Genomic DNA, 57,671 nt, shown 5'->3' with positions numbered 1-57,671 from the left:
CGTGGCAGATCCGCAGGCATACACAGGCCTTTATAGATCGTGACCACGTTGGAGAAACTGCACACATAGAAGTCTTTATCCTGAATGCGTTTCTCAATACGGCGGCGTGCCATATAAAGGCGGCGCTCCATGTCACGCGGACGCCAGCCGGCAGGCGCGTTGACAAAAATTTGTTCGATGCGGGGCAGGGAGGAAAGCGCGATTTCACCGAGTACGTCCGGATTGGTCGGAACGTCACGCCAGCCCACCACGGACAGCGTCTCGTTTTGCAACTCTTCTTCAACAATGCGGCGGCTTGCCTCAGCTTCTTTTTCATCTTTGCTGAGGAACAGCATGCCAACGGCATAGTTTTTCGCCAGACGCCAGCCACGTTCTTCAGCAATCATGCGGAAGAAACGGTCAGGTTTCTGTAAATGAAGGCCACAGCCGTCGCCGGTCTTGCCGTCAGCAAGGATCGCACCACGGTGTTGCATACGGGCCAGCGCGTGGATCGCAGTACGCACGACCTTATGGCTAGGTTCGCCTTCTATATGGGCGATCAGGCCGAAACCACAGTTGTCCCTCTCTTGGGATTTATCGTACAACATTACGTGAACCTCCCCAGGCTCTGCGAGACTCTCACACCAATCGCGAGCGGGCTTATACACAGAGGTTTGTCCGCAATTTCGCGCACTCTTGCGGTGCGTTGATTGCCCGGACATCTCCGTCAAAGGCCTCTCGTGATGGTTCTCACAAGTGGTGGTTGACTTGTTTTAATGAGGGAGTCTTCAATTACTGCATAAATATGACGAGTTGCTCACCCGTCGAGATTGCTTCCAGCGGACTCCCAACTTAGCGAGAAAGCACAGACAGGTCAAATGGCGATTTAAGTTATATTAAAAGTGATATAAAGAGATTTAATTATTTGAAATATATATGTTTTATGGGGTTTTTGCTGGCATATTTCCGATGGGGGCATGCACGTAAAGTGTGAGCTGACTCACTATGGGGAAAGCGTAAGATCTCCGCACCGTGCTGGCAGGGGCGTAATTACCAGTATTTTATACTGGAAAATACTGTACCCATGCGGTTTGTCACTGTTTTTAACCTGACAGTAATAATGTGTTAGTCCGGTGTTTGTAATAAGAATTATTCATACTGCCACGAATGACTTTATTTGCAGTAATAATGAATAGTTATGCCTGTGCGAAACGCACCGGGAGAGAAAATATTCGGAGGATAAAAGGAAAAAATGTTAGCTGGACGGCAGTTGGCAACGCGTGCAGCCTGATAAAGCCGGCCGATATTAATAATATCACCGCAGATAATAGTCAATAACTCTGCCCTTATTTCCTGCATTGCACCATGACAAGCCCCTGCAAGGTGCATCTCACAAACTTCACGCTCAATTTATCCCCTGCCATCACGCCGGTGAGGTTTTGCGGTATGATTCAGACGACTTCGTTTTAAGGGAAACGTTATGAAGCAAATCCGGGTTTTAGCGCAGTATTATGTCGATCTGATGGTCAAGCTGGGGCTGGTGAGATTCTCACTGTTGCTGGCGTCTGCGCTGGTGGTACTGGCAATGATTGTCCAGATGGCGGTCACGATGCTCCTGCGCGGGCAGGTTGAGAGTATCGACGTCGTTCGTTCCATCTTCTTTGGTTTGCTGATCACGCCCTGGGCGGTTTACTTCCTGTCGGTGGTGGTTGAACAACTTGAAGAGTCGCGTCAGCGTTTAGCGCGTCTGGTCGATAAACTGGAAGAAATGCGCCACCGCGACCTCGAACTGAATCAGCAACTCAAAGACAACATCACCCAACTGAATCAGGAAATCGCCGACCGTGTGAAAGCGGAAGAAGCGCGTCTGGCAGTGGTCGATAAGCTGAAACTCGAAATGCAGCACCGCGAACAGGCGCAGATCGAACTGAGCCAGCAATCTGCATTATTACGCTCTTTCCTCGATGCCTCGCCGGACCTGGTGTATTACCGCAACGAAGACAAAGAATTCTCCGGCTGTAACCGGGCGATGGAACTGCTGACCGGCAAAAGTGAAAAGCAACTGATCGGCCTGACTCCCAACGATGTTTATACTCCGGATATCGCCGAGAAAGTGGTCGAAACCGACGAGAAGGTTTTCCGTCACAACGTTTCCCTGACCTACGAACAATGGCTGGTCTATCCGGACGGGCGCAAAGCCTGCTTCGAATTGCGTAAAGTGCCGTTTTATGACCGTATCGGTAAGCGACACGGGCTGATGGGCTTCGGACGCGATATTACCGAGCGTAAGCGCTATCAGGACGCGTTAGAGAACGCCAGCCGTGAGAAGACCACTTTTATCTCAACGATCAGCCACGAGCTGCGTACGCCGCTTAACGGCATCGTCGGGCTGAGCCGCATTTTGCTCGACACCGAGCTGGACAAAGAACAGCACAGCTACCTGAAAACCATTCATGTCAGCGCGATCACCCTCGGCAATATCTTCAACGATATTATTGAAATGGACAAAATTGAGCGCCGCAAAGTGCAGCTTGATAACCAGCCGGTTGATTTCACCGAATTCCTCTCCGATCTGGAAAATCTCTCCGGACTGCTGGCCCAGCCGAAAGGGCTGAAATTTATCATGGAGCCTGACCTGCCGTTGCCGCGCAGTATTACGACGGACGGCACGCGTCTGCGCCAGATTCTGTGGAATCTGATCGGCAACGCCGTCAAATTCACCCGCGAAGGTGAGATTGTGCTGAGCGTGCATTATGAACCGAACGATATGCTGCGATTTGTCGTGCGCGATTCCGGTCTGGGGATCCCGCAGGATGAGCAGGACAAAATCTTTGCCATGTATTATCAGGTGAAAGATCAGAACGGCGGTAAACCGGCGACCGGCACAGGGATTGGGCTGGCGGTCTCAAAACGTCTGGCGCAGGCAATGGGCGGTGATATCACCGTCAGCAGCGTGCCGGGTCAGGGTTCCTGCTTTACGCTCGTCGTACGCGCACCAACGCTGGATTCACCGGCTGACCTGGCCAGTGACGAAGAAGACATGCCCTTACCGGCGCTGCACGTGCTGCTGGTCGAAGACATTGAGCTGAACGTCATTGTGGCGCGTTCAGTGCTGGAGAAGTTAGGTAACAGCGTGGAAGTGGCGATGAATGGCCATGATGCGCTGGAGATGTTCGATCCTGACGAATTCGATCTGGTACTGCTGGATATCCAGTTGCCTGACATGACAGGGCTGGATATTGCCCGCAAGCTGCGCACCGATTACGCCGGACAACGTCTGCCGCCACTGATTGCCCTGACAGCAAACGTGCTGAAAGACAAAAAAGAGTATCTCGATGCGGGAATGGATGACGTGCTGAGCAAGCCGCTGTCTGTTTCCGCGCTGACCGCGATGATTCAGCAGTTCTGGGATCATCAGCCTGACGTTTCCGTAGTGGAAAAGGAGCCCGTAGTGATGAAAGACAGCGAATCGTTGCTTGATACCGCCATGCTTGAGCAGTACATCGACCTCGTTGGGGCGAAACTGATTTATCAGAGTGCGGATATGTTTGAAAAAATGATGCCGGGCTATCTGGCTGTGCTTGATTCCAACATGACGGCACGCGATCAAAAAGGGATTGCCGAGGAAGGCCACAAAATCAAAGGCGCGGCGGGTTCTGTTGGCCTGAAACATTTACAGCAACTGGCACAACAAATTCAGACGCCGACATTGCCAGCCTGGTGGGATAACGTTCAGGAATGGATTGATGAGCTGAAGGCCGAATGGCGCAATGACATCAAAGTATTACGTGACTGGACGGCAAACGCTGAAAAAAAATAACCCCGGCCGAGGCCGGGGTGCGCGAATACTGCGCCAACACCAGGGAAAGAGGTAACCCACGATAGTTTTTAGGGTTCGGTTTTCGCAGGTCTTGGAATTCAGGTTTAAAGTCTAATACATCCTGTAGCAATCAACATAACAAATATAAGCAGAACTGTTACAACATTCATTAAAAACTGTGATGTAGATTAGTCTTTGTCTATACAAAACATCAAGTCTTTATCGCAGGATTTTTGACAGAATACAAATGAAGCATGTTGATGTTGTATTGGCGACATGCAATTTTGCTTATGGAAGTGAACAATAGCAGGCGGTTTTGCAGGTGAATTTGCGACATGCTCGTCTATGAAACCGGTTCTATAAATTGAAAAATTTATGCCAACTTGTTGTAATATATGATTTAAGTGTGAATTTCAGCGAAATGATCTCTCCGGAGCCAAAAGAGATCTGAAATTTATTTTAAATGAAAAAATTTCACTTAGGTTTATGCGTTTTTTATCTGATAAAAAGGTGCACACCCTGCTGATTTTTTAGGTATCACAGGTGTTGTATTTGACTTAGTGCGTTAACGCATTACGGAATAATTGATGAGAATTTATTCACTTTCACTGATTGGAATCATAAATTAATCTTACGTATCTTTTGTTGATTAGTTTACAAAAATTTTACTTTTTTGCTTAAAAATCAGTCGCAGTGAAAAAAGCAAGAGTTCCTGACTGTTTGACGGAACTCCTTGATGGTAGTGGTTTAATCGGAATTTTTCGTTCTGAATGTAAGCAAAAGTTTCATTGTTATTGCTCAATTGTTAGCAATATTGTGCAGCATTTCGCTAGCCTGATCTTGCAGGTTATTATTGAGATTGATTAGATGGTCGGATGTGTTGTGGAAAGCGCCAAATGAATAAAATTACTCGAAAAGGCCTGTTGCGTACGCCGCTGTTATGGCTAAAACGCGCAGTGATACTGTTACTCTGCTTATGGGTAGCGGGCATTCTTCTTTTTTCTTTTTTACCCGTGCCTTTTTCTGCCGTGATGGTGGAGCGCCAGATTTCCGCGTGGCTGACCGGTGATTTTGGTTATGTTGCACATTCGGACTGGGTGCCAATGAGTGAGATTTCCTCACCAATGGCGCTCGCGGTGATGGCGGCGGAAGATCAGAAATTCCCGACTCATTGGGGATTTGATGTCGATGCTATTCAGTCGGTGCTGGATAAAGACGGCGGAAAAATGCGTGGTGCTTCGACATTATCCCAGCAAACCGCTAAAAACCTGTTTCTGTGGGATGGGCGCAGTTGGGTGCGTAAAGGGCTTGAGGCCGGGCTGACCGTGGGTATTGAAACCGTATGGACAAAACGTCGCATTCTGACGGTGTACCTGAATATCGCGGAGTTTGGTGATGGCGTCTTTGGCGTCGAGCAGGCTGCGCAGCATTTCTTCCATAAACCGGCCAGCCGCCTGACTGCGTCTCAGGCCGCGTTACTGGCCGCAGTGTTGCCGAATCCGCATCTGTTTAAGGTGAATGCGCCTTCTGCGTATGTCATACGCCGTCAGCAATGGATCCTGCGTCAGATGAGCCAACTCGGTGGTGAGTCTTTCCTGCAAGAGCATAAACTGCATTAGAGCGGATGATGTTTACAGTAAAAAAAGGACAGCCTGAGCTGTCCTTTTTGGTTATAACGTACTGAATTATTTCACGTAGCTATTTAACGTAAGTAAAGGCCGTGGTGACGTGTTTAACGCCGCTCACGCCAGCCGCTATCCCAGCCGCTGACTTACCTTCTTCCTGCGTCACCAGACCCAGCAGGAACACTTCGCCGTTTTCGGTGGTGACTTTGACGTTAGATGATTTAACTGAATCACTGGTCAGCAACTGAGAACGGACTTTGGTGGTGATCCACGTATCCATTGACGCTGTGCCCATGCTGACCGGCTTACCGGTACGGATTTCGTTGTACACTTCCGTTGCGCCTTCAACACCCATCGCAATTTGTTTTGCGCGAGAAGCCATATCCGCCGTCGGCGCCTGACCAGTTAACAGGACTTTACCCTGATACGCAGTCGCCACGATGCGGGCTTCGTCTTTCAGTTGTTTATCTTTACTCACCGCATTAGAGACACGGGCTTCCAGCGTGCTGTCATCAACCTGAGTGCCGACCGTACGTGGGTCAGTCGTTGTTTTTGTTGCGACGCCAGCCGCACCAACTACCGCAGCGGCGACACAGCCTTGTAGCAGAAGGGCGCTTAACAATACAGCAAAGAGAGGACTCGCCTTCATGGGATCTCCTTAATCGTCCTGGTGTGGGAACAGCGTGTTATCTATCAGGTCACAGAGACAGTTAACTGTGAGCATATGCATTTCCTGAATGCGGGCGCTGCGATGAGAGGGAATGCGGATCTCAACATCATGAGGCCCCAGTAAACCCGCCAGCTCGCCGCCGTCATAACCTGTTAATGCGACAATGGTCATATCACGGGTTACCGCTGCTTCAACGGCTTTGACAATATCACGGCTGTTGCCGCGGGTAGAAATGGCCAGCAGAACATCACCCGCCTGACCTAAGGCGCGCACCTGTTTAGCATAAATTTCTTCATGCAGTCGATCGTTGGCAATCGCAGTGAGCACAATGTTATCTGCACATAATGAGATTGCAGGAAGGCTGGGACGTTCAGTTTCAAAACGATTAATCAGACTGGCGGAAAAATGCTGCGCATTTGCCGCAGAGGTGCCATTGCCGCAGCACAGAATTTTATTGCCGTTAAGCAGCGATTGCACCAGCGTCATCGCGGCGCGGGAAATCGCGTCAGGCAAGGCTTCTGCCGCCGCAATCTGAGTTTGGATACTTTCTGTAAAGCAGACTTTGATTCTATCCAGCACGGGTTTTCGTCCAGTCAGTCGTCGTAATATTTATTCCGCATTGAAGGCATCAAGCAGCCATTCTATCTGGCTGCCGGTGATGGCAAAAACATCAAAACGGCAAGATGATGTGTCAAAGCTTGCGTTCTTTCCTGCAAGCCAGAAAGAGGCAGCGCGTAACAGGCGCTGCTGTTTTTGAATCGTCACGCTGGCCGCCGCACCACCAAAACTGGCGTTGCGCCGGTAACGGACTTCAACAAACACCCAGGTTTGCTGGTCACGCATGATCATGTCAATTTCACCGGCACGGCAGGCCACATTGGCCGCCACGAAGGTTAACCCGGCTTCTTCGAGATAGCGTCGTGCAAATGCTTCGTATTTATCGCCGCACGCCCGCGTTTTTGACAAAAAAGACTTCATCAGTACGTCCTTGTACCTGTAATGGCTGAGAATTCCGATCTCTGTTGAGCTGTTTCAGTTTTCTCTTAAGAAGAAACTGGCACCAGCGAACCCTGACGGTATTGCAGCCATGGCAATTTACGGTGGATCACGCAATTGCTATTGGCGCTCAATTCTCCGGTGCTGCCGGAAACCTGGAAGCCAGGCAATGTGCGCATCTGGGAGAAATGATTTGCCAGATTCCAGGCATCGATCCCCATCGCATAGAGACGAACCAGCGAATAGTCGTTACCAAACTTCGCGGCTGCCTGCTGCATCAGCGCAGGGTTACCGCCTGCCAGTAAAGGAATATCGCTAAACTGCACGCCTTCCATTTCGAGACGGTAATCCGGACCGGCACCTGCCTGATAGCTGCGCGAACTGGCGTACACTGAAGGATGCACGCGGCCATTCACGGCCAGATCCAGCATCGGTTTAATCAGCGTCAGTTCACTTTGTGTCGCAACAACGTAGACGGAATCCACTGCGCCACCGGTACTGCCTTGCGTAATCTGTGCATCTGTCGGCGGCGCCGGGATGGTAATGCCACCAATTGTGACACCCTGCGCTTGTGCTGGCGCGGCTGCATCACTGGTGGTGACCGGCGTACCGGTCAGGCGGATACCGCTGCCAATAGAAGAACGCAATTCACCGGCGGAACCGAGACCTTGTTTCAGTACGGTTTGCCCGCCCAGTTTCTGCCATTCGTTAGCAAAAGCCTGCGCGATACGGTCGCCGAAGCTGCCACGCGGCACCAGTAACAGCGGCATACGTTTCTGCTCAGACCACATGTGGCGCGCAGCATCCTGTGCCTCGTCTTCCGGCGAGAGCGCAAAGTAACAGATATTCGGGCTGTTTTTCTCAGTTTCTGGCTGATTGAGCGCTAAAACATTCAGAGGCGTCTGGTCAGAAGCGAGTGCGTTCACCTGATCTTTCAGCAGCGGGCCGACAACCAGCGTTGCGCCATCCTGCTGAGCCTGCGTCAGAAGCGCGGCCAGAGGCTGACCATTGGTATCATACACTTTCACCTGCCCGTTGCTGCTGGCCACGGGCGCAGCGGCTGGGGTTGCGGCAGGCTGAGCCTGGGAAGGATCGGTTTGAGACGCGGTATTTTGCGCGCTGGCGTCCGGTGCAGATGTACTGACGGCTGCGTTCGGGTCTGCCGGCGTCTGAGATTGTGCGTTTGGATCGGTCGGTGCCGTTTGTGCCGCTGGCTGGCTGACCTGACCGCTCATTGCCGCATTAAAACCCTGCTGAATGGCATTCCCGTAAACCTGTGCCGGGCCGCTCATTGGCAGAAACAGCGCAATTTTGCCGGTTGAAGCAGGCTGGAAAGTCAGCACATTATTGAGCTGAGTCGGCAGGCTTTTCGCTGCCGGATTCACCGGATAACGGCGCTGCCAGTCTTTAATCCCGGCTTTCAGTAAATCAGGATCCTGCTTGTTGCTTTGCCAGACGCTGAGTAAATCCAGCCATCCCTGCAGCGTATTTTCATCCGCATTGATCACGATGCTGTTGACGTCCTGTGCGGACATCTGCGTCAGCGCCATCCAGGTGCGGTCAATGTTGTCCTGATGCGGCTGACCTTGTACCAGCGGCTCCTGCGCGATATAGGCGCGGATCACGCCAAGGCTGGTGCGCCCCTGACTGGCATCGATTTGCGCCTGATAATAACGGGCTTTCTGATCGTTGGTCAGATCGTGGGGATCCAACTGGCTCAGACTGGTGGCTGCTGCCGGATAATTTTTCAGCGCAACCTGCACTTCTGCACTGGTCAGTTGCTGTTCGACGGTTTGGGCAGCCGTCAGATTTTGCGGCACTTTAGCCAGCTGTTCCGCCGCCTGAGGCGCTTTGCCTTCGCGTATCAGGGCACGCACTGCAAGCAATTGCCAGTCAGCCTTGTTATCATCACCGCTTTGCTGCGCCTGCTGCAAATAATAGTCAGAGCTGCCGGACGCTGCACCCTGGACACTTTCTGTCGGTGCCTGCGGCGCCTGACCTGAACAGCTGGCAAGAAGCATGGCCACGATGATGGCAGGGAGTAAACGTCCCGAACGGGTACGAAAGGTCATTGAGGAAGGCATTCAGTTTCCAGTGATGTTTTTTTAAGATGCTCAATATTAAATCGGCAATCCGGATGAAACAATGAATCAAGACGATCAAGCAGATATTTCTGCCTCAACGCTGTATATCGTACCGACGCCAATTGGCAATTTAGGGGATATTACCCAACGCGCGCTGGCCGTACTGAACAGTGTAGATTTGATTGCTGCAGAAGATACCCGCCATACCGGATTGCTGCTGCAACATTTCGCGATCACGGCAAAAATGTATCCGCTGCATGATCATAATGAACAGCAGAAAGCTGAGCATTTACTGGCGAAATTGCAGGCAGGCCAGACGATAGCGCTGGTCTCGGATGCCGGTACGCCGCTGATCAATGATCCTGGCTATCACCTTGTGCGTCGCTGCCGCGAAGCCGGTATCCGCGTGGTACCGTTACCCGGTGCCTGTGCGGCGATCACCGCGCTTTGTGCCGCCGGTTTGCCCTCTGATCGTTTCTGTTACGAAGGGTTTCTGCCCGCCAAAACCAAATCCCGTAAAGATACGTTGCAGGCATTGATTGAAGAACCCCGCACGCTGATTTTCTATGAATCCACGCACCGCCTGTTGGACAGTTTGCAGGATATGGTCGAAGTCTGGGGGCCAGATCGTTATGTCGTACTGGCGCGTGAACTGACCAAAACCTGGGAAAATATTCACGGTGCGCCGGTGGGTGAACTGCTGGCATGGGTGCAGGAAGTCGAAACGCGCCGGCGCGGTGAAATGGTGCTGATCGTTGAAGGCCATAAGGTCGATACCGAAGCCTTACCGGCGGAAGCCCTGCGCACACTGGCATTGCTGCAAAAAGAACTGCCGCTCAAAAAAGCGGCCGCGCTGGCCGCCGAAATCCACGGTGTGAAGAAGAATGCGTTGTATAAATACGCGCTTGATGAGCAAGAGGGTGACAAATAGGGCGTAATACCCTATTATCCGCCGCGGAGTTGACCAGACAGTCGCCGCTTCTTTGCCGTCCCTTTCGGGGGAGACAGAAGGAGGGGAGGAAAGTCCGGGCTCCATAGGGCAGGGTGCCAGGTAACGCCTGGGAAGCGCGAGCTTACGACAAGTGCAACAGAGAGCAAACCGCCGATGGCCCGCGCAAGCGGGATCAGGTAAGGGTGAAAGGGTGCGGTAAGAGCGCACCGCGCGGCTGGCAACAGTTCGTGGCAAGGTAAACTCCACCCGGAGCAAGGCCAAATAGGGGTTCACATGGTACGGCCCGTACTGAACCCGGGTAGGCTGCTTGAGCCAGTGAGCGATTGCTGGCCTAGACGAATGACTGTCCACGACAGAACCCGGCTTAACGGTCAACTCCACTCTATATAAAACAATGAGTTGGTGTATTCCTGAGGAATGCACCAACTTTTGTTCCCTTCAGGACACTTTCTGTAAACGATATCTTCCGCTCTTCAGCACCACTTTATAATCCCCAAACACTTTCTGATCCGCACTGGCATAAATTATTTTCTCGCGATACTTCACCATGACTTTTTCCTGCCCCGCGATTTCAGTCACCAGCATGATTTTCGGTACTGAAATTTTCGAAGTCATCTTGGCTGTCATCTGGCCGTATGAGGCATTGGATGCTGACAGGAATTTCACGGCGTCAACCGGCTGCCCCTGATGCATCAACTCAAAATGCAAATGGGGGCCGGTGCTGCGTCCGGTATTGCCGGAGTAAGCCACGATGCTGCCCTGTTTGATCTCCTGGCCGGCGACGACATTCAGTCTGTTCAGATGCAGGTAGCGGCTTTTCCATCCTTGCGGGTGGCGTACCACCACGTAATTGCCAGCGACGGGATGGTACTTCGCTTCAACGACGATCCCTTTTTCTGTGGCAAACACCGGTGTAAACGGTGGGGCGGCAAAATCGGTTCCCTCATGCTGGGAAAAGCGTCGCAAAAGAGGATGCCAGCGCATACTGAATGCAGAAGTGATCCGTAAAGGAATGTTCAGTGGTGAGCTAAAATGGGGATAACCTGCGGAGACTTCATTAACCGCTTGCGGATGACTGAGCGATGTTTTTTCTCCGGCGACGATAAATAACATCGCCTGAGAAAAAGTGGCAGGAGGATTTTCCTTGTCGGCACGTGCTGCACGCAGCAAAACCATTGTGACAGGGGCATCGCCTCCTGCTTTTGCCATAAACGGCAGGAGCAGGATGAAAGGAAATATCCGGCGCATGGTTTACAGCTGCTCAATAAAAAAAATCACCAAACCGGCCATCGAAATCGAAGGACCGAAGGGAATGTAATGCTTTTCAGCAGCCGGATGATTTTCATCCAGAGTCCGGCGCTGGTTCAGCACAGTACAGAGCACATACACCATAATGCCTGAGGCTGCCGACCACATGATCAGTTCCGGAATTTTCTCCATTCCCACCCAAACGGTGATCGCAGCCATTAGTTTGACATCGCCATAGCCCAGCCCCTCACGGCCACGCCATTTATCATACGCTGCCATCACGGCATAAAGCACAAGCCAGATAATGACGGCACCACAAATTGCCGATCGCGGCCCGATATCCGTAATCCCCAATACTGAGCAGAGTAAGCCACTCCATAACAGCAATGACACCAAACTGTCGGGCAAAATCAGATGCTTAAAATCAATTACCGTCAGACTGTAAAGCAGACAGAAATAGAGGAAAAAGCAGCAGATCTGAATTTCTGTAAAATGCGGCAGCCCTGCAATCGCCAGTGCGGCAAAAATGCCCCCGCACAGTATTTCGGAAATCAGATACTGTGCGGAGATTGGACTTTCACAATGACGACACTTTCCCTTAAGCCATAACCAACTCAGAACAGGGATATTGTCTCGCTTCATTACGGAAGCACCACATGCCGGGCAATGAGAAGGTGGCCACCAGAGATTCACTTTAACAGCGTCCGGTTCCGTACCGTATTCTGCGAAAATCATTAACGGCAATCGATAAATTAGCACATTAATAAAGCTGCCAATAAACAATCCGAATATCAGTGCCATAACAGGATAAAACCAAAAATAGAAAAGAGTCATTAAAACGATTCCCTGCGAGAATGAACGGAAAAACACGGTATTTTCAATGAGAGCGTTATTTCTCTGTGATACCTTTTTTTACTTCCATAAAATCAATGAATATATTTGGTTCTTCTTCCGTTGCAATTTCTAATCGCTGCGAAAATAACTGAGTGCCTTTGGTGTCGCAAATATAAGCATTGTCTGATGTCGGTTGCTTTCCCATCATTTGTGCAAAGGTAAATCCTTTCTGCCCTTCCGGAATATGGATAATATTGAAACCGGGCACTTCCCTAAACGAATCGACAGCCGGATCCTGAAAATGGGTTAAGTCGGTATAATCATCCACCGATCCTTTAGCACCATTCAGGCATGTAAATATATCACTACCCCGTATACCTTGCTCGTTAATAGCCCCCTGTCCGTTCCAGATACCCGACCAATGCACACCTCCGGCAAGACGAGTATGAATTGCAGCAACATCTGTTATGGCCATCCTCTCGTTATCCAGGTAGTAGGGAATAAGGTACTTACTCTCTGTTTTATCATGATTGAGCGTATCTTTCCCGTTTGAAACGAAAGCATACTCTGCAGGATAATCATTGTTGATCCCGAAACTCTTATAGCGTACGAAATATTCTCCGTCATCACTTTGGAGTGTCCAGGCTGCAAGCCGTTGCTCACTGCCATCAGCATCGCCGAGCAACAAGGCTTCTAAGTGTATGACTTCCATATGACGATGAGGAAGATAAACAACTAATTCATGCCCTTCCCCCCCCGTGCTGTTGTTGCTGGTATTACCTTCAGGTCCGTCTGAAGCGCGGGGGAAAATAATCGTGCCAACCCATAACTTTTGATTTTTGCTGGCGGCCAGTTCAATCAGTTCATCATATAAAGAGAGATTTCGCGTCGAGCTCGTCATTGCTGGCTTACATTTATAACGCTGCTCTTTCAGGGAGACAGGCGTACCTGAACATGCCGTAATTGCCGGGAAAGGGTCGCCTTTCTGATAGGGTTTCGCATTAATGATGGGCAGGCCCCAGTCTCCTTCTTTACCGCCACTCACCCAGCTGTAATTGGCTTGTGTATCATAGTGAAGGTAGTGTTCTGAGAAATCAAAATTGTCATCTGTTATCTCCGGTAAACGCTGGGCAGGAACCTGTCCGGAAGAGGATTCTATATACATAATATTTATTGCAATTGGCAGGGAGTTTTTCTCCTCATAGGAATATTTGTCACCACTTCGGGTATATCCAAAAAAATTAGCAATAGGCAACGCAAGGGGCATATCCAGCGGTTGTGCTGTACCGCCACCGCTATCAGATTCAGCAAATTTGAACACGCCTCCTTTAGGTATCGTGGCCGAAAAGCTATTAACCGATACTATATTCAAGAAAATGAAAAGCAGAATTATTTTTTTCATCATACACCCCTTTAAAAAGAACCACTTGCGCCCATTTTCCCTAATGTATCCGAAAGGGCGAACAGTGCTGCGAAAACCCAAATCACACAGCCACCCAGTACAAGTGTCGAAAGTGATTTCAATAGCCCGGCTAGTTTTTTAATATATTCCTGAACATGTTCTCTGGACTTCGCTGAAACAGAACTAAGCACCTCATTAAATGAAGGTAATTCTGCATACAAGCTAATGTTAAGCAGCGTTTCAGGACCGAATAATCCTGTATTCAATGCATCCCCGTAACCCAGCCCAATAGCCATTTTCTCGCGCATGCCATTGATATGATGCTTCAGCCATCTGTTAGAGTTTAAGAGGATAATGGCGAGTCCGTCATTTAAAGGAATGCCATTTTTTAACATCAACGCAAGGTTGTTTATAAATATCGAGGCGACAATTTGTTTATAGGTCGAAAAGGGAAGGATCCGATCCAGAAATTTATTTCTGAACTGACCGCTAAAGTTGGAAATAATCGTCTTAATGAAAAAGACTGTCACCGTAATAACAATCAGTATATAAATCCACAGGCCGGCCACCAATGCTTTCCCGAAGGTATATAATGATTGTGTCACGCCAGGCCATTTGTTGACGGGAACGACACTTTCGAAAGCCGGGAAAACTTTCATCGAATATCCTGCGATGACAATAAGAGAAAGAATCATCATAATCACCGGGAAAAGCACGGCGGAAATAAGTTTGCTTTTCAACTCACTGTTATAGTTTATGACATTGACGAGCGTCATAAAGCCATCAGCCAGACTGCCGCTCTGCTCGGCCGCGTGAATAACGCTAAGTTCACTTTGGGGAACCAGACCATCAAACATAACGGCAATGGAGGCACCTTTAAGACCTGCCTTCATATTATTGGTTAACACGGAAATATTCTTCGCAAAACCCGGGCCTAACAGGCTTTTACCCTCGAGCTGAAGTTTGAGCAGGGAATCGTAAAGGGGCAGGTCTGTTCTGATCATGTCAGCACAGAACTTATAAAGAAAAAGCCGCTGTTTCTTACCGAACTTTGCCATGGATAATCTCCGAGTTGTCTTTATCTACATCGCCAAATTCCATACTGAACCAGGTAGCACAAACCCGACCACGAAGTACTTCCGCAAATACCTTTTCTTTTATTTCAAATCCCTCACTCAGACCCGGTGACGAGATGCGTTTTTTTCGCCATAAGGTGTAAACCTGTAACCACTCTTGTTTAGATATTGCGGCGAGTTCATCATATGTGGGTCGCATATATTCCATGACAAGTTGCCTGCCGCTTATACCGGTATGCTTACATTTTTCACACCCCCTTTCGTTTTGCTCGTAGAGGGTCATCAATTTCTCACCAAATGTGATTTCGACAGAATGATGGCAATGAGGACAAATAACAGGGACAAGTTTTTGACACTGCAATCCGGCAATAAAGCCCGGTGTGGAGAGTTTATCGCTGGTGATGCCCATGGCGGATAAGCGCTGTAGCAGGGAGACAATATTCCCTGCATGAACAGTCGTAAAACAGTAGTGACCGCTTTCAACTGCGCCGGCGAGGGCATTCGCGGAGATAGAGTCGCGGATTTCGCCCACCATCAGAACATCAGGATCGCGGCGTAATGCGGATTTGATAGCAGAATGGAAACCGCCACCTTCAACACTGACCACTGAGCTTTGTTTTGCTCCAAATATCTGATATTCGACAGGATCTTCTACAGTAAGAAAACAGCCTTTATTTCCATAACGGTTAACCTGCAGCCACTCCATCAGGTTCTTCAGAGTGGTGGATTTTCCTGAACCAGTGGTGCCCGCAATAAAATATGCCCCATAGGGATTACTGAGGATCTTTTTCAGATCTTCTAATTCTTCTTCCGATATACCGAGTTTATTGAGATTAGCGACGGCTCCTTTAGAGAGTCCTGATGGGATAATACGTAATACAGCATGAAAACAATCGTTCGTTTCACCAAAAATGGGAAAGTGGGCGTAGCGGAAACGAAAACTTAATCCGTTAAGCGTATAGAGAATATTGGCGCTTTGCGGAATAGTACGGTTCCAGGTGGTATCACGGGTGCTGGCTTGTACGTTGTACAGGACGAATACCAGCTCATCGCATTTGCTGGCAGGCATCTGCATCATTGGTAGCAGCATGCCATTTACCCTGACCTCAAGCTGCGCAAGAATATCATTGCGGGTGATATGAAGGTCACTGGCCCCCATATCAACGGCTTCAATCAATATGGCTTCAAGTTCCTTCTGCGTTTCACTAATATCCAGTGCAACACGGCTCTGTTTCTGCAAAGAAACAAGTTCATAAATTTTGAAATAAACGGCTTCTGTGACGCCCCCGATTCCGACAATCTTGTGACGATGGATGTCGTTCATTTTGCGAACTTCATATTGAAGAATATGCAGCTCTTCAATTAAAGAACGTTGAGAAACGAGATACTCCTGCGTGCCCAAACGGGCGAGCAACATGCGATCCTCAATTTCAGCAAAAGTCCATTCGCCGCTGTGTATGGAATCGTCCGTAAGTCGTATGAAATCCAGGATCACCGGGAGACTTCCTGAACAAATGACTGACGTCCGTTATTGCCCTGATGGACGGCATAACGTTTACCGTTGGCTAAGAAAATCTCTCCGATACGGACAAATACGATTTTTGTGCCCACGGAGACGGCTGCCTGTGTGATGCCAGCAATCTGCGACAGCATCATTATTTTCGGTTCGACAAGAGGGGCTTGTGAAGCCGGTTTAGCTTCTTTATCGTCAGATTCGCCACCCATGTTGCTCATCATTGGCACCTGAGTCAGTTCCGAGGCTTCACTTTTTATCTTTGCCATTTCCAGCCGCAACTTAGCGAGCGTCAGCTGTTGTGAAAGCTCACGCTGGGCCTGATTAAAAGCCACGTCATCTTCCATCAATCTGGAGATATGCTGCTGAATTGGAGCCGGGACTTCCCCGACAGGATCGCTGGTGGTTTTAACGTCATCAGCGAAACTGCCAGAAGAAAACAAAACAATCAGAGCTGTTAACATTAATTTCCGATTTTGCATACCATGACTCCTGAAATTTTATTATCTTTAACGCTATCGATTTTTTGAATAATAAACGCGTCCCCGAATGCTTGTCTTTCTAAAATACTGGCGACGTACAATACATCTATGCCATTTTTAGACGTTTTGGGTATTTCCATTTCCCAGTTCATCGTGTTAAGTCCGTAGTATTTACCTCTCCCTTTTTTGGCTATTTTATTTTCGTTCGTCTGCACAGGCGAACCAGGAAGGGAGACTATTTTTAATGTTTGCTGGATACCCGATATCGAGTTATAAGAATAAAGATAGTTTAATAAATCCCCGCAGAATGGCGCAGTAATATCTGCTTTGTTTTTATAGGCACTCAGTAACGGGTTATCACTCAGGCCTGATTGAATCCCCGAGAAATTAACCGCGTCATCTGAGAAAATCGCTGTATAATTTTCACCCCAAAAGTTTTTCTGCGCTATATTAAATACATTGCCTTTATTCAGCTGATAACTAAATGAGCAGTTCTGTGGATCACAAACAAATGTTTCATTTGTATAATTGAATTCGGCCAGGATGTTTTGACTTTTTGAAATCTCAGACGCCAGTTTGGTGAATTGCGTGATGCTCCCACCCGTTAACGATTTCAAATAGTACTTTTCGACAGTTTTTATATCATTCGCTAATTGCTGTTCCTCACGACGTCTGACGTCCTCCTTCACCTGTGCTGGTTTATAGGCATAGAAATACCAGACGGTCACTCCGCCAGCAACAAGCAACAAGAGAACGACAACCGCAATCGCAACTTTAATGTTTCTGGAAAGCGGCTGAGAGTTTTTCTGTAATTTAAGTCCTTTTATCATATTGTTACCCGGAAATTATGCTATACAGAAATATTGAAGAACAAATAACAAGAAGGGCTACACCACCGGCCACACCTGTCCAGAATATTCGCTGCTTTTTTCTATAAATGAGTTGATTTTCTTTGCATGACTCAGCGATACAGTCTAACTGTGCAGGCGTTATTTCCGAGACGCGCAAACGTGAATATTTTGATTCAGGTAAAGACGACAATATTTCTCCAAAAAATGTCTCAGTGATAACGCAGTCACTTCCACTAATGATGATGCCGTCCATAATGATCAACAAATAAACTTTTTCGTCGCCCGCCATAAAGTGATAAAGGCCATCTCCGTAAAGTTTTCTGAGATGAACAGCAAAAGATTCACAACCCGGCGCTGTCTTTATGGAATAGCCAACGAGCTCGTTTGTCGTTATGTCATCCTGAACACGGTAAACATACATACGATGACTCCGACGTATATTTACCATCCATCGCATATATCCGGCGTCCATATTTTCATGGTTTGAGGAGTCCCAAATTAACCCCGTCAATATATTGTTACGCGACAACGTATTTAACATGATGTCCGTCTCCAATCGTTAACGGTTCAAAGGTGCCCGGTAATAGTCAATACCCACCACCATGACGACAGTATTTTCATTGTCAGCAGTACTTTGACCATAACCTAACATCTGGTATTCCTTGTCTTTGCTTAATTCATTTAGTTCATATTTTGCAACCATCAGTAAACTACCAGGGTTCACTGCTGTTGAATTAAACATTTCAGTTGTCGTGACATTGGGTAACTGAACCGTATCAAACACATCTATAGAGTTTAACTGGCTCTTGGTAAATCCACTGGTGACTTCGACACGACCATCGGTCATGACACGCGGAGTAATAATAAAGCTGGTGCCGGTAATGATTTCAGCGGTTTCGATCTCGACATCCTCGTCTCCGCTGTCTTTATTCACCGTGCGGGTACGGCCTGAGACGTAGTGCTGAGAATTAGTCATGTTGAGAGGAATGGGGGTGTTATTGCGTGTCACAAACGAACCACTTTGCAGCACCTTACTCCCGGTAAGTGAATACAGGGCATTTAGCTTCGCATCGATACTCAGTGCACGATCAGCGCCGCCAGCGACAGTCATACCGCCCCCTAACATATCCATCATTGACGTATCAATGACGACGCTGCTGCCCCCATCTATGTAAGACATATTCAGGCCAGCACCGTACTCTTCCAATTTCTCTTTATTAAGAGTGAAAATTTTGTATGTGACGACAAATTGCCGGTTATTATCGTCCTGATATTTTTTTAAGACGTCGCTCAGGACTTTATACTCTGACGGACGCCCGGTAAGCGTAACAATGGAGGCATCTTTAAAAATACTGTACATGCCGCTTGAAACATACTTCTCTGCCATGTCTTCGACATCATCCCAGAATGATGATTCGAATTTGGTTTCAGACTTTCCTTCCAGTCCGCCGTTACTGACTGCATCATTAGATAAGTCCAGACTGGCCTCGAACTTATTGTTCTCACCATAAAAATCAAGCTTAATAGCATAGACACTATAAGCATCGATTTTAAGAATATTATTCTCATCCAGATTGGCTTTTACATCGTACAGCGCGGAAATGTAACGCATGAACTCTTCAAAGGTTCCGGTGAAATTGATGCTGTGCGGCTCGATGCTGACTTTGCCGGCATCAGTTCCTTTCTGGCCAGGAATAGCCAAATTCATTCTGTGGCTAACCCCGGTTTGCGCCAGCAATACATCCAGAACGGTATTCAGGTCTGTAGGTTCATAAGAATTTATGGTGACTTTTTTAGCCAGTAAAATCTGACGCGTAGAACTGTAGTCTACTTTCGTGCCTAAATAAGCCGTGTCATATTTCACATAGGGCTTAACCTTCATTTCATCCGCAGACGTCGCGCCAGGTATAGCGTCTTTCACATTGCTACGTGAAAATTGTTTGTTGAAACTTTCTGCGCAACCTTGCAAGAGAAGAAACGCTATCATTAATCCAATTTTGGTTTTCATATCCCTATCCCGAAATAATTCCGTTACATATCATCAATAAGTAATACGTGATTCTTCTGATAATTTTTAATAATCAACCCGTAGTTTTCAGAAGAAAATAGCTTTCCTAACTCTGCCAGAACTTCATCGTCATTGTTTCCCACGAGGGAAATATGACTATAAATTAAGTAATCATTTTTGCTTTGCCAGAGCAGTTTATAACCCGCCTGTTCTGCCCATGTTTTAATTCCCTGACTTAACAGTTCACCACTGTTCAGTGTCAGCGTGACACTCACCGTTGCCGGAGTCAGAACAGAGATACTATCCCCACCAGAGAAAGGATTTCGCGGTGCGTCAGCCGGTTTACTTACAGGGGGAACCGAAGATGAATGTGATAAACTGCCATCTGCATTCACTGTCGCGTACGCACATTGTCCAAGGGCTATGAATAAAATCGTTATGCATCCCGCTATTTTAAATTTCATTTTCCTTCATCCTGAAAATTGTTAAAAACCTATTTTTAAATCATATATCAATGTTGAATTAATCCGGTGGCATGGGTACATGAGCATCCAGTTCAGGTTGCTTTATTGAACTACACCATGAGGTCAGTACAACGGAAAGTGAACTCGGATTAATAACGCTAACACCTTGCCCCGTCACATTGTCAAAAACACCGCTGGTTGCACTGATCACCCAGTAATCGCCGTTGGCATCATCTTTAATAAGATTCACTTGCACGGCGACGCCACTTAAATGATCTAATACACCTGTAGTGGTTCTCCGGTTATTTTCACTATTGGAAAAGTCGGTGAAGTCTCCACCGTCTTCATCTTCGCCTTCTGATGTTTCCAGCTTACCCACATCAGCCGCTATAGAAGAAATGGCGGCAGCCATTCTTGGGTAAAGCTGTCGCGGCACTTTCTGCGGGTCAGCGGGAGCGGGCGGAGCCAGAGGGCAAGTTTGTACGGGAAGCTTGATGTGGCCTGGTTCATCAGTGACTTTTTTATTGTAATTCTCCGGGTCATTAACAATGACATCATTGGTACCGGTGTCCTTTTTATTGCCAAAGGATTGGTAGGAAACCACTGGACTGGTCATTAATGCGACGACATTCCCTTTTTCCGGGTCAAATGCCTCACCTTCGAAAATGACATTGGCCATCAATGTACCTGTGACAATCTGATTATTCGCATTTTTAGCCGTCAGATGCATCACACCCTCATCCTGATTGCGTCCTGAGCCGTTTTCAACTTCAAGACAGTGAGTCATCATATTTTCTTTATAATTCCAGCACAGTTTATTTACACCGACTGAGCCGTCCGGCTTGACGTTTTTCCCCACGCCCGCCTTGAAACTGAAACGGACACCCAACTGCGCGATATTTTGATTCATATCGTCCAGATACGAAGCCATGCTTCCAAACGGAATAGCACTATCCGTGGCCTTGGCATTATTTGTTTTTAACAACTTCCAGCCGGTACCAAAGTTTGTGGCTTGTGTATTTTTTTCATCGTTACGATAGAGATAGTCGGCCTGAATGAACGTCAGATCGTAATGGGAAAATGCCTTGCTAAAGGCGGTGGCATAATTTTCGATGGAAAATTTATCAACATCACTTTTTCCATTACGTCCTGGATGAAAACTGATGAAAAAATCGACCTGATCAATCGCCCGCGAGTTATCCGGGCCGATCAGATCGACACGTTCGAGCACCAGATATTTATCCTGACTGTCCGGAGGTTGCTTACAGGGTAAGTCCTCCGTATTGAATTCGTCATCTGCAACTTTCTGATTAGTTGAGCTGTAGCAGCGGTGACTGGTGAAATAACCTCGTGCCTGAGTATTGTCCCATTTAATGTAATCATTCTTATCACTCGGTTCTTCATTTGGCTTATTATTAAAACGCGTGGCGTAAGCTTTTCCTTTTTCATCGGAAGTTAAAATGTCAGGGTTATAGAGAGGGTTAACGATAAAATCTAATTCACCATCCGCATCGACATCGGTGGTTAGTTGAATGTTATCTTTATTTACAAACTGTAAAAAGCCATGAATTTCACCTGCAAGTATATTGGTCAGATTTTCCCTTGCAACTGATTCGATTTGTTTTTTCTTATACAGGGAGAATGAGGTGAATACGACACCCATAATGCCCATGACGATAATCATTTCCAATAAGGTAAACCCTTTACTGTTTCTTACCCCTGGCATACACATTCTCATCATTTCAACGTCATCGAAAATGAGCCTGCAACAATAATCGCGGCAGGCTCCTGTTTTAATAAAGGATAGTTTTAACGCTTTACTTATTTACTGCCTAACACCAGCGCGTTGTCTGAACCGACGGAGCTATCACAAAAACCAGTGCCAACAATGGTTTCTGGAGTTAATTTGTCTTCAGTCAGCGTCTTAAGAATCGGCGCTGTAGCTGTGCCTGATAATGACGTTGGCGCCGATGCTAAATCTCCACCTGCAGCAACTTGCGCGGAAGCAACATAGTCCCATTGCCCGCCAATTTGAGATGCAATATTACGACAATCTTCTGTATCAAGACCATTAATAACAAGGTAGAAACCTTTCATCTTCGTATCAGCAGTCGCGTACTTAACACCACCCAATTCGAACGGGTCGTTTGATATACCATTGAAAGCTTCTCCAACGGAAATTTTACCCATTTTAACCAGAGTCGAAATGATTGAGCCTGTTGTATCGGTTGCACTACCGATATCCGATTTAGTCAGTGACGCTGCAGACGCAGTAGCCGGATATTCAGCGCTGTCTTTATAAGCTTCTGTTGTCCCCACACGGACTGAGTTAGTATTATCGGCTAATTCACTGATATCCTGTGCTGTGAAGGCACGGTTTGCCAACACAACTACACCCGCTGCAATAATACCGATAATGCCCAGAACGATGATGATCTCCAGTAAGGTAACACCACGCTGTTTTTTAAGTTCCTGATACTGATTTGCTTTACGCTTTAATGCAGTAATTGCATTTTTCATACCTTAATCCTTAGGCTTGAAATAAATTTTATAAATCACGTAGTAATACGATCCCGCTGGAATAGAGCAAGATTCTTATAAATAAGAAATATATAGACTAACGTCTTAATGTTGTTACTAACGTTTTAAAGGCAGTAGTTCATGGCCATTCCCTTTATAAAAAATCAATCCCATTAACCAGCGCCGGAAATCATAGAGCAAAAAAAAGAATGCGTATAGATAATAAATCGGATCAAACGAATTAAATGTTATTCATATGAACTATTAGGGGGTGTTAATAATAAGATCATTTTGATGAATATTATATATATAGTCATTGCCTGACTTCTAAATATAAATTTTAGTGATCATTCCGGGTTGGCTTTCACATGAGGAAAAGGTGTTTTTTGTACAGTGTTATCAATTGGATAGAAGGTTTTTTATTCCTTTTCTCTATCCATTTTTTCGAGTGAGCCTGTCGGGTAATGGCTGCTGTCAGATAGCTCATTTATTACGTATTTCCGTAACTCTTTTTATGGAATAATGTCATTCGAGCATTTAAAAAATGCCGGACAGGTTGCCCTGCGCGGCGTTTTATTTTCTTCGTATTCCTCAAAATTCATACCGGCATATCAATTAATAGTGCGCGTAACGGTGTAATGGCAGAAACCGTCAGGCTGTTTTCCTGATGGATAAACGCGCCATCGCCACAGGCTAGTTTTTGTAGCTCGCGGCTGACCGAACCCTGCGCATCAATTTGACCGTGAATTGATTGCAGATAGGCGCGCGGTCCGCGAACCGGCAATGTTATTGCTTCACCCGCCGCCAGTGTCAGTTGATGGATCCACACGTTTTGCCGCAGTTGCAGGCTGCCCTTTTCCCCGTCTGGTGAGGCCAGCAGGAAATGCGTCGCCTCCGGCAGTACCATTTTCTGCGTTAACGGATTCTCGTGTTCAGGACAGGCATCCAGCCACAGTTGCATTCGCGTCAGGGGCTGGGTGGTGCTGGTGTTCAGTTCGCTGTAACTGACATTCGCCTGCGTCGACAGCAACGCAGCTTCACCGGCGCTGACCTGCATGCTGTTGCCTTCGCTGTCGCGGTATTCCGCCGAACCCTGCAACACCAGATTCAGCACATCCACGCGCGGATACGTGCGCGGCTGGAAACTGGCGCCGGGTGACAGCACTTCCTGATTCAGGACGCGCAGGGAAGCGTAGCCCATCAGCTTGGGATCAAAGTAATGGCCGAAGGAAAATGTATACCGTGCCTGGAGCCAGCCAAAGTCAGCGGTACCGCACTCTTTTGCCGTTCTGCTGGTAATCATGGCGGTCGCCTCTCTTAAAAATTTCGATGTATAAATGGTAAGCGTCTGGACGTGTGATTGTTAGCCAGTTAATCTGGTCGCTATATTCAAATTTCCTGAAAGAGAAGAGAATGGCTAAGGATCGCGCACTCACACTGGAAGCATTACGGGTCATGGATGCGATTGACCGCAGGGGGAGTTTCGCCGCTGCCGCTGATGAGCTGGGCCGCGTCCCGTCGGCATTGAGCTACACCATGCAGAAACTTGAAGAAGAGCTGGATGTGGTGTTATTTGACCGTTCAGGTCATCGGACAAAATTCACCAATGTTGGCCGGATGTTGCTCGAACGTGGACGAGTATTGCTGGAAGCCGCAGATAAACTGACAGTGGATGCCGAAGCACTGGCCCGCGGTTGGGAAACGCACATCACCATCGTGTGTGAAGCGTTATCGCCCGCTGCGCAGTTGTTCCCGCTGATTGAAAAGCTGGCGCTGAAAGCCAATACGCAGGTGTCCCTGTTAACCGAAGTGCTGGCCGGTGCGTGGGAACGTCTCGAGCAAGGCCGGGCGGATATTGTGATCGCGCCGGATATGCACTTCCGCTCTTCCACCGAAATTAACAGCCGCAAGCTGTATAAGCTGGCCAGCATATACGTGGCTGCGCCGGATCACCCGATCCATCTTGAAGCGGAGCCGCTGTCTGACGTTAGCCGGGTTAAATACCGCGGGATTGCCGTGGCGGATACCGCCCGTGAGCGCCCGGTATTAACCGTTCAGTTGCTGGATAAACAGCAGCGTCTGACGGTCAGTACCATCGAAGAGAAGCGTAAAGCCTTGCTGGCGGGATTGGGCGTGGCGACGATGCCTTATCCGATGGTCGAGAAAGATATCGAGGAAGGGCGATTGCGGGTGGTGAGCGCGGAATATAACCGTGAAATCGACATTATTATGGCGTGGCGCCGTGACAGCATGGGCGAGGCAAAAGCCTGGTTCCTGCGTGAAATCCCTAAGCTGCTGGCTACGCGGGACGTGAAGTAATGTGTCCTTCCCCGTGTGAAAGGGGAAGGAGCCGAACGAAATCAAAAACGGCTATCGCGGCCGTGCTCAGAGTCTAAATCCTGCGCCGGTCCGGTGGAAATAATCCCGTAAGGATTGATGGTCGCGTGGCTGCGGAAATAGTGATTACGGATGTGCGCGAAATTCACCGTGTCGCGAATCCCCGGCATCTGGTAGATATCGCGCAGGAAACCGTACAGATTCGGGTAGTCGCTGATGCGGTAGCGATCGCATTTAAAGTGTGTGACATAGACGGGATCAAAACGCACCAGCGTGGTCCACAAACGCAGATCCGCCTCGGTCAGCTGATTGCCGGTCAGATAGCGATGTTTGCCCAGTAATTCCTCGGCACGTTCCAGTGCCGCAAAAACACCGTCAACCGCTTCATCGTAGGCTTCCTGAGATGTCGCAAAACCCGCCTTATACACCCCATTATTGATTTGCGGATACACCCACTCATTAATCTCATCAATCTCTGAACGCAACGCCTCGGGATAATAATCCCCGGCTTTGGCACCCACGGCATCAAACGCGCTGTTGAACATGCGGATGATATCGGCGGATTCATTGCTGACGATGGTCTGCTGCTTTTTATCCCACAGGATTGGCACGGTGACGCGGCCGGTGTAATCGTTCTGCGCGCGCAGATAGATTTCATAGGCGTAATTCAGATGATACAAATCATCACCGGTCGCGGCCGGGAAATCGGTGCCGAACGTCCAGCCGTGTTCCAGCATCAGCGGGTGCACGACAGACACCGGGATAATGTCTTCCAGCCCTTTCAGCGTACGCATCAGTAAGGTGCGGTGCGCCCACGGGCAGGCCAGCGAAACATACAGATGATAACGGTCGCGTTCTGCGGTAAAGCCGCCAACGCCGTGTTCGCCCGGCGTCCCATCAGGCGTTATCCAGTTACGAAACTGCGCTGCTGAACGTTTGAAATGACCGCCGGTCGACTTGGTGTCGTACCAGGTGTCCTGCCAAACGCCATTCACTAGTTGTCCCATTTTTCCTCCTTCCCCCTCATCCTTCGAGCCGCCGTGATGCAACCCGAATGATTTAGGGGAGATTTACAGATAAGTAATAAAAAAGGGCGAGGTGATAAATCACATCGCCCTGCAGGTCTGACTTATTGTCTTATTTAATTATAGCGTGGTTGCTGCTCCCTGGTGCCGGGGCAATTACCAGTTTTTCTTGATCAGGCGGTCGATGCTGAATGCGCCAGGGCCGGAAGCAAACAGGACGAAGAATCCACCCGCGATAGACAGGTTTTTCATGAACATCATCTGGTTCACGCCCTGTGCAAAATCAGTGTGGAAGATCAGCGCCGTCAGGATAGTGAAGATGGCGGTGATCAGCGCGGTGGTACGGGTAAAGAAGCCGAACAAGATTGCCAGACCGCCGCCAAACTCTAACAAGATAGTCAGTGGCAGGAAGAAGCTTGGCACGCCCATGGAAGCCATGTAACCCGCAGTCGCGGTGTAACCGTTAATTTTGCCCCAACCTGCAACAATAAACAGAATAGGCATCAGAATACGTGCAACCAGTAAAGCTGTGTCGTGTAACTTGTTCATCTTCGACTCCGAAAGTGGTGCGCCCAAATTGAGCTAAAAGTGTTACCGGTCCGGTCGGAAAATATTTTCTGCCGTTACCGCATCAGTTGATGACGAGATAATAAGTCGGATGAATAAGTTATGTTAGCAAGTAAATCTGTCTGAATGGTTCAAATAAATTGAACAGCCACCGTATTGTTATTCAAAAAGAAAAGGGCTGATTGTTTTTCAATCAGCCCTTTTTGCAGGATGGGTATCACGCTATTTGTTGCCGATGGTCTTGCGAAACAGACGTACCGTTCCCCAGATACCGAAAGCGCGCCGGGACCAGCGAACTACTGCACTGGGATGACGGATACCGTAAACAGCCAGCAGGCTTGAGCCTACGACCAGATATTTACGCATATCCACAAGTTTTATCCAGTAGTGATCCACTTTCGCGGTGGCATCCAGCCAGTCAGAACCGGCCTGAGAAAGCTCGCCGCGCTGACGCTCAATTTTGCGCAGCAACCTGACTTTTTCGATAGCACGGTTCGGAATGCTCATAGCTCGTCATCCTTTTCCAGCAGAGCGCGATCGACGTCCAGTTGCTTACGGGTGAGGCTAAGCAGTGTTGATCGTTTGGCTTTCGCCAGTGTCATCGCGCCAAGGATCACCGCCAGAAGCAGCAACACGCCGGTCGTTGTTGCTATCGCCGTAAGACGATAGGCCGGGTCAATGGCCCAGAATAAAACAACCAGCAAACTCATAAGACCAAAGGCAGTAAAGATCAGGGTAATACCGGCCATAAGCAGTAATTGGAAAATATTGGCCTTTTCCTCTTCCAGCTCAACCACAGCCAGCCGGACACGCGTTTCCACAATGCTCACCACCACGGTGGCAATGCGGGAAACGATGTCAAACAGGCCCTTACCCGGCCCTTGTGGCGAAGGTTTGATCGATTCAGCCATAATCAGCGGCGGGCTAACAGAACGCCAATCACAACACCGACCGCGGCACCAATACCGACGCCCGTCCAGGGTTTTTCATGCACGTAATCGTCAGCTTTACCGGCGATTTCTTTGGTCTGATAGGCAATCTTGTCACCTGTATCACTCAGACGCTCGCGGGTATCTTTGAGCAGGGACTCTGCTTTACCACGCAGTTTATCGAGTTCAGCTTTCGGCTTATCGGTAGAGGTCTGGAGAACTTCTTCCAGAGTATCCGCCAATGACTTGAGTTCAGCGCGCAGTTGTTCTGATGTATTACTAGCCATGTGTAAGTCACTCCATACGTTAACTGATTCGAACTTTTAACATAGCGGATATTCGGGTTATCGCAAATGCGAATTGTCTGTTTCAAAAGGCAAGATCGCTGTAAACCCGCTATGGCGTGAGGCAAAATCTGTCAGTCTGAAAAGCGATTAATGGCCTTCAGCCTCTTTCAGTTCAGACTTCGCTTCTTCCAGTTTTTGCTGTTTCTTGATGATTTTTTCGTGGTCGCCATTAGCCTGAACCTCTTTCAACTCTTGCTCACGTTCGGCAACTTTTTCACGTTTCTCTTCAACACGTTTCTGATTTTCTGCTTTCAGACCTGCATCGGTACAGTGCGCTTTATTTTCACGTAACGCTTTCTCCAGACCGTCAACGCGGTTCTGGTTTTTATGCGCCCGCGCTTCGTCGATCTGTTTCTGGATTTCCTGTTGTTTAGTCACGCAACTTTCCGGCTGAGGTGCGGCAAAAGCGGCAGTGGTAAACAGCAATGCAGGAACAAGAGTGAGGGCAGATAAAGTGATTTTCATCATCGGTTTTCCTTTTGACGTTTAAGCGAATGTGCACTTAATTCCATTTGTTGATGAGTTTTATGAATGCTAGCGTCTAAATTATATTACCGCTGAATATGTGGTGATATGAGACAAATCCTGCGCATGGTCTTATCCGAACTTAAGACGCTCACGATCCAGTTTCGCCCCCCAGGCCGTGGCGTGTTGAGGTTCGTAGTACTGGATAACGAATCCGGCAGGCAAAATGTCCTGCAATACGGTCTCCGCCAGTTTGCGTTGTGAGGCGGTGTCGAGTTGTACCACCAAAGCATCATTGAGCGGCGTAATGCTTTTGATGTGAATACCGCGCTGGCTCAGCCTCTGATAGACATAAAAACCATCGGGTAAGGCGACGCCCGCTCTGGCAGGACGGATTTGCAGCGCACTGGTCGGTGCCGGAAGACGGGATACCGCCAGCCCGATCATAGTCGCCGCCGCCAGCAGCATGAGCAGCAGAGGCCAGATAAATGAACGTTTGAGTAATCTTCGGTTCATTATGCGTTCTTGCCTTTATTTTGACGGTCAGCGTGTTTTTTGCGCCACAGCACGACAATCGAACCGATCAGGCCGCCGACCAGCAGCAAAACAGGGAGCAGCATCAGGCAGTTCATCACCTGATCTTCATATTTCAGGAACAGCGGGGTTTTACCGAGAAAATACCCCAGCGAGGTCAGGATCAGGATCCACAACAATCCGCTCACCCAGTTGAAAAACTGGAAACGGCTATTGTTCAGGCCTGAAAGTCCGGCAATTGTTGGCAGCAGGGTGCGGACAAAGGCCAGAAAACGACCGACTAACAAGGCGGAAAGACCGTGCTTATGGAAAAGCGCGTGTGCACGTTCATGATAATGCACGGGTAAATGCGCCAGCCAGCTTTGTACTATCCGGGTGTTGCCCAGCCATTTTCCCTGGGCGTAACTCAGCCAGCAACCGAGGCTGGCTGCGGTGGTCAGCAGGAAAATGGTTAAAGGGAAATTCATGGCATCTTTGGCGATCAAAACGCCAACAAGGATCAGCAGGCTGTCGCCCGGCAAAAAAGCCGCAGGCAACAAACCGTTTTCCAGAAAAATAATCATGAATAAAATCAGATACAACGCCCAGACTAATTGGGGATTAGCCAGGGTTTTATAATCTTGTTGCCAGAGGGCATCGATAAGCGAACTGATAATTTCCATCGGTGTTGTAAAACTCCATCATTTTCAGTGGGTCAGCGAAAGACATCAGCGGAGAATTTGTCTCGACGCTGCCTGTTTTGCTGATAAGGTCGCCTCTTCCCTGGCGGGCTTTCTGGTCATGAGTTTTTCGGGGATTTACGCGTCTCCGGGCCTGTTTCACTCGGCATGGACGGGTAAAAAAAGTGGTCTAACTGTAACAAAATAACAATAACTCAGACAGGTAAATATAGCGCGTTGAGACTGATCATTTAAGTCTGAAGCACGTTATGGAAAAGGGTTTTACATTGGCTGACACTACTCGACAGTGCCTGACAGGATTGGCGGGGGCAAAGCAGAGGCACGAAAAAGGCAGGTTGGGAGAATAAACCTGCCTTAAGGGGAATTTATTTAGAATTGAGTACCGGCGGGTCGAGATGAACTACCGGGTTTTCTGAATAAAGATAACGGTCTACGTTAAACTCGAAATCATCGCTGGTCGCGCGGAAAAGCATTTGTTTGGTGTTTTCCAGATGCTGCCACATTGCCAGTTTGGCGGCGTGGGGATCACGGCGGATCAGCGCTTTTAAAATCAGATCGTGTTCTTCACACCAGCTCTCAATGGACTTCTCATCAATGTGCTCATGCAGTTTGCGCCAGTAAGGGTTATGCAAACGCTGGCTCCACATCTTCTCAACGATGGTCGCCAGCGCACTGTTTTGCGTGGCCTGTGCGACCTGCACATGGAATTTTAAATCCCATTCTGAATCGCGGAAGCGGTCTTCCTGGCGGGCATGCTCCTGAATTTCCATCAGACGCATGATGTCCTGCTTGGTGACTTGTGTGGCGGCGAATTCAGCGATGTTACTTTCAATCAGCTGACGTGCCTGTAACAGCTCAAACGGACCGGCAGTGCCAAACTCGCTGCCACAATCGGGCACAACAAGGTGGCGCTGCTGATTTGACATCACATGAATTCCCGACCCTTTACGGACTTCCACATAACCTTCAACTTCCAGCATGATAATCGCTTCACGCACGACCGTGCGACTGACATCCATTTCATCTGAAATCAGACGTTCAGCGGGCAGCTTTTCGCCAACCGGATACAAGCCTGTTTCGATGCGTTCCTTGAGCGTGGCAGCCAGTTGTTGATATAGGCGTCTGGTGTCTGTGGATTCCATATGAGTGCTCTTTAAAGTAGTGAAACCTGTAAGAAATGAGTGTCGGACAGACCTGTGAACTTATTATACAAGTGCCAGTATACGTTTTACGAAAGTTTGATGCACCGTGCATCGGACAGAAAGGCATGGGAGAAATGTCAGAAAAATGCAAAGCCCGGTAAAGAGAGTTACCGGGCTGACGAACAGACGTTTAGGCTTTTGCGGTTTTCAGCGGAGCCGGGACAGGTTCTACTGCAGAACGGTTCTGCAGGACTGTCCAGATAATGATGGCGCCGAGCAGATCGAACACGGCAAGGGCGGCGAACAGCGGGCTGAAACCGATGGTATCGGCCAGCGCCCCGACCACCAGTGCAAACATGGTACTTGCCATCCAGGCCGCCATACCGGTCAGACCGTTGGCGGTAGCCACTTCGTTACGACCGAACACATCAGATGACAGAGTGATCAGCGCTCCGGACAGTGACTGGTGAGCAAAACCACCGACACATAACAAAGCAATAGCGGCGTAAGGGCTGGTGAACAAACCGATCATGCCAGGGCCAATCATCAGAACCGCCCCCATGGTGACAACCATTTTACGGGAAACGATCAGATTAACTTTGAAGTACTTCTGGAATAACGGTGGCAGATAGCCGCCCAGGATACAGCCGAGGTCGGCAAACAGCATCGGCATCCAGGCAAACATCGCGATTTCTTTCAGATTGAAACCATACACTTTGAACATGAACAGCGGGATCCAGGCGTTGAATGTTCCCCAGGCGGGTTCAGCCAGGAAACGTGGCAGCGCGATGCCCCAGAACTGACGGTTACGCAGGATCTGCCAGGCAGACATTTTCTTGCCGTTGTTGGTCTGATGCTGTGCTTCCTGACCTTCCAGAATGTAGGTGCGTTCTTCAGCGCTGAGTTTCTTCTGATCTTTAGGGTGCTTATAGAACACCAGCCAGCTCAGTGCCCAGATCAGGCTCAGTACGCCGGTAATGATGAAGGCCAGTTGCCAGCTATGCATCACGATGCACCAGACGACCAGCGGAGGCGCAATCATGCCGCCAATAGATGAACCCACGTTGAAGTAACCGACGGCAATAGAACGTTCTTTTGCCGGAAACCATTCGCTGCTGGCTTTGAGGCCGGCAGGGATCATGGCCGCTTCTGCCATACCGACCGCACCGCGGGCGATGGCCAGGCCACCCCAGCTACTTGCCAGCGCTGTCGCCATACAGAAGATGGCCCACATAATAGCGAACATCGCGTAACCGACTTTGGTGCCCATGACGTCGAGAACGTAACCGGCGACCGGCTGCATCAGGGTGTAGCAGGCGGAATAGGCGGCGATAATATAGGAATATTGCTGTGTGGTGATGTTTAACTGGCTCATCAGCGTTGGCGCTGCAGCCGCAATGGCGTTACGTGTCAAATAACCTAATACAGTGCCGCAGGTGACGAGTGCGATCATGTACCAGCGTAACCCTTTAATCTTACCCATTTAACTCTCTCCCAGTAAATAATCCGGCGATGACAACATCAGGCTGTCAGGGCGTATTTCGCACCACCTGAACAAGCGTGGGGGTTCTGGCTTTCCTTAAAGTGTTTTCGGGAACGTTGCCGCCAGATGATTTCACTGGGAGCTGCCCGTGTTATTACGCACTGCGTTATTGTTATCTGTGCGTAAGGGTCCGATGAACGTCCTGAACACCAGAATTACTGCTTCGCCATGGGGCTGACTGCACCCGGGAAGTGTTTTGCCCGGAAACAGCGAAAGGACGTGGCAGGTAATCTCTGACGCTCTTGTCCGGGCGATGCAAAGATAACTTGTCATACAGATTTAAAATTTGAATGACATCACAAAACCACATTTATATTGTGTGGTTACTTAACTTTTTTAACTCCACGGTTATTTACTTGATTTTACAATGAAAACTGTATTTTGATTGATCCGGTTCACACTTTTCTGTCAATGCTTAACAATGACAGCCTGAAAAATGAAACGTAATTGGTGTGACAACTTCACGAAATGATCACATTTATCGTGAACAGTTAATGAACACTGTTATCTGGTAAAAATTGACCGATGCAGGCCGCCTGAAGGGCAAATGGATTACATAAGCCCTGCTGGCGTGGGAAGAGGATAATGAGGCCGAAGCCCGGTTGAATGTCCGCAAGCCGGCGCGCACTTTTTAGGTTTTGTCACATTTGGTACGAAATAACTTGTCATACAGATTTAAAGTTTGAGTGACATCACAAAATGACACTCTAATTGTGAGGATAATAAGCACCAGCAGCTGATGACGCTAAAGTCATTATTTTACAGAGAATTAGTTTGTTTTTTTGGAATGAAATCAGTCATTTTAATGGCTTTGGTGCATTAAAAAGTACTGGACGATAGCTTAAATTGGTGTGATAACTTTGCACCATTGAGTGACAACTCTACAGAATTCATGATGAGGAACCTAAGATGGCGCAGTTTTTAACGGAAGACTTCCTTCTCGACACAGAATTCGCACGTCGCCTGTATCACGACTACGCGAAAGATGAGCCAATTTTTGACTACCACTGCCATTTGCCACCTGAGCTGATTGCGCAGGATTATAAATTCAAAAACCTGTATGACATTTGGCTGAAAGGCGATCACTACAAATGGCGCGCGATGCGTACCAACGGTGTCCCTGAGCGGATGTGTACCGGCGATGCCAGCGACCGCGAAAAATTTGACGCCTGGGCTGCAACGGTTCCCCACACGATCGGTAACCCGCTGTACCACTGGACGCACCTTGAGCTGCGCCGTCCGTTTGGCATCACCGGTAAACTGCTTTCCCCGTCTACCGCTGGCGAAATCTGGGAGCGCGGTAATGAATTGCTGGCGCAGGATGCATTCTCTGCCCGCGGCATCATGAAACAGATGAACGTGAAAATGGTCGGCACTACCGATGACCCGATTGATTCTCTGGAACATCATAAAGCGGTGGCACAAGACTCCGGCTTTGATGTCAAAGTGCTGCCAAGCTGGCGCCCGGATAAAGCCTTCAACATTGAAGCGGCAACCTTCGTCGATTACATGAAGAAACTCGAAGCCGCGGCGGATGTCTCCATTACCCGTTTCAGCGATCTGCGTGATGCCCTGAAAAAACGTATGGATCACTTTGCGGCGCACGGCTGCAAAGTGTCAGACCACGCGCTGGATGTAGTGGTTTACGGCGAAGCGGATGATGCGACGCTGGACGGCATTCTGTCCCGTCGTCTGAGCGGTGAAACGCCAACTGCGCAAGAAATTGCTCAGTTCAAAACCGGCGTTCTGCTGTATCTGGCTTCTGAATATCAACGTCGTGAATGGGTACAGCAGTATCACATTGGCGCGCTGCGTAATAACAACACCCGTATGTTCCAGCTGATTGGCGCAGACGTTGGTTTCGACTCCATTAACGACCAGCCACTGGCCGAGCCGCTGTCCAAATTGCTGGGCGCGCAAGGTCTGGCCGGTGGCCTGCCAAAAACCATTCTGTACTGCCTGAACCCGCGTGATAACGAAGTGATCGGCACCATGGTCGGTAATTTCCAGGGTGAAGGGATGCCGGGCAAAATGCAGTTCGGTTCCGGCTGGTGGTTTAACGACCAGAAAGACGGCATGCAACGTCAGATGACACAGCTCGCCAACCTCGGCTTACTCAGCCGTTTCGTCGGCATGCTGACTGACAGCCGCAGTTTCCTGTCCTATACGCGTCATGAATATTTCCGTCGCATTCTGTGCCAGATGATTGGTCGCTGGGTGGAAGAGGGCGAAGCACCGGCAGACATCGAACTGCTGGGCAGCATGGTGAAAAACATCTGCTTCGATAACGCGAAACAGTATTTCCAGATTGAACTGAACTGATCGGCTTGAACTGAGTAGCACGACGGAGCGCAGGTTCCTGCGCTCCTGAAATAAACATTGAAATAACAAACAACTATCCCAACAGATAACGACGGCCATAGGGCAATTTTCCCGCCCTCAAAGACCGGAGTCTGAGCAAATTAAGGTGAATGTGAGATGCAAAGGTTAAATCGCCGTGACTTCCCTGGCCGTCAACATCCGGACAAAATTATTCAATTCGGTGAAGGTAATTTCCTGCGGGCGTTTGTCGACTGGCAAATCGACCTGCTGAATGAACATACCGATCTGGATGCCGGGATCGTGGTTGTTCGTCCGATTGACACTGACTTTCCGCCTTCACTCAGCACGCAGGATGGTCTGTACACCACCATCATCAGCGGTCTGAACGAGCAGGGGGAAACGGTGCGTGATACCCGGATCATCCGCTCCGTTAACCGCGAAATTAATATCTATCACCAGTTTGATGAATACCTGGCGCTGGCCCGTGACCCGAATATCCGCTTCGTGTTTTCTAACACGACCGAAGCCGGTATCAGCTATGTTGAAAGCGACCGTCCGGACGATACGCCTCCGGCCAGCTTCCCGGCTAAACTGACCCGGTTGCTGTTCGAGCGTTTCAACCATTTCTCCGGCGCGGCCGATAAAGGCTGGGTTCTGCTGCCATGCGAACTGATCGACTACAACGGTGAAGCGTTGCAGGAACTGGTGCTGCGTTACGCACAACTTTGGGCATTGCCAGCGGCATTCACCCAGTGGCTGAAAAACAGCAACACCTTCTGCTCAACGCTGGTTGACCGCATCGTTACCGGTTATCCGCGCAGTGAAGTCGACAGCCTGCAGGAAGAACTGGGCTATCAGGACAGCTTCTTCGACAGTGCCGAACACTTCTATTTATTCGTCATTCAGGGGCCAAAAAGTCTCGCGCAGGAACTGCGTCTGGACAAGCTGCCGCTGAATATCCGTCTGGTTGACGACATCAAACCGTATAAAGAACGCAAAGTGGCGATCCTTAACGGCGCACACACCGCGCTGGTGCCGGTGGCCTTCCTGTCAGGGCTGAACACCGTTGGCGAATCCATGAATGATGCGCAAATCAGCCGCTTTGTCGAACTGGCGATCGCTGAGGAAATCTCGCCGATGCTGGATTTGCCACAGGATGAACTGACGTCCTTTGCCCAGGCGGTACTCAGCCGTTTCCGCAACCCGTTCATTCAGCATCAGCTGCTGTCGATTGCCCTGAACGGCATGACCAAATACCGCACCCGCATTCTGCCGCAACTGCTGGCGAGCCAGGAAAAGAATCAGCTTCTGCCTCCGCGCCTGACCTTTGCACTGGCAGCCTTGCTGGCGTTTTACCGTGGTGAACGTAACGGTGAAATTTATCCGCTGCAGGACGATGCACACTGGTTGAGCCGTTTCTCCGAACTGTGGGGTAACGTGCGTAATGGCAGCCTGCCGTTGGCCGGGCTGGTCGAAACTGTGCTGGCGGATGAAGAACACTGGGGACGTGACCTGAATACCGTGCCGGGTCTGACTGCAAAAGTGACCGAACAATTGCAGTCGATTGAAGACCTTGGCATGCGTGACGCGTTGGCGGCTTACAGCTAAGAGAGCAACTATGCAAAGTATCATTCAAATTCATACCGCTGATAACGTCGCCGTCGCGTTGCGCGATATCGACGCGGGCGAGCAGGTCGAAGCAGGCGGTCACACCGTCGTGTTGGCTCAGCCGGTTGCCCGTGGCCACAAGTTTGCCCTTCGCCAGATTGCGGCGGGGGAGAACATTGTTAAATACGGTCTGCCGATCGGGCATGCGCTGACGGCGATTGAGCCGGGTGTGCATATTCATTCGCAAAACGGTAAAACTAACCTGAGTGATCTGGACGAATACCAGTATCAGCCGGATTTCGCCAGCCTGCCGGAACAGATGGCGGATCGCGATGTGCAGATCTTCCGTCGTAAAAATGGTCAGGTGGGGATCCGTAACGAGCTGTGGTTGATCCCGACCGTTGGTTGCGTCAACGGGATAGCCCGCCAGATCCAGACACGTTTCCTGAAAGAAACCAATGACGCGGAGGGTACCGACGGCGTTTACCTGTTCACGCATCCGTTCGGTTGTTCGCAACTGGGTGACGATCATGTGAACACCCGTACTATGCTGCAAAATATGGTACGCCATCCGAATGCGGGTGCGGTGCTGGTGATCGGCCTTGGTTGTGAAAACAATCAGGTGGACGTGTTCCGTGAAACGCTGGGCGAAGTGGACGAAGAGCGCGTGCGTTTCATGACGCTGCAAAAGTTCGACGACGAAGTGGAAGCCGGTCTGGAACGCCTGCGCGAACTGTATGCTGTAATGCGTGACGATAAACGCGTTGCCGGTAAACTCAGCGAACTGAAATTCGGTCTGGAATGTGGTGGCTCTGATGGTTTATCGGGTATCACCGCTAACCCGCTGCTGGGGCGTTTCTCCGACTACGTGATCGCCAACGGCGGCACTTCCGTGCTGACCGAAGTGCCTGAAATGTTTGGCGCAGAACGTATTCTGATGAGCCGTTGTCGCGATGAAAGTACGTTTGAAAAAACCGTTCACATGGTGAATGATTTCAAACAGTACTTCATCGAACATAATCAGCCGATTTACGAGAACCCGTCTCCGGGTAACAAAGCCGGTGGCATCACTACGCTGGAAGAAAAATCGCTGGGCTGTACACAAAAAGCCGGCCAAAGCCCGGTAATGGACGTGCTGAAATACGGCGAACGCCTGACTACGCCGGGGCTGAACCTGCTGAGTGCGCCGGGTAACGACGCCGTCGCCACCAGTGCGCTGGCAGGTGCGGGCTGTCATATGGTGCTATTCAGTACCGGACGCGGCACGCCTTACGGCGGTTTTGTGCCGACGGTGAAACTGGCAACCAACAGCGAACTGGCCACGAAAAAACCGCACTGGATCGATTTCGATGCCGGACGCCTGATCCACGATGTCAGTATGGATCAGTTACTGGGTGAATTTGTGGATCTGATCGTGGCGATCGCCGATGGCCGCAAAGCCAAAAACGAACTCAATGATTTCCGCGAATTAGCCATTTTTAAAAGCGGTGTCACATTGTAACCGGTCAGGTTTATCGTTAGGATGAAACGGCGTTTCAGTTATGGAACGCCGTTTGCTTTTGCAGCGCAAGACCCCCACGTATGAGACTCCTGACAAATGACGTATTACTGGTTTGCCCAGTCAGTTGGTGTTGTGGCCTTCATGGTCGGCATCACGATGTTTTTCAACCGCAGCGACCGCCGTTTCAAACAACAGCTTTCTGCCTACAGCGCCATTATCGGCGTGCATTTCCTGATGATGGGTGCCGCGCCCGCTGGCATGAGCGCCTTACTGAATTCTCTGCGCACACTGATTTCCCTGCGTACCCGTAACCAGTTGATTATGGTAATTTTCATCGTCCTGACCCTGGTGCTGGGGCTAAGCCGCGCCCATCACTGGATGGAACTCTTACCGGTCGGCGCGACAGTTGTCAGTACCTGGGCGCTGTTCCGCACCAGCGGGCTGACAACCCGCTGCATTATGTGGTGCTCAACCTGCTGCTGGGTGGCACACAACATCTGGCTTGGCTCGATTGGCGGTTCACTTATCGAAGGCAGTTTTCTGGTCATGAACGGTTTTAATATCATTCGCTTCCGCCGCCTGCAATTGCGTGGCATCGATCCGTTTGAGGTCGAGAAGAAGCTAGTGCAGAAGATGGATGAGCAGGGATAGTCCCTGCTTTTTTGTCCTTCATTCGCGTACCCCGCTTATTTTGAATCTGCTCACAGATTGCAATAATAATTCCGCGTTTCCCCCTCTATTGATTCCTTCCGCCTGTTTGCCTCGTTGACAACCTCCGGACGCAGGAGTAATTTCCGATTCCGCGGGAGCGGTCCCACAAAAAGGGAAAGGGAAAAAGGAAAATCATGGACGCTATTCAGGGATTACTGAAACAGATATATGCAGGGAAATTGTCAGCGGTATTCTTAGATGATCTGATTACACGCATTGAGGTTGCCAGAAATCAGATTACCTATACGGCCAAACAGGGATGGGATGAAAAAGATGTGGTATTGATCACCTATGCAGATCAGTTCACGAACAAAGCAGAAAAAACACTTTCAGTATTTGATAGTTTTTATCAGCAGCATCTGGCGGATGTTTTTAATATTGTTCACCTTCTGCCTTTTTATCCTTATTCGTCGGATGATGGTTTCTCGGTGATTGATTATCAGCAGGTCAATCCACTGGCGGGGGACTGGAAAGATATCCGTAAGCTTGGCCAGTCTTCACGACTGATGTTTGATTATGTCTGTAATCATATTTCCGCGAGCAGTGAATGGTTTAAACAATATCTGGCGGGCAATTCGAAATATGAAAACTATTTTATTAGCCTGAACGAAAATAGTGATTTATCTGCCGTGACCCGTCCCCGCAGATCGCCGCTGTTAACGCCTTTCCGCTTTGAAAATGGCGAAACCCGTCATGTCTGGACCACCTTCAGCGCGGATCAGATCGACCTGAATTTTGCGAATCCTGACGTACTGCGTGACATGCTGGACGTGTTACTGAAATACCTGTCGGAAGGCGCTGAATATGTGCGTCTTGATGCTGTGGGCTACATGTGGAAGGAACCCGGCACCTCCTGTATTCATCTGCCCAAAACACATTTACTGGTGAAGCTATTCCGCGCCGTGGTGGAGTATGTTTCACCCGGTACTGTGATTATTACTGAAACCAATGTGCCGCATCAGGACAACATCAGTTACTTTGGTAACGGGTTTGATGAGGCGCAGATGGTCTATCAGTTCCCGCTGCCGCCGCTGGTTCTGCATGCCATTCACAGTGAAAACGGGGAAACGCTGAAACGCTGGGCCGACGGTCTGGATGCCTGCACACCCGCCACCACCTTCTTTAATTTTCTTGCTTCGCATGATGGCATTGGCCTGAACCCGTTGCGCGGATTACTGCCGGAATCAGAGATCCTCAGGCTGGTGGATGCGCTGCAACAGGAAGGCGCGAGGGTGTCGTATAAAAATAATCCGGATGGCAGCACCAGCCCGTATGAAGTCAACGTCACCTATATGGATGCGCTGAACCGGCAGTCGGACGACGACGATATCCGTCTGCAACGCTTCATGCTGGCGCACGCTATTTTGCTGGCATTCCCCGGTGTTCCTGCGGTGTATATCCAAAGTATTCTGGGTTCGCGTAACGATATTCAGGGGGTTGAGAACGCCGGGCATAACCGGGCAATTAACCGGCAGAAATATGATGTCACGGAAATTGGACAGATATTATCTGAACCTGATTCATTACGTGCGCGGGTATTTGGTGAACTGAAGAAATTAATTATCTGCCGAACTGAACAGGCGGCATTTCATCCTTCCGCGCCGATGCGGGTCATAGAATGTCATGAAAGTGTGTTTGCCTTTATCCGGGGGCAGGGAAACCAGGAAATAGTGTGTCTGTTTAACCTTTCCGCTAACAATATTCAGGTAACGCTCCCTTCGGGGGATTATCAGGTCTTACCTTATAATCATTCACTGAAATGTGACGGGGAAATAACATTAAAGCCTTATCAGTATATCTGGTTACGCCATTAATTAAGATGTTCCGTTATTTTTTTTGTATTTAAAGGGTGTGATATTTCACAGGCCAGTGATTTCGGCTGGCTATAAATTAGCAAAGGAGATGTTCATGAATATAAAAATGAAAAGAAAATATATCCTTATAACTCCGTTATTATTATCCGCATTATGTTTATCGGCCTGTGAGGACGCCAAAGAGAGACAGGTCACCATTGAGTTTATGCATTCTTCGGTCGAGCAGGAACGTCAGGTGGTCATTAATCAGCTGATTGCGAAATTTGAACAGGAAAATCCGCAGATCACCATTAAACCGGTGCCGGTGGAAGAAGATGCCTACAACACCAAAGTGATTACGCTGGCCCGTACCGGCGCACTGCCAGCCGTGATTGAAGTCAGTCACGATTACGCCAAAGTGATGGATCAGGAACAGCTGATCGACCGCGATGCCATCAGGCAGGTGATCGACGGCATAGGTGCTGATCAGTTTTATCCCGGCGTATTGCGCATCGTGCGCACGGAAGAAGGCGAGAATTACACCGGCGTACCGATCCATGGCTGGATACAGGGGATCTGGTACAACAAATCACAACTGGCTGACGCCGGATTCTCTGCGCCGCAAAACTGGCAGGATGTCACCCGCATTGCCACGGCATTTAATCAGCCCGCGCGGAAAAAATATGGCATTGCGTTACCGACCGCCGAAAGTGTTTTGACCGAACAGGCTTTCTCGCAGTTTGCGCTTTCCAACGATGCCAACGTATTGAATGCTCAGGGGCAAATCACGGTTAACACGCCGGAAATGCAGCAGGCGCTGGATTATTACCGTCAGCTCGCCACCTTCTCGATGCCTGGTTCCAATGACGTCATGGAAATCAAAGACGCCTTTATGAACGGCACGGTGCCGATGGCGATTTACTCCACTTATATTCTTCCTGCGGTGTACAGCGAAGGCAAAGCCGGTGACCTTGGTTTTGCCGTGCCGACTGAAAAATCCAAAGCCGTTTACGGCACCATCACCTCACTGACCATCTCCAACGGGCTGGATACGCCTGAACGTGAGGCCGCCGAACGGTGGGTGAGCTTCCTCGAAAAACCGGATAACGCGACAGCCTGGGTGCTGATGTCGCCGGGTGCCGCATTGCCGGTGACCCAAGGCGTGACCGGCAATGCCACCTGGCAAAACAATCCGGTGATCAAGGCATTTGGCACGCTGCCGCAAATGCTGGTGAACGAGTTTGCCAATGTGCAGGTGTTCGGTTCCGTCGGGGAGAAAAACTTCGCAGCAATGGGCGATATCACAGGCTCTGCCGTGCTCAGCGAAATGCTCAATGGCGTGACCGTCGGGAAGAAGGATCCGCAGCAGTCACTGGCGGAAGGGCAAAAGCGTATCGAAGCATTGATGCAAAAACGCTAAACGGAGGAGCCTGAATTCTCAGGGAAGATCATGAAATCACGTAAATTTAACCATTCTGACGGTCGTTTTGCGCTGCTTCTGCTCGCCCCCAGCATCTTTTTGCTGGGTCTGCTGGTGGCGTATCCGATGTTGTCGAATATCCAGATCAGCTTTCTGCAAATCCCGCTGAATCCGCGTCTTGATAACCGGTTTGTCGGGCTGGATAACTACATCAGCATTCTCAGCGATCCGGGCTTTTATCACTCGTTGTGGGTGACGTTCTGGTACACCGCACTGGTCGTCGCGGGCAGTACCGGGCTGGGGCTGGGCGTCGCGTTGTTTTTTAACCGTGAGTTCCGCTTTCGCAAAACGGCGCGTTCGCTGGTGATTTTGTCCTATGTCACGCCTTCCATTTCGCTGGTATTTGCCTGGAAATACATGTTCAACAACGGCTACGGCATTGTGAATGTGATCGGTGCTGACATGCTGCATTTGTTCAGCGATGCCCCGCTGTGGTTCGACAATCCGGTCAGCAGCTTCGTGCTGGTGGTGTTGTTCGCCATCTGGCGTTACTTCCCCTACGCCTTTATTTCGTTTCTGGCGATTTTGCAGACCGTCGATAAATCCCTGTACGAAGCCGCAGGCATGGATGGCGCCAATGCCTGGCAGAAATTCCGCATCGTCACGCTGCCCGCCATCATGCCGGTACTGGCAACGGTGGTCACGCTGCGCGCGATCTGGATGTTCTACATGTTTGCCGACGTCTACCTGCTGACCAACAAGGTCAATATTCTGGGTGTGTATCTCTATAAAACCGCCTTCGCCTTTAACGATTTAGGTAAAGCCGCCGCCATATCCATGGTGCTGTTTGCCCTGATCTTTATCGTGATCCTTCTTGCCAGAAAACGGGTGAATATCAATGGCAGCAACTAACCGCAAGATCCTGCGCAAAGCGGGCTTTTATGCCAGCCTGCTGATTTTCCTTGGCGCGATGTTATTTCCTTTTTTCATCATGCTGATGACCTCGTTCAAAAGCAGTAAAGAGGCGATTTCCCGCCATCCGACGCTGTTCCCGCAGGAGTGGGATTTCCATCATTACGTGGATATTTTCAATCCGCAGATTTTCCCGTTCCTCAGTTACTTCAAAAACAGCCTGACCGTGTCGGTACTGGCGTCCGTGATCGCTGTGTTTTTCGGCATCCTGGGCGCTTATGCGTTGTCACGGCTGCGTTTTAAAGGGCGCGTCACCATCAACGCCAGCTTTTATACCGTCTACATGTTTTCCGGCATTTTGCTGGTGGTGCCGCTGTTCAAGATTATTTCGGCGCTGGGCCTGTATGACACCACTACCGCGCTGGTGATCACCATGGTGGTTCAGACCTTGCCGACGGCCGTGTTTATGCTGAAAAGTTACTTCGACACCATTCCTCACGACATTGAAGAAGCGGCGATGATGGACGGGCTTAACCGGCTGCAAATCATTTTCTACATCACCGTACCGCTGGCGATCTCCGGCATTATTTCGGTGTTTGTGTACTGCTTTATGGTGGCGTGGAATGACTATCTCTTCGCCTCCATTTTCCTCTCCAGCTCTGCCAATTTCACCCTGCCTGTCGGCCTGAACACGTTGTTCAGCACACCGGATTATGTCTGGGGAAGAATGATGGCTGCCTCGCTGGTGACCGCGCTGCCGGTTGTCCTGATGTACGCGCTTTCGGAGCGGTTTATCAAAGGCAATCTTACTGACGGCGGCGTAAAAGGCTGACGTTAAAACGCATATTGACTGATTAAAGATGAAGGAATATCCGATGAAAAAACTGGTCGCAACCCAGCCGCGTGTGGCTGAACTGATGGATTATGAGGACCGCCCGGTCGCGGCATATGAAGTCAAAATTCGCGTGAAATTTGGCGCACCGAAACACGGTACCGAAGTGGTAGATTTTCGCGGCGTCAGCCCGTTTATTGACGAGGAGTTTTCGGCTGAATGGGGCATGTTTGTCCCCCGTCCGGCGGATGCGCCGCGCGGTATCGTGTTCGGCGAATTCCAGCTCGGCAACATGGTGGTGGGCACCGTTTGCGAAAAGGGCTGCGAGGTGACGGATTACGCGCTGGGTGATGATGTCTGTACTTACGGACCGCTGAGCGAAACGGTGATCGTCAACGCCGTGAACAATTACAAATTGCGCAAAATGCCCGCCGGTGCCTCATGGAAAAACGCCGTCTGTTATGACCCGGCGCAGTTCGCCATGAGTGGTGTGCGTGACGGCAATGTCCGTGTCGGCGATTTCGTGGTGATTGTCGGGCTGGGGGCGATCGGTCAAATCGCTGTGCAACTGGCGAAAAAGGCCGGTGCCAGCATCGTGATTGGCGTCGATCCGCTGGAAAAACGCGGGGAAATTGCGCTGAAAAACGGCGCGGATGCCGTGTTTAACCCGATCGGTACTGACATCGGGCTGGAGATCAAAAAACTCACCGGCAAACAGGGTGCGGACGTCATCATCGAAACCAGCGGCAATGCCCAGGCATTGCAGGCGGCGCTGCGGGGTATCGCTTACGGCGGCACAATTTCTTATGTCGCCTTTGCCAAACCCTTTGCCGAAGGCTTTAACCTCGGGCGGGAAGCCCACTTTAACAATGCCAAAATCGTCTTTTCCCGCGCATGCAGCGAACCCAATCCCGATTATCCCCGCTGGAGCCGTAAACGCATCGAAGACTCCTGCTGGGAACTGCTGATGAACGGCTACCTGAACTGCGAAGACCTGATCGATCCGGTGGTCACGTTCAGCAACAGCGCGGAGAGCTACATGAAATACGTCGATCAACATCCTGATCAGAGCATCAAGCTCGGCATCACTTTCTAAAAGGACTTAGACATGAAAATCGGTACACAAAATCAGGCATTCTTCCCGGAAAATATTCTGGAGAAATTCAAATTTATCAAGGCAATGGGTTTCGACGGTTTTGAAATTGACGGCAAATTGCTGGTAAATCATCTCGACGAAGTGAAAGCCGCTATCGCCCAAACCGGCCTGCCAGTGATCACCGCCTGCGGCGGCTATGAGGGTTGGATCGGTGATTTCATCGAGGAGCGTCGTCTGAACGGATTGCAGCAAATCACTGCGATTCTGGAAGCCCTTTCGCAGGTCGGCGGTAAAGGGATTATCGTGCCCGCCGCCTGGGGAATGTTTACCTACCGTCTGCCGCCGATGACCTCACCGCGCAGTCAGGCGGGCGACCGTCTGGCGGTCAGCGCATCCTTGCGGGAGCTGGAAAATGTCGCCAGACGCACCGGCACAACGGTGTATCTGGAGCCGCTGAACCGTTATCAGGATCACATGATAAACACGCTGGCGGAGGCACGCCGTTATATCGAAGAGGGCGCGCTTGAGCACGTCAAAATTATCGGTGATTTTTACCATATGAGTATTGAGGAGGATTGCCTCAGCGCTGCGTTCCATCAGCAACGCGATCTGCTCGGCCATGTACATATTGCTGACAATCATCGTTACCAGCCGGGCAGCGGAAGCATTGATTTTGGCTCTGCGTTTGAGCAACTGAAAGAAGATGGCTACGACGGCTATATCGTCTACGAATGCCGCGTGCGGGCAGAAAATCCGACCCAGGCTTATCAGGATTCACTGACTTATCTTCGCAATTTACTCTGACTGACAGGCCGCGAAATGGAATTTATAACGAAACCGGCAGGAACGCTGAAAGTGGCGCTGGTGGGGGCGGGTCAGGTGGCGGAAAAGGTCCATGTAGCCTGTTACCGCCAGCTTCCGGGGCTTGAACTGGTCGCGGTGGTGGATTGCGATACGGCGCGCGCTCAGGCATTTGCCGGGCGCAACGGTATCGCCCGTGCCTTTACCTCACTGGAAGAGATGCTGGAGGCTGAACGGCCCGACATCGTCAGCATCTGTACGCCCAACCTTTTCCATCATCAGCAAGTGATCACGGCATTGCAGCACGGCTGTCATGTGTTCTGTGAAAAACCGCCTGCCATGACCGCCGCGCAGGCGCTGGAAATGTGGCAGGCGGCGGAACAGGCTGGCCGGCTTCTGGCCTATGACTTTCATCACCGTTTCGCCGAAGATGCGCGCATTTTACGCCAGAAAGTCGCAGTGGGAGAACTGGGTGAGGTTTATGTCACCACCGCGCGCGCCCTGCGCCGCTGCGGCGTGCCCGGCTGGGGCAATTTCACGGATAAAACGCAGTCCGGCGGCGGACCGCTGATCGACATCGGCATTCATATGCTGGATGCCGCCATGTACGTGCTCGGCTTTCCGGCGGTGCGCAAAGTCACCGCGCAGATGTTTCAGAAAATCGGTAACCGCAAAAGTGAAGGGCAATTCGGAAGCTGGGATCCGCAGAAATACAGCGTGGAAGATTCAGTATTTGCCGCGATTGAGTTCTGCAACGGCGGGTTGCTGCGTCTGGAAACGGCGTTTGCGCTGAATATTCAGCCGCAATCGGTGATGAATGTTGAGTTTTGCGGTGATAAGGCCGGTGCCACACTGTTTCCTGCCCAGGTGTATACCGATGAAAAGGGTGAACTGGTGAGGTTATTCCACCGGGAGGTTGCCGACGATCAGCGCCATGTTCGCAGCGTTCAGGCGTTTGTGGCGGCGGTTCGCGGGGAAACGGTGAGTCTGGCAGACGCGGAACAGGGATACCGGATCCAGCAACTGGTGGCGGCTGTCTATCAGTCGGCAGAGTCGGGGGAGAGCGTGTATCTATGATTCAGCCTCAGATCCTGCCCGAAGCACCGTTTTCACCACATCGCCTGAATAAGTACGGCAGCCTGCATACCTGCGGCAATGGCCGGATTGGTATCCGTGGCTGTCACGAAGAAGCCTATACCGATCAACAGCGGGGCATGTTTGTCGCGGGTTTTTATCACCGTGCGAATACGACCGAAGTCACCGAACTGGTGAATCTGCCGGATATTATTGGTATGCGCATTGAGCTGGACGGCGAAAGTTTATCGCTGCTTTCCGGCACGCTGCTGTCCTATCAGCGTGAACTGCGCACCATGAACGGTGAGCTGTATCGCGAACTGGTCTGGCAGTCGCCCGCCGGTCAGCGGTTCAAAATCGAAACCCGTCGTTTTGTGGCGCTTTCTCCGCTGACGCTGGTGGCGAGCCGTTTAACTGTCACCGCGCTGGATGCGGATGCACATTTGTGCGTGAGCACCGGCATTGATGCAACGCTCACCAACAGCGGCAGACAGCATCTGAATGAATGTTCAGTGCGGGTTTTCGATCAAAACGTTTTACAAGGCGGTTATCAGACCACAGACGGCCAGCAGCAGGCGATCATCACCAGCCAGTGCCTGTTTCCTGCCCGCGCCAGCAGCAGTTTTTCGTCGAAAAACCGCCAGTTACTGCAACATATCAGCCTGCCGTTATCTGCCGGTGAAGCGGTGACGCTGGAGAAATTCAGCTGGATTGCCACGTCGCTCGATGCAGATTTCCTGCCAGAAAACACCTTCGCAGCACGCTGCCTGAAGGCCCTGCTGGAACACGCGCAGCAAGGTTACGGACACCTGCTGATGGAAAATACCCGCCACTGGCAGCATTACTGGCAGGCATCACGGGTCTGTGTGGCGTCAGATGATCCCCAGGATCAACGTGCACTGGATTTTGCACTGTATCACCTGAAGCTGATGATCCCGGCGCATGACGCGCGCGCCAGCGTGGCGGCGAAAGGGCTGACCGGCGAAGGCTATAAAGGGCATGTTTTCTGGGATACCGAAATATTTATCCTGCCTTTTGCCCTGCTGAATGCGTCTGAACAGGCGCGAAAACTGCTGGAATACCGCTATCTGCATCTGGCGCAGGCGCAGGACAAAGCCCGGCAGAACGGTTATCAGGGCGCACTGTTTCCGTGGGAAAGCGCGTTCAGCGGCGAAGAGGAAACGCCTGAATTTGCCGCGATCAATATCCGTACCGGTCAGCGGCAACGGGTGGCATCGGCGCTGGCAGAACATCATCTGGTGGCAGATATCGCCTATGCCACGGTGGGCTATTTCCAGGCCACGCTCGACACGGAATTTATGCAACAAATGGGACTGGCGCTGCTGAAAGAAACCGCGCGGTTCTGGATGAGCCGCGCTGAATGGCGTGACGACCGGCTGGCAATTCTCAACGTCATCGGGCCGGATGAATACACCGAACATGTTGATAATAATGCGTTTACCAATTATATGGCGCAGTACAACGTCCGGGAGGCCTGCCGGTATCTGCATGAATTTAATCATGAGGACGCCGCATTCTTTGCGCAGGCGGAAGATTTTCTGACGCACCTGTATCTGCCGCAGCCCGATGTGCAGGGTGTGATCGCGCAGGATGATTCCTTCCTCAGCAAACCGCAATGCGACCTGACAGCCTATAAATCCCGGCAGGGCACACAGGCCATTTTGCTGGATTATTCCCGTGCGGAAATCAACGAGATGCAGATTCTGAAACAGGCCGATGTGGTCATGCTCATGCAACTGCTGCCCGCCCAGTTCACACCACAATGTCAGGCAGCCAGCCTCAGTTTTTATGAACCGCGTACGATTCACGACTCTTCGCTGAGTAAATCGGTGCATGCGATTGTGGCCGCCCGGACCGGGCAGGTCGCACAGGCATTGCAGTTTTACCGCGAGGCGTGCCGCATCGATTTGGGCGAAGAACCTCACTCTTCGGACGACGGTATTCATGCGGCCGCCACGGCCGCTATCTGGACGGGGGCGCTGATGGGGTTTGCGGGGCTGGATTATCAGTCAGGCGAACTGCATTTCCGGCCCTCGCTGCCGCAGGGCTGGACGCGGTTACAGTTTCCCCTTTGCTGGCGTGGAACGCGCCTGACGGTGTCTCTCGAACCCCGGCAACTTACCCTCAGCAAAACGGATGCCCGGCCGCTGAAGGTCTGGATCAACGGCATCTCTCACACATTTACGGAAAGCCTCATTCTGAAAGGATCTCATGATGAAAACTGAACCCCTGCCGCGTGCCGTTATTTTTGACCTCGATGGTGTGGTGGTCGATACCGCGCACCTGCATTTTATGGCCTGGCAACGACTGGCGCAGCGTATCGGGATCCCCATCGATGCTGCGTTTAATGAGCAACTGAAGGGCGTCAGTCGTCAGGAATCGCTGTTGAAGATCCTCGCTGTGGGCGGAAAAACCGGAACTTTTACGCAGGCAGAATGTGACGCAATGGCGGCGGAGAAAAATGACGATTATGTCGGATTACTCGCCGGGCTGACCACGGCGGACATTTTGCCGGGGATCAGTGAATTGCTGCACACGTTGCGTGACCAGGGCGTACTCACCGGTCTGGCTTCCGTTTCACAAAATGCCCCGCAGGTGCTCAGGGCGTTAGGACTGGAGCAGGCTTTCGATTATGTCGCGGACGCCCGCCGGATCACGCATTCCAAACCGCATCCGGAAATTTTCCTCAAGGTTTGCGAGGCGCTGAATATCGCGCCGCAGCATGCCGCAGGGATAGAGGATGCGCAGGCGGGGATTGATGCATTACGTGCCGGAGGCATTTTCTCGATTGGCATTGGCGCCACGCTGGAAGGGGCAAATCACCGTCTGGATTCTACCGACGGGCTGTCGTGGGCGGTTATCAGGCAACTATGGTTGCATCATCAGGCTGATATTTAAGGAAAAATTATGGCTCAGATTTCACTGCAACACATTCAGAAAATTTACGACAAACAGGTTCACGTGGTGAAGGATTTCAATCTGGAGATCGCGGATAAAGAATTTATCGTGTTTGTCGGGCCATCCGGCTGCGGAAAATCTACCACCCTGCGTATGATCGCCGGGCTGGAGGAAATTTCTTCCGGCGACCTGCTGATCGACGGCGTGCGCATGAACGACGTCGCACCGAAAGATCGCGAGATAGCGATGGTATTTCAGAACTATGCGCTTTACCCGCATATGTCCGTGTACGACAACATGGCGTTTGGCCTGAAACTGAGAAAGATTGCGCCGGAGGAAATCAGTCAGCGCGTGGAGTATGCGGCCCAGATCCTCGGGCTGAATGAGTATCTGGCGCGACGTCCGGGGGCGTTATCCGGCGGCCAGCGTCAGCGCGTCGCGCTCGGGCGCGCGATTGTGCGTGATGCCAAAGTCTTTCTGATGGACGAACCGCTGTCGAACCTCGATGCCAAACTGCGGGTACAGATGCGGGCCGAAATCAGCAAGCTGCACCATAAACTCAATACGACGATGATTTATGTCACCCATGATCAGACCGAAGCTATGACCATGGCGACGCGGATTGTGGTGATGAAAGACGGCATTATCCAGCAGGTTGGCGCGCCTAAAACGGTCTATAACCATCCACAAAATATGTTTGTGGCCGGTTTTATTGGATCACCTGCGATGAACTTTATCCGTGGTGCGCTGGATGGCAACTTTTTCGTGACGGAAAGTCTGCATATTCCGGTGCCTGAAGACAAACTGACGATATTGAATGCACGGGGTTATCAACGTAAACCGCTGGTACTCGGGATCCGTCCTGAAGATATCGCCGGTGCAGAGCAGCAGAACGCACATTTTGACGCGCGAATTACGGTGGCTGAACTGACCGGAGCAGAATTTATGTTGTATTGCTCGATTGGCGGTCATGAATTTGTCTGCCGTTCAAACGCTAATACTGATTATCAGGCCGGACAATTATTATCCCTGTGCTTTGATATGAATAAATGTCATTTCTTTGATTGTGAAACTGAGGAAGTCATTACCGCGCATTAATAAGTTATGTCACTAACGTGTATAAATAACACGAATTTTAAAAGAGGTTATCCGTTGTTTTAATATCCATCTGTCCCTACTGTAAAAGGAATTATTATAATGAAAATGAAAGTGGCTGCCGCATTATTATGCGGCACAGTCTGCTCGTCGGCTTTTTCCGCTGAGAGCGAAAGCGTAAATAAAAATGAAGATCATAATTCACCGGCAATGCTGACGCCGGTACCGATCGGTAACGTTGCGTTACCTGCTGAACCCTGGAAGGTGCAGATCGGCGCCATGCAGGAAACAGAGAACACAGAAGGTCAGGGCGATAAAGACGGCGCTTATGAACCGACGGTATTTGTTAACTTCAGCAAAGGAAAGTGGAACTTCTACGGCGCATTTTATCAGGAAGACCATAACGTCGATTACTCCGAAGATACCCGAAGTGACTGGTTTAATCAGGTCGAATTCGATATGCATTATCAGTTTGTGGATAACGCAGATTATGCGCTGGGGCTGATGCTCGGTTTCAGGAACTATCAGTGGCAATATAATGAAGATAAAAAGAAAGAGGGCAATTCTTATAATACCCAGCGTTATACCATTCAGCCAGACTGGTCGGTGTCGCTTAGTCCTGCGTTGAAATATAACGGCTGGATGGCGTTGTATAATTATTATAACAGTATGGACGATAACGGTTATCTGAATAAAGAGTTTGAAGGTGAAACCGGTTTGAAATACAGTTTCACCGACGATATCGCGATGCAGGTCAGTTATTATTTAGATCGCGGATGGAATACCGGTGACAGCCAGCGCGGGGAATTCGCTAAACAGGAAGCGCGTATCTATTTGCCGGTGAGCTTCGATCTTTTCTCCAGCGGGAAAACCGTGCTGACGCCTTATGCCCGCCGGACGCTGGATACCTATTATTACAATGATGATCGCGGAGAACGCGAAGGAGAAACCGATACGCGATTCGGGTTGTTAATCAATCAGCCTTTACCCAACGGTTTTGCCATCTCACTGGAATATGCCTACGAATTGCAGTTGCACGATAATACCGATGCCAGCGCCAATGCGAAGACTAAATTCCATTATACCGGTGTCGGTGTCACCTATTCTTTCTGATGCCTCTCATCACCCAACCGGAAGCTGTTTTCCGGTTGGGTTTTCTTATTCTCCGGCAGTGATTTCTATGGCGGAATGATTCACCACCAGCTGTGTCGGCACCAGCGTGCGGGAATGCGCGCCGGGACGATCGAAAATTTTATCGAACAGCACACCGCAACCCTGCCAGCCTAATTCGCGGATAGGAATTTCAATGCCGGTCAGCCCCGGAGACAGGATCGGCGAAATATTGTCGCTGCTGTAACCGGTGATGGACATTTCGTCGGGAATGATCTTTTTCTGTTCATGGGCCGCGCGGTAAATGCTCATGACTTTCACGGCATCCGTGGCGAAAACGGCCGTCGGCGGATGCGCCTTTTGCAGCAATGTCGTCGCCGCCAGATAAGCGCTTTCGGTGGTATAACCGCCGTCAATCATCAGGCCCGGTTGCGCAGTCAGACCGGCATCCTGCATGGCGCGTTTATAACCGGCAAGGCGGTCAATGGAAACGTGATAATCCAGCGGCGCGTGCAGGCAGGCAATATCCTGGTGACCGAGCGAAATAAGATGTTCTGTCAGCCGGTAACTGTCCTGAAAATTATCGGTATCGACGGAAAAGACGTGCTGATATGTTCCTTCAATATTGCCAATCACCACCACAGGAACCTGATAATTATCTAACTGTTCCAGAATATATTCATCGGCGGGTGAACTGAGCATTATCACGCCTTTCACCATTTTTTCCGTTATTTTAGCGACACACTTTTGCAGATCTTCTTCGCTATTTTTGGACGTCTGCAAAATAACGTCAAAACCCTCTTCTTCCGCTCTCAGCGCAATGGATTGCAATATTTCGGAGAAGAAAGGGTTCCCGGCGGTTGTTTTGGTCGAACGGGTGGATATCACTAAAATCGCATCAAAACCTTTGGATGTCAGCGCCCGCGCCAGTTTGCTTGGCTGATAATTCAGCGTGCGGATAGCATCCAGCACGCGCTCACGGGCATCTGGCGAAATATTGGTTTGGTTGGTAATAACTCTGGAAACGGTAGATTTGGACACTTTTGCCAGACGGGCAATATCATAAATAGTGACTGCCACAATACATGCACCTCAAATATCCGTATTAAGGACGGGATATTGATAATACGGGGCAGGTCTGAGGTTGTCCATTTTCCCCAGACCTGATGTGGCGGATTATTACTCGTCTAATTTCAGCGGCGGCAACTGCGCAAAAATGCTCAGCAGCCCTTCGCCCCAGCCTTTGCGGATCATGTCGAAATACGGGTGTGTTTCGGTGATCCGGTGCTGTTGCGCGGCGCTGAAGCTGTCTGTCGGATAGGTCATCACATCCAGCGGCAGGCCGACGGAAAGATTACTGCGTAATGTGGAGTCCATCGAAATCAGCGCACATTGCATCGCCTGATCCAGCGCGGTGTCGTAGCTCAGTACGCGATCGATAATCGGCTTACCGTACTTACTCTCACCAATCTGGAAATACGGCGTGTCGTGCGTGGCTTCGATGAAATTCCCCTGCGGATAAATGTGGAACAGCCGCTGACCCTCACCTTTAATCTGTCCGCCGAGCAACAGATTGCAGCTGAAATCTGTATTGCCCCCCTGATTTGCGCCGCTGTCCCGTGCAATCACTTCACGCACCGTTTCACCCAGCAGGCTGGCGGCATCGTAAAGCGACTTCACGTTCAGCAGGTTTTCCCGCTCATCGTCTGCGCAGCGACGATGCAGCAGACTGATAATGCTCTGTGTGGTCGCCAGATTTCCGGCACTCTGGATCACCAGCACGCGTTCATCGCTTTGATGAAAAACATGCAGTTTACGGAAGGTGGAAATATGGTCCACTCCGGCATTGGTGCGTGAATCTGAAACAAACACCAGGCCAGAGGACAAGCGCATGGCCACACAGTAAGTCATAAAAAGGTTTCCTCAGGTATTCAGGATCATTGCGGAACGTCGAGTATGGCAACGGCCGCGACAGTGCGCATGTCTTCGCTTCCTCCCCCTAACCGGATACCGCGGACCGGGCATGCATCAAGATAATCTATGCCGATAGCCAGTTTCAAATGCTGATTCGGTTTACAGGTGTTATTGGTGACATCGAAGCTCTGCCAGCGGTCATCCAGCCAGGCTTCCGCCCACGCATGCATGGCCACATGCGCCGAGTCTTCCGAGTAAAGATAGCCGCTGACGTAACGCGCCGGGATGCCCAGGCTGCGGCAGCAGGCCAGGAAAACGTGTGTGTGATCCTGACATACGCCGGTTTGTGCTGAAAAGGCTTGTGAGGCGCTGTCTTTCACCGTGGTGCTGCCGGGGTTGTAAGGCATTTTCAGCAGCAGTTCGCCCATCAGGCTGCACAGACTTTCATGCTGTGCCTGCGGCCGGTAATAACGGCTGGCGAAATCGCGGATCGCGCCATCGGCCAGGGTCAGCGGGCTGGTGCGCAAAAACACCAGCGGCGAGAGATGCCCGCAATTATCGTCTTCCGTATTGTCTTCAATCTCGACCACGCCGTTGGCTTCAATGGTGATCGCCTGATGGGGTTGATCGAGCGTCAGGACATGCAGCACATTGCCATAGGCATCCAGCGTGCGGGTGGCATATTCCGGCAAGGTCAGATCCCACGACAAAATCTTCTGATGGCTGGAATCCTGCGGTGTGAGGCGCAGATATTGCGTGCTGTGTTTAACCTGTTGCGCATAGCTGTAATGCGTCTGATGTGTGACATTCAGTTTCATTATTGGGCCTCCAGATAGGTTTGATGAATGCTCTCAGCGATGGCATTGGTCTGATCCAGAAACTGCATCAACCAGGGGCTGAGACCCATCTCAACAATCTCGTCCATTTCGGTGAAGCGAAGCTGAGCATGAAGGGTATGGACACGGCGACGTGGCAAATTGCCTGCGCTGCCGCCGATTTCCTCCAGCTGTTCGGCCATGATTTCGACACAGGAAAGCAGAGAACGCGGTAACTCGCGGCGCAGTATCAGCAGCTCGGCAATACGTTTCTGGCTAAGTTGCTGCTTATAAAGCGTGTGGAACGCTTCGCGGGCGCTGACCGCACGCAGCAGCGTGTCCATCCGGTAGTACTCGCGCACCGGATCTTCATCGGCATTCAGTAACTGATTTTTGGCATCCAGCAGGCGGGCGGTGCTGTCCGCCCGCTCAAGCATGGTGCCGAGGCGGATAAAGTTCAGTGCATCACTGCGCAGTAATGTGCCGAACATCGCACCGCGAAACAGATGTGAGCGCTCCTTGACCCAGTCGAAGAAAGCGTCTGCACCGGCAGAACCGACGCCCTGACGGCGGATCAGTTTCATCTCTATCCAGGTGGCATTGATGCTTTCCCAGACTTCAGAAGAAAGACTGCCGCGCACCGCATGCGCATTGTTCCAGGCCATTTGCAGGCAACTGAAAATGCTGCTGTGGTTGAAGCTGTCCAGAGCGAAGAAGTTGAGCAGATTACCCATCGACTCCTGCGGATAGTGCTCGTTGAACAGTGTCCGCGTACCGGTCATGGTCAGCGGTACCAGTAAATCATTGTTTTCATCGCGTGCGTTGACGTCACGGATCGACATCATCGACAGCTTATTAGTCACGTCCAGCAGGCGTGCAATATTCTCGGCGCGTTCCAGATAACGCGCCATCCAGTACAGTTCGCTGGCTGTTCTGCTTAGCATGCGTCATCCTCCGTCGGATTTTCTTCCAGCACCCAGGTATCTTTGGTCCCGCCGCCCTGAGATGAATTCACTACCAGCGAGCCTTCTTCCAGCGCTACGCGGGTTAATCCGCCCGGCACCAGACGAATTTCGGCGCCGGTCAGCGCAAAGGGCCGCAGGTCGATATGACGCGGTGCCAGCCCGTTACCGACAAAGGTCGGGCAGGTGGAAAGCGCCAGCGTTTCCTGCGCGATGTAGTTTTCCGGGCGGATGCGCAGTAATTCGCGGAAGCGTTCAATTTCTGCCTTGCTGGCCGTCGGCCCAATCAGCATGCCGTAACCGCCTGCGCCATGAACCTCTTTCACCACCATTTTTTCCAGGTTTGCCAGCACGAAAGACAGATCGCTTTCCTTGCGGCATTGCCACGTCGGCACGTTATTGAGGATCGGATCCTCCGCCAGGTAGTAACGGATCATCTCCGGTACATACGGGTAGATCGATTTATCATCCGCCACGCCGGTACCGATCGCATTCGCCAGCACCACACCACCGGATCGATACACCGACAGCAGGCCGGGAACCCCGAGCATGGAATCGGCGCGGAACGCCAGCGGATCGAGGAAGGCGTCGTCGATACGCCGGTAGATCACGTCAATCTTGCACGGTCCGGCGGTGGTGCGCATAAACACCGCGCCGTCTTTCACGAACAGATCGACGCTTTCTACCAGTTCAACGCCCATTTGTTGTGCGAGGAAACTGTGCTCGAAATAGGCACTGTTAAAGCGGCCCGGCGTCAGTACCACGACGGTCGGATCGTTGACGGTGGTGCTTTCGCGCAGGGTTTGCAGTAAGTGGGAAGGGTAGCGGGAAACCGGCGCGATACGCTGCTCGGCAAACAATTCGGGATATAACCGCATCATCATTTTGCGGTTTTCCATCATGTAAGACACACCGGACGGCGTGCGCAGGTTGTCTTCCAGCACGTAGTATTCGCCATCGCCTCCCCGCACCATATCGGTTCCGGCAATGTGGGCATAGGTATCACGGTGAAGATCGATGCCCTGCATGCAGGGCTGATACTGATCGTTGGCCAGCACCTGTTCGGCGGGCACGATCCCTGCCTTGAGGATCTTCTGGTCATGATAAATATCATGCAGAAAAGCATTAAGCGCCTGAACCCGCTGACGGATCCCGCGATCAAGCATCTGCCATTCGCTGGCCGGAATAATGCGTGGCACGCTGTCAAACGGGATCAGCCGTTCCGCGCCATCATCTTCGCCATAAACATTAAAGGTAATCCCCACCCGGTGAAACAACAGCGCAGCTTCCTCTTTTTTGCGCTGGACTGCCTGTTGATCGGCTTGCTGCAACCACTGCCAGTAGGCCTGATAATGGCTGCGGTGTTTGCCTTCAGCCATCAACATTTCATCAAAAAAGGGTGAATCGGAAAGGTCAATCTTGATCATCATCACCTCACAAACTGGACAGGCTGCAATTGAATCGTTCAACAACAATGAAGATCAGGCATAAAGTGTGCCAGCGTGCAAAACGGGCTGAAAATCAGGGGAAAAGGGGCCGGCCTGCCCTGTTCGGGTGCAGCGCGCTTTCAAGTTGAGTGAAAAGAGGGCAGAAATGATTAGGTTACTGTAAGTATGATCGTTGATGAGGCAATCGCCATTGATGATATGAAAACAACAAAAAAACTTATGGATACATTAATTATGTTTAGTATTTCTGTGCATCATCACATTCGCATTCTCCGGATCCTGATACAAAATTCCCACAATTTCACCATGTGAATACAGTTTCCTTACACCCCGAAAAGCAGGATGCTTTTCACATGCCAACCAGGGACCGGAATGGACACACTTTCCCGCTACTCACTTGATATCTGGAACAGCCCTTACAGTCTGGACGTGCTGAACTTTCGCGGCGAGGAACAGCTCAGCGAGACTTTTTCCTACACTGTTGACGTCACCTGCCCCGAACCGGATATCGGTGCCGCGCAGATGCTGCGCCAGTTCGCCAGCTTTACGATGGGCACGCCTTTCCAGCCGGAACGCGCCGTGTACGGCGTTATCCGTGACTTTCAGCGCCTGTCGACCTCCGCCGACGAAACCCTTTACCGCCTCGAGCTGGTGCCGCGCCTGCGGCTGCTGGAAAACAGCACCAACAGCTTTATTTTTCAGAACCAGTCGGTGCCCGAAGTGGCGGAGTTTATCCTGCGCAAACACGGGCTCGAGGGGCAGGATTTTGAGTTTCGCCTCAGCCACACCTACCCCGACCGCGAGCTTATCACCCAGTGGGGCGAGACCGACCTGCAGTTTATAAAACGCATTCTGGCCGAGGTCGGTATCTGGTTCCGCTTTGAGGCGGACACCCGCCTGACGTGTGAAAGGGTGCTGTTCGGCGACGGGCCGGAGCAGTACCAGTTTGGCGTGACCCTGCCGTACTGCGAGCCGTCGGGGATGCGCGACGGCCACGCCGAAAGCGTCTGGGGGCTGAAAATCCACTGGAACGCTGTCACCGGCAAAATCTTTAAACGCGATTACAACTACCGCGAGGCCACCACGCCGCTGGACGTCAGCGCGCAGGTGCGCAGCGCCGCGCCGGTGACCGGCGAAAGCTACCTGTACGCCCGCCCTTACCGCGAGGCCGGTGAGGACGTGGACGCCGCCGCCGAAACCGGCGCGTTCTACGCCCGCATCCGCCATGAACGTAAACTCAATCAT

General features: G+C 50.6%; 53 protein-coding genes and 1 other RNA gene (1 of these 54 running past the window's edge). 21 read left to right on the top strand and 33 right to left on the bottom strand.

Features of this window, described 5'->3' with window-relative positions:
* Positions 1-587, bottom strand: partial view of a glutamate synthase large subunit gene (gene gltB, locus LC431_RS17475; protein WP_223510132.1) — the beginning only. The gene continues 3,871 nt to the left of window position 1, outside the view; only the first 587 of its 4,458 coding nucleotides appear in the window; its start codon is at positions 585-587; its stop codon lies beyond the left edge, outside the window.
* A gap of 872 nt (positions 588-1,459) precedes the next feature.
* On the opposite strand from gltB, the gene arcB reads away from it, so the two are divergent.
* Together arcB and mtgA are read left to right on the top strand one after the other, a co-directional pair.
* On the top strand, positions 1,460-3,799 hold the full coding sequence (gene arcB, locus LC431_RS17470) for an aerobic respiration two-component sensor histidine kinase ArcB (RefSeq protein WP_112198094.1): 2,340 nt from the start codon (positions 1,460-1,462) through the stop codon (positions 3,797-3,799).
* An 896-nt stretch (positions 3,800-4,695) separates the two neighbouring features.
* Complete coding sequence (gene mtgA / locus LC431_RS17465; protein WP_013577232.1) at positions 4,696-5,418, top strand: monofunctional biosynthetic peptidoglycan transglycosylase; 723 nt, start codon at positions 4,696-4,698, stop codon at positions 5,416-5,418.
* Between the two features lie 79 nt (positions 5,419-5,497).
* Here the strand turns inward: mtgA and dolP are convergent, their stop codons facing one another.
* From dolP to LC431_RS17445, 4 genes are all read right to left on the bottom strand, one after another.
* Entirely contained in the window at positions 5,498-6,073 is a 576-nt protein-coding gene (gene dolP, locus LC431_RS17460; RefSeq protein WP_013577231.1) for a division/outer membrane stress-associated lipid-binding lipoprotein, read from the bottom strand.
* Positions 6,074-6,082: 9 nt separating this feature from the next.
* A complete protein-coding gene (diaA, locus tag LC431_RS17455; RefSeq protein ID WP_013577230.1) occupies positions 6,083-6,673 on the bottom strand; it encodes a DnaA initiator-associating protein DiaA in 591 nt (196 codons plus the stop codon).
* 30 nt (positions 6,674-6,703) lie between these two features.
* Entirely contained in the window at positions 6,704-7,072 is a 369-nt protein-coding gene (locus LC431_RS17450) for a YraN family protein (RefSeq protein WP_223510131.1), read from the bottom strand.
* A 65-nt stretch (positions 7,073-7,137) separates the two neighbouring features.
* Positions 7,138-9,174, bottom strand: coding sequence for a penicillin-binding protein activator (locus LC431_RS17445; protein WP_013577228.1), 2,037 nt, complete (start codon positions 9,172-9,174; stop codon positions 7,138-7,140).
* A 61-nt stretch (positions 9,175-9,235) separates the two neighbouring features.
* On the opposite strand from LC431_RS17445, the gene rsmI reads away from it, so the two are divergent.
* On the top strand, positions 9,236-10,105 hold the full coding sequence (gene rsmI, locus LC431_RS17440; protein ID WP_013577227.1) for a 16S rRNA (cytidine(1402)-2'-O)-methyltransferase: 870 nt from the start codon (positions 9,236-9,238) through the stop codon (positions 10,103-10,105).
* 25 nt (positions 10,106-10,130) lie between these two features.
* Positions 10,131-10,509: RNase P RNA component class A (gene rnpB / locus LC431_RS17435), an RNA gene on the top strand.
* Between the two features lie 55 nt (positions 10,510-10,564).
* Here rnpB and LC431_RS17430 read toward each other — a convergent pair.
* From LC431_RS17430 to LC431_RS17370, 13 genes are all read right to left on the bottom strand, one after another.
* A complete protein-coding gene (locus LC431_RS17430) occupies positions 10,565-11,374 on the bottom strand; it encodes a M23 family metallopeptidase (protein WP_015690517.1) in 810 nt (269 codons plus the stop codon).
* A gap of 3 nt (positions 11,375-11,377) precedes the next feature.
* Positions 11,378-12,244 (bottom strand): A24 family peptidase, encoded by an 867-nt coding sequence (locus tag LC431_RS17425; protein ID WP_223510130.1) that lies wholly within the window; start codon positions 12,242-12,244, stop codon positions 11,378-11,380.
* A gap of 19 nt (positions 12,245-12,263) precedes the next feature.
* Positions 12,264-13,613: a hypothetical protein gene (locus LC431_RS17420; RefSeq protein ID WP_223510129.1), complete on the bottom strand. Its 1,350-nt coding sequence runs from the start codon at positions 13,611-13,613 to the stop codon at positions 12,264-12,266.
* 8 nt (positions 13,614-13,621) lie between these two features.
* Positions 13,622-14,668 carry a type II secretion system F family protein gene (locus LC431_RS17415; protein ID WP_013577223.1) on the bottom strand — a complete coding sequence of 349 codons (1,047 nt, stop codon included), beginning with the start codon at positions 14,666-14,668 and terminating at the stop codon, positions 13,622-13,624.
* A complete protein-coding gene (locus LC431_RS17410; protein WP_013577222.1) occupies positions 14,652-16,181 on the bottom strand; it encodes an ATPase, T2SS/T4P/T4SS family in 1,530 nt (509 codons plus the stop codon). Before LC431_RS17410 ends, LC431_RS17415 begins: the two co-directional genes overlap by 17 nt.
* Complete coding sequence (locus tag LC431_RS17405) at positions 16,178-16,681, bottom strand: hypothetical protein (RefSeq protein ID WP_153376092.1); 504 nt, start codon at positions 16,679-16,681, stop codon at positions 16,178-16,180. Before LC431_RS17405 ends, LC431_RS17410 begins: the two co-directional genes overlap by 4 nt.
* Positions 16,663-17,511, bottom strand: coding sequence for a hypothetical protein (locus LC431_RS17400; RefSeq protein ID WP_153376090.1), 849 nt, complete (start codon positions 17,509-17,511; stop codon positions 16,663-16,665). The genes LC431_RS17405 and LC431_RS17400 overlap by 19 nt, the downstream gene beginning before the upstream one ends.
* A 4-nt stretch (positions 17,512-17,515) precedes the next feature.
* Positions 17,516-17,953 carry a pilus assembly protein gene (locus LC431_RS17395; RefSeq protein WP_223510128.1) on the bottom strand — a complete coding sequence of 146 codons (438 nt, stop codon included), beginning with the start codon at positions 17,951-17,953 and terminating at the stop codon, positions 17,516-17,518.
* A 138-nt stretch (positions 17,954-18,091) separates the two neighbouring features.
* Positions 18,092-19,540 (bottom strand): type II and III secretion system protein, encoded by a 1,449-nt coding sequence (locus tag LC431_RS17390; protein WP_013577218.1) that lies wholly within the window; start codon positions 19,538-19,540, stop codon positions 18,092-18,094.
* A 23-nt stretch (positions 19,541-19,563) separates the two neighbouring features.
* A complete protein-coding gene (locus LC431_RS17385; protein WP_223510127.1) occupies positions 19,564-20,004 on the bottom strand; it encodes a TcpQ domain-containing protein in 441 nt (146 codons plus the stop codon).
* Between the two features lie 58 nt (positions 20,005-20,062).
* Positions 20,063-21,730 (bottom strand): Tfp pilus assembly protein FimT/FimU, encoded by a 1,668-nt coding sequence (locus LC431_RS17380; protein ID WP_153376086.1) that lies wholly within the window; start codon positions 21,728-21,730, stop codon positions 20,063-20,065.
* A gap of 95 nt (positions 21,731-21,825) precedes the next feature.
* Positions 21,826-22,524: a prepilin-type N-terminal cleavage/methylation domain-containing protein gene (locus LC431_RS17375; RefSeq protein ID WP_013577215.1), complete on the bottom strand. Its 699-nt coding sequence runs from the start codon at positions 22,522-22,524 to the stop codon at positions 21,826-21,828.
* A 598-nt stretch (positions 22,525-23,122) separates the two neighbouring features.
* Positions 23,123-23,827: a pirin family protein gene (locus LC431_RS17370; RefSeq protein ID WP_015690510.1), complete on the bottom strand. Its 705-nt coding sequence runs from the start codon at positions 23,825-23,827 to the stop codon at positions 23,123-23,125.
* A gap of 110 nt (positions 23,828-23,937) precedes the next feature.
* On the opposite strand from LC431_RS17370, the gene LC431_RS17365 reads away from it, so the two are divergent.
* A complete protein-coding gene (locus LC431_RS17365) occupies positions 23,938-24,843 on the top strand; it encodes a LysR family transcriptional regulator (RefSeq protein ID WP_013577213.1) in 906 nt (301 codons plus the stop codon).
* A gap of 41 nt (positions 24,844-24,884) precedes the next feature.
* Here the strand turns inward: LC431_RS17365 and LC431_RS17360 are convergent, their stop codons facing one another.
* The 10 genes from LC431_RS17360 to LC431_RS17315 all read right to left on the bottom strand — a co-directional run bounded on the left by LC431_RS17360 (position 24,885) and on the right by LC431_RS17315 (position 32,033).
* Entirely contained in the window at positions 24,885-25,868 is a 984-nt protein-coding gene (locus tag LC431_RS17360) for a glutathione S-transferase family protein (protein ID WP_131638404.1), read from the bottom strand.
* 174 nt (positions 25,869-26,042) lie between these two features.
* Positions 26,043-26,435 carry a DoxX family protein gene (locus tag LC431_RS17355; protein ID WP_013577211.1) on the bottom strand — a complete coding sequence of 131 codons (393 nt, stop codon included), beginning with the start codon at positions 26,433-26,435 and terminating at the stop codon, positions 26,043-26,045.
* Between the two features lie 240 nt (positions 26,436-26,675).
* Positions 26,676-26,960 (bottom strand): YqjK-like family protein, encoded by a 285-nt coding sequence (locus LC431_RS17350; RefSeq protein ID WP_015690508.1) that lies wholly within the window; start codon positions 26,958-26,960, stop codon positions 26,676-26,678.
* A complete protein-coding gene (locus LC431_RS17345; RefSeq protein ID WP_013577209.1) occupies positions 26,957-27,364 on the bottom strand; it encodes a phage holin family protein in 408 nt (135 codons plus the stop codon). The genes LC431_RS17350 and LC431_RS17345 overlap by 4 nt, the downstream gene beginning before the upstream one ends.
* Positions 27,365-27,366: 2 nt before the next feature.
* Positions 27,367-27,669 carry a YqjD family protein gene (locus LC431_RS17340; protein WP_013577208.1) on the bottom strand — a complete coding sequence of 101 codons (303 nt, stop codon included), beginning with the start codon at positions 27,667-27,669 and terminating at the stop codon, positions 27,367-27,369.
* A 147-nt stretch (positions 27,670-27,816) separates the two neighbouring features.
* Positions 27,817-28,194, bottom strand: coding sequence for a DUF1090 domain-containing protein (locus LC431_RS17335; protein WP_112151103.1), 378 nt, complete (start codon positions 28,192-28,194; stop codon positions 27,817-27,819).
* A 132-nt stretch (positions 28,195-28,326) separates the two neighbouring features.
* Complete coding sequence (mzrA, locus tag LC431_RS17330; protein WP_013577206.1) at positions 28,327-28,710, bottom strand: EnvZ/OmpR regulon moderator MzrA; 384 nt, start codon at positions 28,708-28,710, stop codon at positions 28,327-28,329.
* On the bottom strand, positions 28,710-29,390 hold the full coding sequence (locus tag LC431_RS17325; RefSeq protein ID WP_013577205.1) for a DedA family protein: 681 nt from the start codon (positions 29,388-29,390) through the stop codon (positions 28,710-28,712). Before LC431_RS17325 ends, mzrA begins: the two co-directional genes overlap by 1 nt.
* A 383-nt stretch (positions 29,391-29,773) precedes the next feature.
* A complete protein-coding gene (exuR, locus tag LC431_RS17320) occupies positions 29,774-30,550 on the bottom strand; it encodes a transcriptional regulator ExuR (protein ID WP_013577204.1) in 777 nt (258 codons plus the stop codon).
* Between the two features lie 190 nt (positions 30,551-30,740).
* Positions 30,741-32,033 (bottom strand): MFS transporter, encoded by a 1,293-nt coding sequence (locus LC431_RS17315; protein ID WP_013577203.1) that lies wholly within the window; start codon positions 32,031-32,033, stop codon positions 30,741-30,743.
* A gap of 969 nt (positions 32,034-33,002) precedes the next feature.
* Here LC431_RS17315 and uxaC point away from each other — a divergent pair.
* From uxaC to LC431_RS17240, 15 genes are all read left to right on the top strand, one after another.
* Positions 33,003-34,415 carry a glucuronate isomerase gene (gene uxaC / locus LC431_RS17310; RefSeq protein WP_112197450.1) on the top strand — a complete coding sequence of 471 codons (1,413 nt, stop codon included), beginning with the start codon at positions 33,003-33,005 and terminating at the stop codon, positions 34,413-34,415.
* 156 nt (positions 34,416-34,571) lie between these two features.
* The gene (locus tag LC431_RS17305) at positions 34,572-36,023 is read left to right on the top strand and encodes a tagaturonate reductase (protein ID WP_166860880.1); all 1,452 of its coding nucleotides are present in this window, start codon (positions 34,572-34,574) and stop codon (positions 36,021-36,023) included.
* A 10-nt stretch (positions 36,024-36,033) separates the two neighbouring features.
* Entirely contained in the window at positions 36,034-37,524 is a 1,491-nt protein-coding gene (locus LC431_RS17300; protein ID WP_037035079.1) for a UxaA family hydrolase, read from the top strand.
* 96 nt (positions 37,525-37,620) lie between these two features.
* The gene (locus LC431_RS17295) at positions 37,621-38,175 is read left to right on the top strand and encodes a YgjV family protein (protein ID WP_013577199.1); all 555 of its coding nucleotides are present in this window, start codon (positions 37,621-37,623) and stop codon (positions 38,173-38,175) included.
* A gap of 194 nt (positions 38,176-38,369) precedes the next feature.
* Positions 38,370-40,049: an alpha-amylase family glycosyl hydrolase gene (locus tag LC431_RS17290; RefSeq protein ID WP_223510125.1), complete on the top strand. Its 1,680-nt coding sequence runs from the start codon at positions 38,370-38,372 to the stop codon at positions 40,047-40,049.
* Between the two features lie 106 nt (positions 40,050-40,155).
* The gene (locus tag LC431_RS17285) at positions 40,156-41,448 is read left to right on the top strand and encodes an ABC transporter substrate-binding protein (RefSeq protein ID WP_191996256.1); all 1,293 of its coding nucleotides are present in this window, start codon (positions 40,156-40,158) and stop codon (positions 41,446-41,448) included.
* A gap of 30 nt (positions 41,449-41,478) precedes the next feature.
* Positions 41,479-42,360 (top strand): carbohydrate ABC transporter permease, encoded by an 882-nt coding sequence (locus tag LC431_RS17280; protein WP_013577196.1) that lies wholly within the window; start codon positions 41,479-41,481, stop codon positions 42,358-42,360.
* Positions 42,347-43,192 (top strand): carbohydrate ABC transporter permease, encoded by an 846-nt coding sequence (locus LC431_RS17275; protein WP_013577195.1) that lies wholly within the window; start codon positions 42,347-42,349, stop codon positions 43,190-43,192. The genes LC431_RS17280 and LC431_RS17275 overlap by 14 nt, the downstream gene beginning before the upstream one ends.
* 43 nt (positions 43,193-43,235) lie before the next feature.
* Complete coding sequence (locus tag LC431_RS17270) at positions 43,236-44,288, top strand: zinc-binding alcohol dehydrogenase (protein ID WP_013577194.1); 1,053 nt, start codon at positions 43,236-43,238, stop codon at positions 44,286-44,288.
* Between the two features lie 12 nt (positions 44,289-44,300).
* A complete protein-coding gene (locus LC431_RS17265) occupies positions 44,301-45,092 on the top strand; it encodes a sugar phosphate isomerase/epimerase (RefSeq protein ID WP_121019674.1) in 792 nt (263 codons plus the stop codon).
* Positions 45,093-45,107: 15 nt separating this feature from the next.
* On the top strand, positions 45,108-46,166 hold the full coding sequence (locus LC431_RS17260) for a Gfo/Idh/MocA family protein (protein WP_223510124.1): 1,059 nt from the start codon (positions 45,108-45,110) through the stop codon (positions 46,164-46,166).
* Complete coding sequence (locus LC431_RS17255; protein WP_223510123.1) at positions 46,163-48,409, top strand: glycoside hydrolase family 65 protein; 2,247 nt, start codon at positions 46,163-46,165, stop codon at positions 48,407-48,409. Before LC431_RS17260 ends, LC431_RS17255 begins: the two co-directional genes overlap by 4 nt.
* A complete protein-coding gene (gene pgmB / locus LC431_RS17250) occupies positions 48,399-49,082 on the top strand; it encodes a beta-phosphoglucomutase (protein WP_112151036.1) in 684 nt (227 codons plus the stop codon). The genes LC431_RS17255 and pgmB overlap by 11 nt, the downstream gene beginning before the upstream one ends.
* A 9-nt stretch (positions 49,083-49,091) precedes the next feature.
* Entirely contained in the window at positions 49,092-50,180 is a 1,089-nt protein-coding gene (locus tag LC431_RS17245) for an ABC transporter ATP-binding protein (protein WP_112151035.1), read from the top strand.
* Between the two features lie 99 nt (positions 50,181-50,279).
* Entirely contained in the window at positions 50,280-51,290 is a 1,011-nt protein-coding gene (locus LC431_RS17240) for an OmpG family monomeric porin (protein ID WP_013577188.1), read from the top strand.
* Positions 51,291-51,335: 45 nt separating this feature from the next.
* Here the strand turns inward: LC431_RS17240 and LC431_RS17235 are convergent, their stop codons facing one another.
* From LC431_RS17235 to LC431_RS17215, 5 genes are all read right to left on the bottom strand, one after another.
* On the bottom strand, positions 51,336-52,367 hold the full coding sequence (locus LC431_RS17235) for a LacI family DNA-binding transcriptional regulator (protein ID WP_217244645.1): 1,032 nt from the start codon (positions 52,365-52,367) through the stop codon (positions 51,336-51,338).
* Positions 52,368-52,466: 99 nt separating this feature from the next.
* Positions 52,467-53,198 carry a proteasome-type protease gene (locus LC431_RS17230; RefSeq protein WP_013577186.1) on the bottom strand — a complete coding sequence of 244 codons (732 nt, stop codon included), beginning with the start codon at positions 53,196-53,198 and terminating at the stop codon, positions 52,467-52,469.
* Positions 53,199-53,224: 26 nt separating this feature from the next.
* A complete protein-coding gene (locus LC431_RS17225) occupies positions 53,225-54,019 on the bottom strand; it encodes a transglutaminase family protein (protein ID WP_013577185.1) in 795 nt (264 codons plus the stop codon).
* Complete coding sequence (locus LC431_RS17220; protein ID WP_013577184.1) at positions 54,019-54,960, bottom strand: alpha-E domain-containing protein; 942 nt, start codon at positions 54,958-54,960, stop codon at positions 54,019-54,021. The genes LC431_RS17225 and LC431_RS17220 overlap by 1 nt, the downstream gene beginning before the upstream one ends.
* Positions 54,954-56,405: a circularly permuted type 2 ATP-grasp protein gene (locus tag LC431_RS17215; protein ID WP_013577183.1), complete on the bottom strand. Its 1,452-nt coding sequence runs from the start codon at positions 56,403-56,405 to the stop codon at positions 54,954-54,956. The genes LC431_RS17220 and LC431_RS17215 overlap by 7 nt, the downstream gene beginning before the upstream one ends.
* Positions 56,406-56,798: 393 nt before the next feature.
* Between LC431_RS17215 and LC431_RS17210 the strand changes: the two genes are divergently transcribed.
* Positions 56,799-57,671: type VI secretion system Vgr family protein (locus LC431_RS17210; RefSeq protein WP_370633882.1), on the top strand; the 873-nt coding region annotated here is incomplete at its 3' end.

Source organism: Rahnella sp. GSA61A (assembly GCF_019969905.1).
GTDB classification, from domain to species: Bacteria; Pseudomonadota; Gammaproteobacteria; order Enterobacterales; family Enterobacteriaceae; genus Rahnella; species Rahnella aceris.
This window is presented reverse-complemented; position numbering and strand designations above follow the sequence as displayed.

Excerpts from the sequence above, each read along its gene's own strand:
- LC431_RS17325 (WP_013577205.1), bottom strand. The coding sequence starts at position 29,390 with ATGGAAATTATCAGTTCGCTTATCGATGCCCTCTGGCAACAAGATTAT.
- LC431_RS17265 (WP_121019674.1), top strand. The coding sequence starts at position 44,301 with ATGAAAATCGGTACACAAAATCAGGCATTCTTCCCGGAAAATATTCTG.
- LC431_RS17280 (WP_013577196.1), top strand. The coding sequence starts at position 41,479 with ATGAAATCACGTAAATTTAACCATTCTGACGGTCGTTTTGCGCTGCTT.
- LC431_RS17450 (WP_223510131.1), bottom strand. The coding sequence starts at position 7,072 with ATGAAGTCTTTTTTGTCAAAAACGCGGGCGTGCGGCGATAAATACGAA.
- LC431_RS17405 (WP_153376092.1), bottom strand. The coding sequence starts at position 16,681 with ATGCAAAATCGGAAATTAATGTTAACAGCTCTGATTGTTTTGTTTTCT.
- LC431_RS17415 (WP_013577223.1), bottom strand. The coding sequence starts at position 14,668 with ATGGCAAAGTTCGGTAAGAAACAGCGGCTTTTTCTTTATAAGTTCTGT.
- arcB (WP_112198094.1), top strand. The coding sequence starts at position 1,460 with ATGAAGCAAATCCGGGTTTTAGCGCAGTATTATGTCGATCTGATGGTC.
- LC431_RS17270 (WP_013577194.1), top strand. The coding sequence starts at position 43,236 with ATGAAAAAACTGGTCGCAACCCAGCCGCGTGTGGCTGAACTGATGGAT.
- LC431_RS17295 (WP_013577199.1), top strand. The coding sequence starts at position 37,621 with ATGACGTATTACTGGTTTGCCCAGTCAGTTGGTGTTGTGGCCTTCATG.
- LC431_RS17290 (WP_223510125.1), top strand. The coding sequence starts at position 38,370 with ATGGACGCTATTCAGGGATTACTGAAACAGATATATGCAGGGAAATTG.
- LC431_RS17300 (WP_037035079.1), top strand. The coding sequence starts at position 36,034 with ATGCAAAGTATCATTCAAATTCATACCGCTGATAACGTCGCCGTCGCG.
- mzrA (WP_013577206.1), bottom strand. The coding sequence starts at position 28,710 with ATGAACCGAAGATTACTCAAACGTTCATTTATCTGGCCTCTGCTGCTC.
- exuR (WP_013577204.1), bottom strand. The coding sequence starts at position 30,550 with ATGGAATCCACAGACACCAGACGCCTATATCAACAACTGGCTGCCACG.
- rsmI (WP_013577227.1), top strand. The coding sequence starts at position 9,236 with ATGAATCAAGACGATCAAGCAGATATTTCTGCCTCAACGCTGTATATC.
- dolP (WP_013577231.1), bottom strand. The coding sequence starts at position 6,073 with ATGAAGGCGAGTCCTCTCTTTGCTGTATTGTTAAGCGCCCTTCTGCTA.
- LC431_RS17275 (WP_013577195.1), top strand. The coding sequence starts at position 42,347 with ATGGCAGCAACTAACCGCAAGATCCTGCGCAAAGCGGGCTTTTATGCC.
- LC431_RS17420 (WP_223510129.1), bottom strand. The coding sequence starts at position 13,613 with ATGATGAAAAAAATAATTCTGCTTTTCATTTTCTTGAATATAGTATCG.
- LC431_RS17365 (WP_013577213.1), top strand. The coding sequence starts at position 23,938 with ATGGCTAAGGATCGCGCACTCACACTGGAAGCATTACGGGTCATGGAT.
- LC431_RS17260 (WP_223510124.1), top strand. The coding sequence starts at position 45,108 with ATGGAATTTATAACGAAACCGGCAGGAACGCTGAAAGTGGCGCTGGTG.
- pgmB (WP_112151036.1), top strand. The coding sequence starts at position 48,399 with ATGAAAACTGAACCCCTGCCGCGTGCCGTTATTTTTGACCTCGATGGT.
- LC431_RS17245 (WP_112151035.1), top strand. The coding sequence starts at position 49,092 with ATGGCTCAGATTTCACTGCAACACATTCAGAAAATTTACGACAAACAG.
- LC431_RS17395 (WP_223510128.1), bottom strand. The coding sequence starts at position 17,953 with ATGTATGTTTACCGTGTTCAGGATGACATAACGACAAACGAGCTCGTT.
- LC431_RS17390 (WP_013577218.1), bottom strand. The coding sequence starts at position 19,540 with ATGAAAACCAAAATTGGATTAATGATAGCGTTTCTTCTCTTGCAAGGT.
- LC431_RS17345 (WP_013577209.1), bottom strand. The coding sequence starts at position 27,364 with ATGGCTGAATCGATCAAACCTTCGCCACAAGGGCCGGGTAAGGGCCTG.
- LC431_RS17370 (WP_015690510.1), bottom strand. The coding sequence starts at position 23,827 with ATGATTACCAGCAGAACGGCAAAAGAGTGCGGTACCGCTGACTTTGGC.
- uxaC (WP_112197450.1), top strand. The coding sequence starts at position 33,003 with ATGGCGCAGTTTTTAACGGAAGACTTCCTTCTCGACACAGAATTCGCA.
- LC431_RS17225 (WP_013577185.1), bottom strand. The coding sequence starts at position 54,019 with ATGAAACTGAATGTCACACATCAGACGCATTACAGCTATGCGCAACAG.
- LC431_RS17285 (WP_191996256.1), top strand. The coding sequence starts at position 40,156 with ATGAAAAGAAAATATATCCTTATAACTCCGTTATTATTATCCGCATTA.
- LC431_RS17230 (WP_013577186.1), bottom strand. The coding sequence starts at position 53,198 with ATGACTTACTGTGTGGCCATGCGCTTGTCCTCTGGCCTGGTGTTTGTT.
- LC431_RS17360 (WP_131638404.1), bottom strand. The coding sequence starts at position 25,868 with ATGGGACAACTAGTGAATGGCGTTTGGCAGGACACCTGGTACGACACC.
- LC431_RS17315 (WP_013577203.1), bottom strand. The coding sequence starts at position 32,033 with ATGGGTAAGATTAAAGGGTTACGCTGGTACATGATCGCACTCGTCACC.
- LC431_RS17430 (WP_015690517.1), bottom strand. The coding sequence starts at position 11,374 with ATGCGCCGGATATTTCCTTTCATCCTGCTCCTGCCGTTTATGGCAAAA.
- LC431_RS17355 (WP_013577211.1), bottom strand. The coding sequence starts at position 26,435 with ATGAACAAGTTACACGACACAGCTTTACTGGTTGCACGTATTCTGATG.
- LC431_RS17255 (WP_223510123.1), top strand. The coding sequence starts at position 46,163 with ATGATTCAGCCTCAGATCCTGCCCGAAGCACCGTTTTCACCACATCGC.
- LC431_RS17445 (WP_013577228.1), bottom strand. The coding sequence starts at position 9,174 with ATGCCTTCCTCAATGACCTTTCGTACCCGTTCGGGACGTTTACTCCCT.
- LC431_RS17385 (WP_223510127.1), bottom strand. The coding sequence starts at position 20,004 with ATGAAATTTAAAATAGCGGGATGCATAACGATTTTATTCATAGCCCTT.
- LC431_RS17305 (WP_166860880.1), top strand. The coding sequence starts at position 34,572 with ATGCAAAGGTTAAATCGCCGTGACTTCCCTGGCCGTCAACATCCGGAC.
- LC431_RS17215 (WP_013577183.1), bottom strand. The coding sequence starts at position 56,405 with ATGATCAAGATTGACCTTTCCGATTCACCCTTTTTTGATGAAATGTTG.
- LC431_RS17335 (WP_112151103.1), bottom strand. The coding sequence starts at position 28,194 with ATGAAAATCACTTTATCTGCCCTCACTCTTGTTCCTGCATTGCTGTTT.
- LC431_RS17240 (WP_013577188.1), top strand. The coding sequence starts at position 50,280 with ATGAAAATGAAAGTGGCTGCCGCATTATTATGCGGCACAGTCTGCTCG.
- LC431_RS17400 (WP_153376090.1), bottom strand. The coding sequence starts at position 17,511 with ATGATAAAAGGACTTAAATTACAGAAAAACTCTCAGCCGCTTTCCAGA.
- mtgA (WP_013577232.1), top strand. The coding sequence starts at position 4,696 with ATGAATAAAATTACTCGAAAAGGCCTGTTGCGTACGCCGCTGTTATGG.
- LC431_RS17380 (WP_153376086.1), bottom strand. The coding sequence starts at position 21,730 with ATGCCAGGGGTAAGAAACAGTAAAGGGTTTACCTTATTGGAAATGATT.
- LC431_RS17350 (WP_015690508.1), bottom strand. The coding sequence starts at position 26,960 with ATGAGCATTCCGAACCGTGCTATCGAAAAAGTCAGGTTGCTGCGCAAA.
- LC431_RS17340 (WP_013577208.1), bottom strand. The coding sequence starts at position 27,669 with ATGGCTAGTAATACATCAGAACAACTGCGCGCTGAACTCAAGTCATTG.
- LC431_RS17220 (WP_013577184.1), bottom strand. The coding sequence starts at position 54,960 with ATGCTAAGCAGAACAGCCAGCGAACTGTACTGGATGGCGCGTTATCTG.
- LC431_RS17375 (WP_013577215.1), bottom strand. The coding sequence starts at position 22,524 with ATGAAAAATGCAATTACTGCATTAAAGCGTAAAGCAAATCAGTATCAG.